Annotated in this window: 39 protein-coding genes, 1 tRNA gene and 3 pseudogenes; 30 read left to right on the forward strand and 13 right to left on the reverse strand. The window is 71.7% G+C overall.

The window, feature by feature from the left end; genetic code table 11:
- Positions 1–289 precede the first annotated feature (289 nt).
- Both ABZS80_RS26100 and ABZS80_RS26105 read left to right on the forward strand, forming a co-directional pair.
- A complete protein-coding gene (locus ABZS80_RS26100; RefSeq protein WP_355059842.1) occupies positions 290–2,047 on the forward strand; it encodes a CTP synthase in 1,758 nt (585 codons plus the stop codon).
- Complete coding sequence (locus ABZS80_RS26105; RefSeq protein WP_355059844.1) at positions 2,044–2,649, forward strand: NUDIX hydrolase; 606 nt, start codon at positions 2,044–2,046, stop codon at positions 2,647–2,649. Before ABZS80_RS26100 ends, ABZS80_RS26105 begins: the two co-directional genes overlap by 4 nt.
- Positions 2,650–2,717: 68 nt before the next feature.
- Here the strand turns inward: ABZS80_RS26105 and ABZS80_RS26110 are convergent, their stop codons facing one another.
- Positions 2,718–3,035 (reverse strand): TM2 domain-containing protein, encoded by a 318-nt coding sequence (locus ABZS80_RS26110; protein WP_151463436.1) that lies wholly within the window; start codon positions 3,033–3,035, stop codon positions 2,718–2,720.
- Positions 3,036–3,263: 228 nt separating this feature from the next.
- Here ABZS80_RS26110 and ald point away from each other — a divergent pair, with 228 nt between their 5' ends.
- From ald to ABZS80_RS26155, 9 genes are all read left to right on the forward strand, one after another.
- Positions 3,264–4,379 (forward strand): alanine dehydrogenase, encoded by a 1,116-nt coding sequence (gene ald, locus ABZS80_RS26115; RefSeq protein ID WP_313721694.1) that lies wholly within the window; start codon positions 3,264–3,266, stop codon positions 4,377–4,379.
- Between the two features lie 11 nt (positions 4,380–4,390).
- Complete coding sequence (locus tag ABZS80_RS26120) at positions 4,391–5,383, forward strand: site-specific tyrosine recombinase XerD (RefSeq protein WP_355059986.1); 993 nt, start codon at positions 4,391–4,393, stop codon at positions 5,381–5,383.
- Positions 5,384–5,634: 251 nt separating this feature from the next.
- Positions 5,635–6,558, forward strand: a complete 924-nt coding sequence (locus ABZS80_RS26125) for an AAA family ATPase (protein WP_091266519.1) — start codon at positions 5,635–5,637, stop codon at positions 6,556–6,558.
- A gap of 41 nt (positions 6,559–6,599) precedes the next feature.
- Positions 6,600–7,613 carry a ScpA family protein gene (locus tag ABZS80_RS26130; protein WP_355059846.1) on the forward strand — a complete coding sequence of 338 codons (1,014 nt, stop codon included), beginning with the start codon at positions 6,600–6,602 and terminating at the stop codon, positions 7,611–7,613.
- A gap of 4 nt (positions 7,614–7,617) precedes the next feature.
- A complete protein-coding gene (scpB, locus tag ABZS80_RS26135) occupies positions 7,618–8,757 on the forward strand; it encodes an SMC-Scp complex subunit ScpB (RefSeq protein WP_355059848.1) in 1,140 nt (379 codons plus the stop codon).
- The gene (locus ABZS80_RS26140) at positions 8,744–9,514 is read left to right on the forward strand and encodes a pseudouridine synthase (protein ID WP_151463431.1); all 771 of its coding nucleotides are present in this window, start codon (positions 8,744–8,746) and stop codon (positions 9,512–9,514) included. Before scpB ends, ABZS80_RS26140 begins: the two co-directional genes overlap by 14 nt.
- Before the next feature lie 163 nt (positions 9,515–9,677).
- A complete protein-coding gene (gene cmk, locus ABZS80_RS26145) occupies positions 9,678–10,358 on the forward strand; it encodes a (d)CMP kinase (protein WP_355059850.1) in 681 nt (226 codons plus the stop codon).
- Positions 10,355–11,761 (forward strand): ribosome biogenesis GTPase Der, encoded by a 1,407-nt coding sequence (der, locus tag ABZS80_RS26150; RefSeq protein WP_151463433.1) that lies wholly within the window; start codon positions 10,355–10,357, stop codon positions 11,759–11,761. The genes cmk and der overlap by 4 nt, the downstream gene beginning before the upstream one ends.
- A gap of 159 nt (positions 11,762–11,920) precedes the next feature.
- Positions 11,921–11,994: transfer RNA gene (locus ABZS80_RS26155), tRNA-Pro, on the forward strand.
- Between the two features lie 273 nt (positions 11,995–12,267).
- On the opposite strand, the gene ABZS80_RS26160 is transcribed toward ABZS80_RS26155, so the two are convergent.
- From ABZS80_RS26160 to ABZS80_RS26175, 4 genes and pseudogenes are all read right to left on the reverse strand, one after another.
- Positions 12,268–12,549 (reverse strand): hypothetical protein, encoded by a 282-nt coding sequence (locus tag ABZS80_RS26160; RefSeq protein WP_355059852.1) that lies wholly within the window; start codon positions 12,547–12,549, stop codon positions 12,268–12,270.
- A gap of 851 nt (positions 12,550–13,400) precedes the next feature.
- Positions 13,401–13,703: pseudogene (locus ABZS80_RS26165) on the reverse strand (integrase core domain-containing protein); the annotation flags it as partial.
- A 26-nt stretch (positions 13,704–13,729) separates the two neighbouring features.
- Positions 13,730–15,130, reverse strand: coding sequence for an IS110 family transposase (locus tag ABZS80_RS26170; RefSeq protein ID WP_355059854.1), 1,401 nt, complete (start codon positions 15,128–15,130; stop codon positions 13,730–13,732).
- Between the two features lie 295 nt (positions 15,131–15,425).
- Positions 15,426–16,031 (reverse strand): annotated as a pseudogene (locus ABZS80_RS26175) (helix-turn-helix domain-containing protein); the annotation flags it as partial.
- A gap of 591 nt (positions 16,032–16,622) precedes the next feature.
- Here ABZS80_RS26175 and ABZS80_RS26180 point away from each other — a divergent pair.
- The 6 genes from ABZS80_RS26180 (at position 16,623) to ABZS80_RS26205 (ending at position 23,944) form a co-directional block, all read left to right on the forward strand.
- Positions 16,623–17,018, forward strand: coding sequence for a hypothetical protein (locus tag ABZS80_RS26180; protein ID WP_355059856.1), 396 nt, complete (start codon positions 16,623–16,625; stop codon positions 17,016–17,018).
- Between the two features lie 7 nt (positions 17,019–17,025).
- Positions 17,026–17,697 (forward strand): hypothetical protein, encoded by a 672-nt coding sequence (locus tag ABZS80_RS26185; RefSeq protein ID WP_355059858.1) that lies wholly within the window; start codon positions 17,026–17,028, stop codon positions 17,695–17,697.
- 800 nt (positions 17,698–18,497) lie between these two features.
- Positions 18,498–19,286 carry a maleylpyruvate isomerase family mycothiol-dependent enzyme gene (locus ABZS80_RS26190; protein ID WP_355059861.1) on the forward strand — a complete coding sequence of 263 codons (789 nt, stop codon included), beginning with the start codon at positions 18,498–18,500 and terminating at the stop codon, positions 19,284–19,286.
- A 313-nt stretch (positions 19,287–19,599) separates the two neighbouring features.
- Complete coding sequence (locus ABZS80_RS26195; protein ID WP_355059862.1) at positions 19,600–19,722, forward strand: hypothetical protein; 123 nt, start codon at positions 19,600–19,602, stop codon at positions 19,720–19,722.
- Positions 19,719–20,822, forward strand: a complete 1,104-nt coding sequence (mraY, locus tag ABZS80_RS26200; protein ID WP_355059864.1) for a phospho-N-acetylmuramoyl-pentapeptide-transferase — start codon at positions 19,719–19,721, stop codon at positions 20,820–20,822. The genes ABZS80_RS26195 and mraY overlap by 4 nt, the downstream gene beginning before the upstream one ends.
- 320 nt (positions 20,823–21,142) lie before the next feature.
- Entirely contained in the window at positions 21,143–23,944 is a 2,802-nt protein-coding gene (locus ABZS80_RS26205) for a M20/M25/M40 family metallo-hydrolase (protein ID WP_355059866.1), read from the forward strand.
- A 178-nt stretch (positions 23,945–24,122) separates the two neighbouring features.
- On the opposite strand, the gene ABZS80_RS26210 is transcribed toward ABZS80_RS26205, so the two are convergent.
- From ABZS80_RS26210 to ABZS80_RS26220, 3 genes are all read right to left on the reverse strand, one after another.
- Complete coding sequence (locus ABZS80_RS26210; RefSeq protein ID WP_355059867.1) at positions 24,123–25,694, reverse strand: amidohydrolase; 1,572 nt, start codon at positions 25,692–25,694, stop codon at positions 24,123–24,125.
- A gap of 129 nt (positions 25,695–25,823) precedes the next feature.
- Positions 25,824–26,486 (reverse strand): response regulator transcription factor, encoded by a 663-nt coding sequence (locus tag ABZS80_RS26215; protein WP_355059869.1) that lies wholly within the window; start codon positions 26,484–26,486, stop codon positions 25,824–25,826.
- Entirely contained in the window at positions 26,483–27,598 is a 1,116-nt protein-coding gene (locus ABZS80_RS26220) for a histidine kinase (protein ID WP_355059871.1), read from the reverse strand. Before ABZS80_RS26220 ends, ABZS80_RS26215 begins: the two co-directional genes overlap by 4 nt.
- Before the next feature lie 218 nt (positions 27,599–27,816).
- On the opposite strand from ABZS80_RS26220, the gene ABZS80_RS26225 reads away from it, so the two are divergent.
- Positions 27,817–28,227, forward strand: coding sequence for a DUF6223 family protein (locus ABZS80_RS26225; RefSeq protein WP_355059873.1), 411 nt, complete (start codon positions 27,817–27,819; stop codon positions 28,225–28,227).
- A gap of 81 nt (positions 28,228–28,308) precedes the next feature.
- Positions 28,309–29,925, forward strand: a complete 1,617-nt coding sequence (locus ABZS80_RS26230) for an MDR family MFS transporter (protein ID WP_355059875.1) — start codon at positions 28,309–28,311, stop codon at positions 29,923–29,925.
- Between the two features lie 98 nt (positions 29,926–30,023).
- Here the strand turns inward: ABZS80_RS26230 and ABZS80_RS26235 are convergent, their stop codons facing one another.
- A complete protein-coding gene (locus ABZS80_RS26235) occupies positions 30,024–31,061 on the reverse strand; it encodes a HEAT repeat domain-containing protein (protein WP_355059877.1) in 1,038 nt (345 codons plus the stop codon).
- Entirely contained in the window at positions 31,055–31,741 is a 687-nt protein-coding gene (locus ABZS80_RS26240) for a HEAT repeat domain-containing protein (RefSeq protein ID WP_355059878.1), read from the reverse strand. The genes ABZS80_RS26235 and ABZS80_RS26240 overlap by 7 nt, the downstream gene beginning before the upstream one ends.
- Before the next feature lie 353 nt (positions 31,742–32,094).
- Between ABZS80_RS26240 and ABZS80_RS26245 the strand changes: the two genes are divergently transcribed.
- Both ABZS80_RS26245 and ABZS80_RS26250 read left to right on the forward strand, forming a co-directional pair.
- On the forward strand, positions 32,095–33,618 hold the full coding sequence (locus tag ABZS80_RS26245) for a non-reducing end alpha-L-arabinofuranosidase family hydrolase (RefSeq protein WP_355059880.1): 1,524 nt from the start codon (positions 32,095–32,097) through the stop codon (positions 33,616–33,618).
- Between the two features lie 212 nt (positions 33,619–33,830).
- Entirely contained in the window at positions 33,831–34,454 is a 624-nt protein-coding gene (locus ABZS80_RS26250) for a dihydrofolate reductase family protein (RefSeq protein WP_355059881.1), read from the forward strand.
- Positions 34,455–34,470: 16 nt separating this feature from the next.
- Here ABZS80_RS26250 and ABZS80_RS26255 read toward each other — a convergent pair whose 3' ends face one another.
- Positions 34,471–35,721 (reverse strand): hypothetical protein, encoded by a 1,251-nt coding sequence (locus tag ABZS80_RS26255; protein ID WP_355059883.1) that lies wholly within the window; start codon positions 35,719–35,721, stop codon positions 34,471–34,473.
- Between the two features lie 200 nt (positions 35,722–35,921).
- Between ABZS80_RS26255 and ABZS80_RS26260 the strand changes: the two genes are divergently transcribed.
- The 5 genes from ABZS80_RS26260 to ABZS80_RS26280 all read left to right on the forward strand — a co-directional run bounded on the left by ABZS80_RS26260 (position 35,922) and on the right by ABZS80_RS26280 (position 38,609).
- Positions 35,922–36,377 carry an RNA polymerase sigma factor gene (locus ABZS80_RS26260; RefSeq protein ID WP_255474565.1) on the forward strand — a complete coding sequence of 152 codons (456 nt, stop codon included), beginning with the start codon at positions 35,922–35,924 and terminating at the stop codon, positions 36,375–36,377.
- Positions 36,370–37,089, forward strand: a complete 720-nt coding sequence (locus ABZS80_RS26265; protein ID WP_355059886.1) for a hypothetical protein — start codon at positions 36,370–36,372, stop codon at positions 37,087–37,089. Before ABZS80_RS26260 ends, ABZS80_RS26265 begins: the two co-directional genes overlap by 8 nt.
- Positions 37,090–37,208: 119 nt before the next feature.
- On the forward strand, positions 37,209–37,709 hold the full coding sequence (locus ABZS80_RS26270) for a hypothetical protein (protein ID WP_355059888.1): 501 nt from the start codon (positions 37,209–37,211) through the stop codon (positions 37,707–37,709).
- Between the two features lie 225 nt (positions 37,710–37,934).
- Positions 37,935–38,120: a ribonuclease gene (locus tag ABZS80_RS26275; protein ID WP_355059889.1), complete on the forward strand. Its 186-nt coding sequence runs from the start codon at positions 37,935–37,937 to the stop codon at positions 38,118–38,120.
- A gap of 81 nt (positions 38,121–38,201) precedes the next feature.
- Positions 38,202–38,609 (forward strand): hypothetical protein, encoded by a 408-nt coding sequence (locus tag ABZS80_RS26280; protein ID WP_355059891.1) that lies wholly within the window; start codon positions 38,202–38,204, stop codon positions 38,607–38,609.
- 36 nt (positions 38,610–38,645) lie between these two features.
- Here the strand turns inward: ABZS80_RS26280 and ABZS80_RS26285 are convergent, their stop codons facing one another.
- The gene (locus ABZS80_RS26285; RefSeq protein WP_355059893.1) at positions 38,646–39,869 is read right to left on the reverse strand and encodes a helix-turn-helix domain-containing protein; all 1,224 of its coding nucleotides are present in this window, start codon (positions 39,867–39,869) and stop codon (positions 38,646–38,648) included.
- An 83-nt stretch (positions 39,870–39,952) separates the two neighbouring features.
- On the opposite strand from ABZS80_RS26285, the gene ABZS80_RS26290 reads away from it, so the two are divergent.
- The 4 genes from ABZS80_RS26290 (at position 39,953) to ABZS80_RS26305 (ending at position 45,156) form a co-directional block, all read left to right on the forward strand.
- Complete coding sequence (locus ABZS80_RS26290; protein WP_355059895.1) at positions 39,953–41,044, forward strand: ferredoxin reductase; 1,092 nt, start codon at positions 39,953–39,955, stop codon at positions 41,042–41,044.
- 16 nt (positions 41,045–41,060) lie between these two features.
- Positions 41,061–42,203 (forward strand): acyl-CoA desaturase, encoded by a 1,143-nt coding sequence (locus ABZS80_RS26295; protein WP_355059897.1) that lies wholly within the window; start codon positions 41,061–41,063, stop codon positions 42,201–42,203.
- A 243-nt stretch (positions 42,204–42,446) separates the two neighbouring features.
- A complete protein-coding gene (locus ABZS80_RS26300) occupies positions 42,447–43,619 on the forward strand; it encodes an alanine--tRNA ligase-related protein (protein ID WP_355059899.1) in 1,173 nt (390 codons plus the stop codon).
- 76 nt (positions 43,620–43,695) lie between these two features.
- The gene (locus tag ABZS80_RS26305; protein ID WP_355059901.1) at positions 43,696–45,156 is read left to right on the forward strand and encodes an ATP-binding protein; all 1,461 of its coding nucleotides are present in this window, start codon (positions 43,696–43,698) and stop codon (positions 45,154–45,156) included.
- Between the two features lie 83 nt (positions 45,157–45,239).
- Here ABZS80_RS26305 and ABZS80_RS26310 read toward each other — a convergent pair.
- Positions 45,240–45,502, reverse strand: a pseudogene (locus ABZS80_RS26310) (hypothetical protein); the annotation flags it as partial.

Below are 45,502 nucleotides of genomic sequence, written 5' to 3' on the forward strand. Positions count from 1 at the left end.
CGACCCCGACCCGGCCGTCGCCGACGGCGCTCCGGAGGGCCCCGAACGGGGTACGCGGACGCCGGACGCCGCCGCCGACCGGGTGCCCCGGGTGCCGGCCCAGCCCGGCCCGGCATCGACCGAGGTGCCCGCCGGCTGAGGCGAACCCGGCTTCACGTGCGCCGACGGTGGGTGCGACGCCGCCGGGGGGCCGGGGAGGTGTTACCGTGGAATCCCGTGGATCGCGTGATCACTTGGCTGATCGGCACGGCGGTTCGCACGACCGCTACGGACGACACGGGAGCAGGCCTTGGCCCCTTCAGCACGGACGACCAGGCACATTTTCGTCACCGGGGGCGTCGCCTCCTCGCTGGGTAAGGGCCTCACCGCCTCCAGCCTCGGCAACCTGCTCACCGCGCGCGGGTTGCGCGTGGTGATGCAGAAGCTCGACCCGTACCTCAACGTCGACCCCGGGACGATGAACCCGTTCCAGCACGGCGAGGTCTTCGTCACCGAGGACGGGGCCGAGACCGACCTCGACGTCGGCCACTACGAGCGTTTCCTCGACCGAAACCTGTCCGGCAAGGCGAACGTCACCACCGGGCAGATCTACTCGGCGGTGATCGCCAAGGAGCGGCGCGGCGAATACCTGGGCGACACCGTCCAGGTCATCCCGCACATCACCAACGAGATCAAGGCGCGGATCCTCGGCATGGCCGACCCGGACGCCGACGGCCACGTCCCCGACGTGGTGATCACCGAGGTCGGCGGCACGGTGGGCGACATCGAGTCGCTGCCGTTCCTGGAGGCGATCCGCCAGGTCCGCCACGACCTGGGCCGGGACAACTGCTTCTACCTGCACGTGTCGCTGGTGCCCTACCTGGCCCCGTCGGGTGAGCTGAAGACCAAGCCCACCCAGCACTCGGTGGCGCAGCTGCGCAGCATCGGCATCCAGCCGGACGCCCTGGTGCTGCGCTGCGACCGGGAGATCCCGGACAAGGTCAAGGAGAAGCTCTCGCTCTACTGCGACGTCGACCGGGAGGCGGTCACCGCCGCCCCGGACGCGCCGAGCATCTACGACATCCCCAAGGTGCTGCACCGGGAGGGCCTCGACGCGTACGTGGTGCGCCGGCTCGGTCTCTCCTTCCGGGACGTGGACTGGACCCGCTGGGACGACCTGCTCGACCGGGTGCACCAGCCCCGCCACACGGTGACCGTCGCGCTGGTCGGCAAGTACGTCGACCTGCCCGACGCGTACCTGTCGGTGAGCGAGGCGATCCGGGCCGCCGGCTTCGGCCACCGGGCCCGGGTGCAGCTGCGCTGGGTGCCCAGCGACGACTGCGTGACCCCGGCCGGCGCGGCGGCGGCCCTGGCCGGCGTCGACGGCATCGTGATCCCCGGCGGCTTCGGCGTCCGCGGCATCGAGGGCAAGATCGGCACCGCCCGGTACGCCCGGGAGAACGGCATCCCGCTGCTCGGCCTCTGCCTCGGCCTGCAGTGCATGACCATCGAGGTGGCCCGCCACCTGGCCCACCTCGACGGGGCGAACTCGCTGGAGTTCGACGAGGAGGCCACCCACCCGGTCATCGCCACGATGGCCGACCAGGAGGACATCGTCGCCGGCAAGGGCGACCTGGGCGGCACCATGCGGCTCGGCGCGTACCCGGCGAAGCTGGCCGAGGGCTCGCTGGTCGCCGAGGCGTACGGCAGCACCGAGGTCAGCGAGCGGCACCGGCACCGGTACGAGGTGAACAACGCCTACCGCGACCAGCTCACCAAGGCCGGCCTGACCATCTCCGGCACCTCGCCGGACGGCCGGCTGGTCGAGTTCGTCGAGCTGGACCGGGACCTGCACCCGTTCTTCGTGGCCACCCAGGCGCACCCCGAGCTGAAGAGCCGGCCGACCCGGCCGCACCCGCTCTTCGCGGCGTTCGTGAAGGCCGCCGTGGCGTACTCCGAGGCCGGCCAGCTCCCGGTCGACCTGGACGCCCCGGCGGAGGCCGCGGCGGCGCGGAAGGCGGGCCGCAACGGCGGCGCCGCGGCGGCGAAGGCGGCGTCCGCCTCGTGAGCGCGGTGGAGCACCGGTACGAGGTGGCCGGGCACCGGGAGATCTGGTCCGGCCGGATCTTCTCGGTGGTCAGCGACGACGTCACCATGCCCGGCGGGGGCACGGCGACCCGCGACTACGTGACGCACGTCGGCGCGGTGGCCGTGGTGGCCCTCGACGACGCCGGCCAGGTGGTGCTGATCCGGCAGTACCGGCACCCGGTGGGCCGGCACCTGTGGGAGCTGCCCGCCGGGCTGATGGACGTCCGGGGCGAGGACCTGGCCACCGCGGCGGCCCGGGAGCTGGCCGAGGAGGCCGACCTCACCGCGGGCAGCATCGACGTCCTGGTCGACCTGCACAGCTCGCCCGGGTTCAGCAACGAGGTGGTCCGGGTCTTCCTGGCCCGCGACCTGGCCGATGTGCCCGCCGAGCAGCGCCACGACCGGCGTGACGAGGAGGCCGACCTCCAGGTGGTCCGGGTCGACCTCGACGAGGCGGTCCGGATGGTGCTGGCCGGCGAGATCACCAACGCCTCCTGCGTGGCCGGGCTGCTCGCCGCGGCCCGCGCCCGGGAGACCGGCTTCGCCGAGCTGCGCCGCCCGGAGGCGCCGCTGCCCCGCTGACCGGGGTCAGACGACGAAGGGGCCGCGCGGTGCGAACACCGCGCGGCCCCTTCGTGCTGTGGCGACGGTCAGTCGCGCAGCGGGCGGCCCTGCCCGTCGACGCCACCGTTGACCAGGATCAGGATGCCGTCGATGGTGCCCCAGAGGGCGCCGAAGCCGCAGGTCACGACGCTCACGACGAGCTGGAGCACGCCGGTCTTGGTGTCACCCATGTAGAAGCGCCCGGCACCGAAGAAGCCGAGCAGGATGCCCAGGATGCCCGCGACGACCTTGCTCTTGTCCGAGACGCCCTGCGGGTACTGCTGGTAAGGAGGAGTGGTCATGAGCGGACACCCTAGTGATCGACAGCGCTCCTGTCCGCACCGCCGCCCCGTCGGTGGAAGGATATTTACCGAAGATTGTCCTGACGGCTGAGGCGGTCTCCACCGCACAGCCCGATCGATGCCTGACACACCGTCAGCACGACCGGGCACCGGATGTCACTGTGTTGGCCTCCGTGGGGTTCCCACGCGCCTAGACTGCCGCCGGGCGGGACCGGTGGACCGTGTCGGCAAAGGGGCCGTCGCGGCGCCGCGCAGTCGGGGGTGAGCGTCCCCGAGGAAGGTGTCTGCATCGTGAAGGTCGGAATCCCACGCGAGGTCAAGAACCACGAGTACCGCGTGGCGATCACGCCCGCGGGCGTCAACGAGTTCACCCGCCACGGCCACGAGGTCTTCGTCGAGTCCGGCGCGGGCGTCGGCTCCAGCATCACCGACGACGAGTTCGCCGCCGCCGGCGCCAAGATCCTGGCCACCGCCGACGAGGTCTGGGACACCGCCGAGCTGGTGCTCAAGGTGAAGGAGCCGATCGCCGAGGAGTACCACCGGATGCGCGAGGGGCAGGTGCTCTTCACCTACCTGCACCTGGCCGCCTCGAAGGACTGCACCGACGCGCTGCTGGACCGGAAGGTCACCGGAATCGCCTACGAGACCGTCGAGCTGCCCGACCGCTCGCTGCCGCTGCTCGCCCCGATGTCCGAGGTGGCCGGCCGGCTCGCCCCGCAGGTGGGCGCCTTCTACATGATGCGCACCGGCGGCGGCCGGGGCGTGCTGCCCGGCGGCGTCTCCGGCGTGTACGCGGCCAAGACCGTGGTCATCGGCGCCGGCGTCTCCGGCCTGAACGCCGCCGCCATCGCGCTGGGCCTGCAGTCCGAGGTGCTGCTGCTGGACAAGAACGTCGCCCGGCTGCGCCAGGCCGACGCCATCTACCGGGGCCACCTGCAGACCGTCGCCTCCAACGCGTACGAGATCGAGCGGGCCGTGGTCGACGCCGACCTGGTCATCGGCGCGGTGCTGGTGCCCGGCGCGAAGGCGCCGAAGCTCATCTCCAACGAGCTGGTCTCCCGGATGAAGCCGGGCAGCGTGCTCGTCGACATCGCCATCGACCAGGGCGGCTGCTTCGAGGACTCGCGTCCGACCACGCACGCCGACCCGGTCTACAAGGTCCACGACTCGATCTTCTACTGCGTGGCGAACATGCCGGGCGCGGTGCCGAACACCAGCACCTACGCGCTGACCAACGTCACCCTGCCGTACGCCCTCGAACTGGCCAACCAGGGCTGGCGCGGCGCGCTGCGCAACGACCCGGCGCTCGCCCTCGGCCTGAACACCCATGCCGGCCAGGTCGTCTACGGCCCGGTCGCCGAGGCGCACGGCATGGACGCGCTGCCGCTGGCCGAGGTGCTCGCCTGAGGGACGACAGCCTGACCGCGACGACGGAGGGGGCCGGTGCGGGCGTCGAGCCCGCGCCGGCCCTGCGCCGTGCCGTCCGGGGCTACCTGGACCACCTCACCGTCGAGCGGGGACTGTCCGCGAACACCCTCGCCTCGTACCGCCGGGACCTGGACCGCTACCTGTCCACCCTGGCCGCCGCCGGGGTGACCGACCTGGCCGCTGTCGGCCCGGCCGACATCGAGGCGCACCTGGCCCGGCTGCGCGGCGGCGACGCCGACCACCCGCCGCTCGCCGTCTCCTCCGCCGCCCGCGCGGCCAGCGCCGTGCGCGGCCTGCACCGCTTCGCGCTGCGCGAGGGGATGGCCGGCGCCGACCCCGGCCGCGACGTCCGCCCACCCGCCCCGCCGCGCCGGCTGCCCCGCGCGCTGCCGGTCGACGGCGTCGTGCGGCTGCTGGAGGCCGCCGGCCCGGTCACCGCCACCGGCGAGGCCGCGCCCCGCGCCCTGCGCGACCGGGCGCTGCTGGAATTCCTGTACGGCACCGGCGCGCGCATCTCCGAGGCGATCGGCGCCGCCGTCGACGACCTCGACCTCGACGCCGGGACCGTGCTGCTGCACGGCAAGGGCGGGAAGACCCGGCTCGTGCCGGTCGGCGGGTACGCGGCCGAGGCGCTGCGCGCCTGGCTGGTCCGGGGCCGCCCGGCGCTGCTGGCCGCGGGCCGGGGCACCGCGGCGGTGTTCGTCAACGCCCGCGGCGGACCGCTCACCCGGCAGGGCGCCTGGACCGTGCTGCGCGCCGCGGCCGAACGGGCCGGCCTGCCGGTCGACGGGCCCGAGGCGGTCTCCCCGCACACCCTGCGCCACTCGTACGCCACCCACCTGCTCGACGGCGGCGCCGACGTGCGGGTGGTGCAGGAACTGCTGGGCCACGCCTCGGTGACCACCACCCAGGTGTACACGTTGGTCACCGTGGAACGGCTGCGCGAGGTCTACGCCACCGCCCACCCACGCGCCCACGGCTGAGCGCGAGGAGTGCGCCGGGGTTGCGAGCCCCTGCGCCGGGGTTGCGAGCCCCGCAGTCGCGCACGAACCGGCGTCCCGGCTGACCGCTGCCCGACACGCCGACCCGCTACCGAACGCGCTGCTGGCACGTGGCGTACAGTCGGCTTCGGCGCGGGCCTCCAGGGGTGACGGACCGGGGGTGCGCAGCGGCGCCGCGAGGGACGTCGGACGGCTCCGACGCCGGGTGGTCGTCGGGAGGGGGCAACGAGGACATGGCAGGAAACGGTGACCGTGCCGAGACCTGGACGTCGGAGCTCCGCGAGCAGCAGGCGACGCTGGGCGCCGACCTCGGCCCCGCCGACCCGGCCGCCTACACCATGCGCAAGCCGATCCCCGAGCCGATGCCGACCGACCGGCACGGCCCGGCGCGGATCATCGCGATGGCCAACCAGAAGGGTGGCGTCGGCAAGACCACGACCACCATCAACCTGGGCGCCGCCCTCGCCGAATACGGCCGCAAGGTGCTGCTCGTCGACTTCGACCCGCAGGGCGCCCTCTCCGTGGGCCTCGGCGTCAACCCGCACAACCTCGACCTGTCGGTCTACAACCTGCTCATGCAGGACGACGTCACCGCCGAGGACGTGCTCATCAAGACCGACGTGGCCGGCCTGCACCTGCTGCCCGCCAACATCGACCTCTCCGCCGCCGAGATCCAGCTGGTCAACGAGGTCGCCCGCGAGATGGCCCTGGCCCGGGTGCTCCGCACGATCCGCAAGGAGTACGACTTCATCCTGATCGACTGCCAGCCCTCCCTGGGCCTGCTGGCGATCAACGCGCTGACCGTGGCGCACGGCGTGCTCATCCCGCTGGAGTGCGAGTTCTTCAGCCTGCGCGGTGTCGCGCTGCTGCTGGACACCATCGACAAGGTGCGCGAGCGGCTCAACTTCGACCTGGAGCTCGAAGGCATCCTCGCCACCATGTACGACAGTCGCACCACCCACTGCCGCCAAGTGCTCCAGCGCGTGGTGGAGGCGTTCGGCGACAAGGTCTACCAGACGGTGATCACCAAGACCGTCAAGTTCCCCGAGTCGACGGTGGCCGGCGCCCCGATCACCACCCTCGACCCGGCCTCCTCGGGCGCGCGCAACTACCGGCAGCTCGCTCGCGAGGTGATCGCCGCCCAGGCGGAGCGGTAGGCCGCACGCCCGGTGACCCGGTCGTGGACTACGGTTTGCCGGTGACCGCACCGCCCCTCGACCCGCCGCACGGCGGCGCCGACCCGGTGGCCGCCGCCGAGCTGGCCGCCGAGGTCGACGGCGTGGTGCCCGCCGACCCGGCCACCGTCGAGGAGACCACCGGCTTCACCGTCCGGCTGGACAACTTCACCGGCCCGTTCGACCTGCTGCTCCAGCTCATCAGCAGGCACAAGCTGGACGTCACCGAGGTGGCCCTGCACAAGGTCACCGACGAGTTCATCGCGTACCTGCGGGCCATGGGCGACCAGTGGGACCTCGACGAAACCAGCGAATTCCTGCTGGTCGCCGCCACGCTGCTGGACCTGAAGGCGGCCCGGCTGCTGCCCGCCGCCGAGGTGGAGGACGAGGAGGACCTGGCCCTCCTGGAGGCCCGGGACCTGCTGTTCGCCCGGCTGTTGCAGTACAAGGCGTACAAGGAGGCGGCGGCGCACATCGCCGAGCTGGAGTCGGTCGGCGGGCGCCGCTACCCGAGGGCCGTCACCCTCGAACCCCGGTACGCCGAGGCGCTGCCCGACCTGGTGCTCGGCATCGGCCCGGAACGGCTGCTCAAGCTCGCGCTCAGGGCCATGACCCCGAAGCCGGTGCCCGAGGTGTCCATCGCGCACGTGCACATGGTCCGGGTCAGCGTGCGGGAACACGCCGAGATCCTCTCCGAGCGGCTGCGCCGCGCCGGCACCGCCAGCTTCTCGCTGCTCTGCGCCGACAGCGAGATCACCCTGGAGGTGGTGGCGCGCTTCCTGGCGCTGCTGGAGCTCTACCGGCAGGGGCTCGTGGCCTTCGTCCAGGAGCAGGCGCTGGAGGAGCTGACCGTGCGCTGGACCGGCTCCGCCGACGGCGACACCGAACTGACCATCGACGAGTACGCCGGCTCCCCGGAGCCCGCGACACCGTCCGCACCGGCGGACGAGTCCCCGCCGACACCGGCCGCGACGGCGGACGACGGCCCGTCGACGCAGGCCGCGGCGGCGGACGACGCCGCGCCGACACAGGAGTGACCCGATGAGCGACGAGGAATCCCGCGACTCGCTGGCCGACCAGGCAGCCGCCTGGGTCCCCCCGTGGGAGCGGCCGACCCCGCCGAAGCCCGCCACCAGCGAGACCCCAGCCGAGCCGGAGCAGTCCACGGCGTCGTCCGCCGAGCCCGAGCCGCCCGTTGCGGCGTCCGCCGGGCCGGAGCCGTCCGTGGCGGCGTCCGCCGGGCCGGAGGCGTCCGCCGGACGGGAGCCCGCGCCGGCGTCGCCGTCCGCCGGCGCCGAGCCGGAGATCTTGGAGACTTACCGTTCGGCTCGAACGGAAACTGTCCAAGATCCCGTGGGGGAGAGCGCGGCGGAGCCGGAGGTGGCGTCGGGAACGGGCGAGCCGGCCGCGGTGCCCCCGAGCGCCGACGAGACGATCGGCCCCGACGGGTTCGCCCATGCCGACGCCCTGCCCAGCGGGTTCGGGGACGGCCTGCCCGCGGTGCCCGACGCCCTGGCCGGTGGGCTCGGTCACCCCGAAGTCCGACCCGGCGAGCCCGAGGGGGAGCGCGGCGCGGGCGGCGTACCCGGAAAGCGGGGACGGCGGCGGCCGGAGCCGGAGCCCGCGCCGGTGCTGGACGACGCCGAGCTGCGCGGCGCGCTGGAGGCGATCCTGCTGGTGGTGGACCAGCCGGTCAGCGAGCTGACCCTGGCCCAGGTCCTCGAACAGTCCCCGGAGCGGATCGGCCCGATGCTGGACGAGATCGCGGCCGGCTACACCGCCGCCGGGCACGGCTTCGAGCTGCGCCGGGCCGCGGGTGGCTGGCGTCTCTACACCCGCCCGGAATACGCGACCTACGTCGAGCGGTTCGTATTGGAGGGCCAGACGGTCCGGCTGACCCAGGCCGCTCTGGAGACGCTCGCGGTGATCGCCTACAAGCAGCCGGTGACCCGGTCGCGGATCTCCGCCATCCGGGGCGTCAACTGCGACGGCGTGATCCGTACGCTGGTGACCCGCGGCCTGGTCGAGGAGTGCGGCACCGAAGCGGACAGCGGTGCGTTCCTCTACCGGACCACCACGATGTTCCTGGAGAAGCTGGGGCTGAACTCGGTGGACGACCTGCCGCCCCTGGCCCCCTTCCTGCCCGACGACGTAGAAGAGCTTGCCGATGCGACGCGATGACCGTGCCCCTAAACCCGACGCCCCCGTCTACGAGGGCGCCGAGCGCCTGCAGAAGGTGCTCGCCGCCGCGGGGGTGGGATCGCGGCGCGCCTGCGAGGACCTGATCTTCCGGCGCCGGGTCACCGTCAACGGGCGGGTGGCCCAGCTCGGCGACAAGGCGGACCCGACGCGCGACGTCATCCACGTCGACGGCGAGCGGCTCCAGGCCGACGTCCGCCTGGTCTACGTGGCCATGAACAAGCCGCGCGGGGTGGTCACCACCATGGCCGACGAGAAGGGCCGCACCGAGCTCGCCGACTTCATCGGCGCGCGGCTGGAGCAGCGGGTCTACCACGTCGGGCGGCTCGACGCCGACAGCGAGGGCCTGCTCCTGCTCACCAACGACGGCACCCTCGCCCACAAGCTCATGCACCCGTCGTACGAGGTGCTCAAGACCTACCTCGCCGAGGTGGCCGGGCCGATCCCGCGCAACCTGGGCAAGCGGCTGACGGCCGGCGTCGAGCTGGAGGACGGGCCGGTGAAGGTCGACTCCTTCAAGGTGGTGGGCACCCTGGGCAAAACCGCCCAGGTGGAGCTGACCCTGCACGAGGGGCGCAAGCACATCGTTCGGCGCCTGATGGCCGAGGTGGGACACCCGGTGTCCCGGCTGATCCGTACCTCGATCGGTCCGATCAAGCTCGGCGACCTGCGCACCGGGCGGCTGCGCCGGCTGACCAACGCGGAGGTCGCCGCCCTGTTCAAGGCCGTGGGTGACTGACCCCGTCGTTCGGGGTACGGCTCCCGGTAGGCTTCGACGCGGCCCGCGGCGCCATCGCGCGCGGCCGACCCGCGCGGCGCGGGATGATTGACGAGGAAACACAACCGCTCAACGGCGCCGGAGACACCGGCGACCCGCGAGGTACGGGCTGAGGAGGACAACGGTGGAGGAAAACGTACGGGCCGGGCGCTGCGTGGTCGCTGTGGACGGGCCGTCCGGTTCGGGTAAGTCCACCGTGTCGCGGCGGCTCGCGGTCAGCCTCGGGGCCCGCTACCTCGACACCGGCGCCATGTACCGGGCACTCACCTGGGCGGTGCTGCGCTCCGGCGTCGACCTGGCCGACACCGAGTCGGTGGCCAAGGTCGCCGGCGAGGTCGACCTGCGCATCGGCACCGACCCCCAGGGGTACGGCGTGACCGTCGACGGCGTCGACGTGGCGAAGGAGATCCGCGGTCCCGAGGTGACCGGGGCGGTCTCCGCCGTGGCCGCCGTGGGCGCGGTACGCGAGCTGCTGGTCGCCCGGCAGCGACAGGTGATCGCCGACGCCGGCCGGATCGTGGTCGAGGGCCGTGACATCGGCTCCGTCGTGGCGCCCGACGCCGACCTGAAGGTCTACCTGACCGCCTCTGAGGCGGCCCGCGCCCAGCGGCGCAGCGCCGAGGACGCCGTCGACGTCGCGGCGACCGCCGCCGACCTGGCCCGTCGCGACAAGCTGGACTCGACCCGCAAGGTCAACCCGCTCCAGCAGGCCCCCGACGCGGTCGTGCTGGACACCACCGAGCTGGGCATCGACGAGGTCGTCGCCCGGCTGCACGCGCTGCTCACCGATCGGGGTGTGGCATGAGCGAGGATTTCGGCGGTTGGGTGGAGCTGCGCGAGCCGGAGCTCGAGCCCGGTGAGCCGACCGGCCCGCAGCCGGTGGTGGCCGTCGTCGGCCGCCCCAACGTGGGCAAGTCGACCCTGGTCAACCGCATCATCGGCCGTCGCCAGGCGGTCGTCGAGGACATCCCCGGGGTGACCCGGGACCGGGTGCCGTACGACGCGCAGTGGAACGGCCGGCAGTTCACCGTGGTGGACACCGGCGGCTGGGAGCCGGACGCCAAGGACCGGGCCGCGGCCATCGCTGCCCAGGCCGAGACGGCCGTCGTCACCGCCGACGTGGTGCTCTTCGTGGTCGACGCCGTGGTCGGCTCGACCGACGTGGACGAGGCCGCCGTGAAGATGCTGCGGCGCAGCGCCAAGCCGGTGATCCTGGTGGCCAACAAGGCCGACAACACCGCCATCGAGATGGAGGCGACCGCGCTCTGGTCGCTCGGCCTCGGTGAGCCGTTCCCGGTCTCCGCGCTGCACGGCCGTGGCTCCGGCGACCTGCTCGACGCCATCATGGCGGCACTGCCCGAGGCGCCGAAGATCGTGGAGAACCGCCCGCGCGGCCCGCGTCGCGTCGCCCTGGTCGGCCGCCCCAACGTCGGCAAGTCCAGCCTGCTCAACCGCTTCTCCGGAGAGGAGCGCGCGGTGGTCGACGCGGTCGCCGGCACCACCGTCGACCCGGTGGACAGCCTCGTGGAGATCGGCGGGGAGACCTGGCAGTTGGTCGACACCGCCGGCCTGCGCAAGCGGGTGGGCAAGGCCAGCGGCACCGAGTACTACGCCAGCCTGCGCACCGCCGCAGCGATCGAGGCGGCCGAGGTGGCCGTGGTGCTGCTCGACTCCAGCGAGGTGATCAGCGAGCAGGACCAGCGCATCCTCACCATGGTGGTGGAGGCCGGCCGGGCCCTGGTCATCGCGTTCAACAAGTGGGACCTGGTCGACGGGGACCGCCGCTACTACCTCGACAAGGAGATCGACCGGGAGCTGCGCCGCATCCCCTGGGCCATCCGGCTGAACCTGTCGGCCAAGACCGGTCGGGCCGTCGACAAGCTCGCCCCGGCGCTGCACAAGGCCCTGGCCAGCTGGGAGACCCGGATCCCGACCGCCCAGCTCAACCAGTGGCTCACCGCGCTGGTCCAGGCCACCCCGCACCCGGTGCGCGGCGGCCGGGCCCCGCGCATCCTCTTCGCCACCCAGGCCGGCGTGGCCCCGCCGCGCTTCGTGCTCTTCACCACCGGCCCGCTCGACGCCGGCTACCAGCGGTTCGTGGAGCGCAAGCTCCGCGAGGAGTTCGGCTTCGAGGGCAGCCCGATCGACATCTCGGTCCGCCCGCGCAAGAAGCTCGGCCCGGGGGGCCGGGGCAAGGCCCACGGCTGACGCCGCCTACGAGAAGCCGCCGGGGGTCCCATCCCCGGCGGCTTCTTCCTAGGACGCCCTAGGGGAAGTGGCCTCCAGCACCGGTGGGGCCTGTGCGCGGGTCGGAAGATCTTGCGCTAAGCTGTACCGGCTGCCGCGGGGAACGCCGCGCGGGGGCATCGGGACGTGGCGCAGTTTGGTAGCGCACTTGACTGGGGGTCAAGGGGTCGTCGGTTCGAATCCGGCCGTCCCGACGCAGTTCAGAGGCCATTCGGGATCTCCCGGATGGCCTTTTCTGATCTTGTACAGCAGCGAAGTACAGCAACAGCCTATTGATCGAGGCTCTGACCGAGCTTCCGCAGGGCCTCCCGGGTCGCCTTCGATGAGACCTGGCCAGGCCTCTTCACTGAAGAGGTTGCGGCGCACGAAACAGGCCCTTGTCTAGTCCCACCACATGCTTGACGAATCCGTCCCAGCTGATGCTTAACGTTCGGTCTAGGAAATATTGGTTCTGATCGTGCCGGCGGCTACTCGTAGACGGTGGCCATGACGAGGGCTTCGGCGAAGAGCTTCCAGCTGGGTGGGTCGGGGAAGGTCTCACCGAAGTTGCGGTAGAGCTGCGGGAGAGCGTTGAGGGATCGTGACAGGGCTTCGAGGAAGCTCTCCAGTGTCGCGTTCTCCCACTCGCCCGGGTGCGCTTCGAGGTCGGCGAGCATCTCGTCGACGATGCGTGCGACGTCCGCGAGAGAGGCGACTCGGTCGAGGTCACTGGTCTCGGCGTGCCGGCCGCTGCCGTAGGGGCTTCTCATCGGAGCATCGTGCCTTCCTTGGGCTCTGTGTGCGTCTTGCGGGGTCGGCTCGCCTTCAGGTTGCGGACCGGCTGGTCGGTGGTGCGCCGGACGATGCGGGTGCCGTCGTCGCAGGCGATGGCCAGCTCGGTGTCGGTGACGTGGATGGTGACGGTCTTGCCGGCGTGGACCCGGCCGAGGGCGACTTTCTGCCCGACCACCATGACCACTCCGCTGTTGGAGGCCCGTCGCTGGACCTGCACCGGTCCGGTCGCAGGTTGGGGCGGTGGTCCGGCGGGTCGCGTGCCTCGCAGCCGGGCTACCTCGGCAGGGGTGAGCGGGTTGGGTCGGGTGCGCAGCAGCTGACGCGTGTCGAGGTCAAAGAAGCTCAGCGTCTTGTCCTCGATGCGGATGCCGACGCGTCGGCCGCCGGGGATTTCGGCGGCCAGGACGATGTGCTGCCCGAGCGACACGTGTCCGCCGCGGCTGATGGTCCGGTCGACCTCGACCGCCTCACCTGGTGGCGCCGGCGGCAAAGGTGGTTCACCAGCTGGCCGACCGCCCTGTGTGAGCAGGCCGGCGAGGTCGGCGGCGGACAGGTGGGAGCGCACCGACTTGATGCGGGCGCCGGCGATCAGGAGGTGGATGACGTCCGTGTCGGCCCAGAATGTCACCGTCACGCCGGAGCGGGCGGGGCCGAGCCAGAACTGCTTGCCCGCGACCTGAAGATTCCCCGAGGGTGGCACCACCCGGTCGAACCCGACCGCCCCCGACACCTGCAGGGGAACCGGAAGGGCAGCCGGAGGAGAGGCGAGGGCTTGGTCGACGGGCTGGGTGAGCCGGGCAGGCAGCTTCACCGGCACCACCTGCTCCGCCGCCAGTGCGGGGGTGAACCGGTCCGCGGGGAAAGCCATGTCCAGGGACTGGTGCGGCCGGTCGGTGTTGTATTCGTGCCGGAAGACGTCGATGGCGGCCTGGACGGTTTCCAGGTCTGGCCAGACCGCCACGTCGTCCAGAAGCTCCCGGCGCAGGGTCTGGTGGAACCGTTCCACCTTCCCGGTCGTGGTCGGGGAGGCGGGCTGGGTGAGCCGGTGGATGATGCCGTTCTCCCGGCAGATCCGGTCGAACATCACCTCGCCGCCCTTGCCGAACCGATCGGTGAACTGCTTGCCGTTGAGTTCCTAAGCGATGTCAAGTCCCGTTAGGCCGCTGCGGCTGGGTTTGTCGTAGCGTGGTTGGTGGACGGGCCGGTTGATGGAGCGCATCGCGACTCCTTGCTTCGCCGGCCCGTTCCGTGTGTGGTGGTGCGGCGTTGGGCGCGCAGTTCCTTCGGGATGGTGTACCGCTCGGCGATGATGGCGCGGGCCTGTTCCTTGGTGACGGGGGTGCCGTCGACGTCGCGCAGGATGTAGGGCTGTCCGGCCCGCCAGCAGGGGATGATCCGGGTGAGCAGGGTCGTGGCGATGTGGCACAGCGCTGAGTTGTGATGCTTGCCGGCGTCGACCATTAGTCGGTGGTACTTCGCGGCCAGGGTGGGGTCGATGCGGCGGGCTTGGCCGGCGGCCATGAACAGCGCTTGACGCAGCACGGCGTCTCCGCGTTTGGTGGGTCCGCCGTGCCGTCCGGTCAGCCCGGAGGCATTGAGGCTGGGGACCAGTCCGGTGAATGCCCGGACTCCGGCGAGGGAGGTGAACCGGTTCGGATCGCCGAGCCGGCCCAGGATCGCGGCGGCGGTGATGTGGGCGACGCCGGGGGCGGAGGTGAGGATGGCTTGCGGGTCGGCCTGGTTGAGCAGCAGCGCGGTCCGTTCGTCGAGGTCCTTGATCTCCTCGGCCAGCTGCAGCGCTAGGCGGGCCTCGATGGCGATGTCCTCGGCCAGGTCGGGGTAGTCCAGCTCGCCGCCGGCCCACAGCTCGAGCGTCTCGGCGGCGGCGGCCAGGATGGCGTCGGCCATCGGTTCGCCCCAGGCGCCGCGGGAGTGCCGGTAGCAGAACCTGGCCAACCGGGTCCGGCCGAGGCGGCGCACCACGTGCGGGTCGGCGTATCCTGCGGCGAGGAACTTCAACACCGTCCGACTGCCCAGGTCGGCGCCGATCGCGGCGTGCCAGGCAGGGCCGAGGAGCTCCAGCTGGGCGTCCAGTCGGGCCAGGCTCTGCGTTCGGCGGTGGGTCAAGGTCGAGTGCAGCTTGGCGGCGCGCTTTAACGCGTCACCGGGGCCGAGCCCGGGCTCGGCGTGCAGTCCGTCGGGATGCAGCATCGGCAGCCGGGCCAGCAGCCGGGAGTCCAGCCGGTCGGACTTGGCGTGCTTGGCGTAGTAGTTGCGCAGGTCCGCCGACCGCTCCGGCGGCACCAGCACGACCCTAGCGCCGCGACGGCGGAACCACGCGGCCAACGGCACCCACGCGTTGCGGGTCGGCTCCATCACCACCAGCACGTCAACCGGCTCGGTGCCGGCAGGCAGCATCGCCCACAACCGGGCCAGGTCGGATGGCGTGGTGCGGAACCGCCGACCGGCCCAGACGAATCGCCCCTGCTCATCGGCCAGGCTCGCCTGATGCGCGGCTCGGCACGCGATATCGATCCCCAAGCGGACTGGCACCACGACACTCCTCTCGATCGACTGGCTGATTCAGCACCCGAGCTGCCAGCTGCCGACGAGAACGACCTGCACCAGACATTCGCTAACAGAGATCCACCCACCCGGGAGTGGTCATCAGGTTCCTAACAGGGCGGCCGTCCTCCGGCAGTAGCCCCGCCCGTCAACGTGGTCAACAGGCAAGGAGTCGCTTCGCGCTCCGATCGGTCAAGCAACGACGACGGGCGGGTGCCGGACCCCAAGATCCTCACACCGCCGGCCGGACGATCCAGGGACCTTGAGGGCGACACCTAGCTTGAATGTCTGTGAGGACTTCCTCGGGCACCCCGAACCGCTGCAACCCGTCCGCGAGGGCCAAACAGACCGCCCGGCCGGTGGCCCGCCTGACGACCTGAGCGATGACGCAGAACCGGGAATGGTCATCCACCCCGGTGACGACTTTGGCCTCGGTGCCGTCGGCGAGCATGATCCCGCCGACGATGTCCATCTGCCATAACTCCATGGGCCGGGACCGCTGCCAGCGCACATAGTCCTTTCGTCCCCGACGGCGCTTGGCCGGTTCGATCAGGCCCTGGCGGACCAGGATCCGATACACCGTCATCCGCGACGGCACCGGATCCGGGCAGCCATGCCGGCCCAACTCGAACGCGATCCGTCGAGAGCCCTACCGCGGATGATGCCGGCGCAGCTCACACACCAACGCCTCCACCTCCGCCGACGCCTGATGCGCACAACCCAGCGGCCGCCGAGACCGGTCCTCCAAACCGGCGAGACCCACCTCGGCATACCGGGCCAGCCAGGAATGAATCGTCTGCCGGGACACCCCAATCCGGGCCGCCACCTCAACCACCGATTCGCCGGCCTGCACGGCGAGGACCGCCCGATACCGCTGCTCAACGATCGACAACTCCACCAGCGCAATCCCGGCCTCCCCAGCCCGCGATGACCGCAACCATCACGCGATGAAGAGAGCCGATATCGATCATGTCAAGCATCTGGTGGGACGCGAGTGTCAAGCATGTCCCGTGACGGGACACACGAAACAGGCCCTGGTGTGTGAGAACTTTCTGTACGGGATCAAGGCGGCCCGCTTCGCAGGCCGCGCGCGCCGCCGAACCTGGGCCGGGCCGATGGCCCGCCGCCGCGCCTCTGGCCCTTCGGCCGCCAGCGCGACGGTGATAGCCCGCCGGCAGCGCGACAATACGAAGAAGCCCCGGGCCGCCCATGGTCGATGGCAGTTCCGGGGCTTCAAGTCGGTCGAGACGAGGCGGTGCCTCCGGCGGGGCGCTCGGGCGCTCTGGGATGGTGGCGCCATCCCGACAACCTTCGTCCGGGCTGAGCCGAGCAGGTGGGGCCTGCCCGGTCAAGGTCGTTCAGACAGTGGTGTGCTCCACCTTGGCCGGGCAGGCCCCACCCACTCCACGGGTGTGCGGACGAAGGCCGACGGGATGGCTTAGGGGGCGGACCGTGGACGGACTTCCGGCTATCGTTCACTGCCATGCTTCCTTCGAGTAACGACGCTTGGCCGACTGACGAGGATCTGCGGGCTGCGTACGCGCGCTTCGCGGCACGCATCCCCGGGTATGTGCAGCCAACCGCGTACACGTTGGCGCGCAGGGGGCCGGACGGGCTCACGGTCGGACACCTGAATGGGCCGGGCGGCGAGCACAAACTGCCAGCGGCCGTTCTGGCTCTGGTATGTGGCTACGTCAACGAGACAGGCATCTTCCGGCTCAGCCGCGACCAGGTGGCCGAAGCGGTCGAACTATTGGCACCGGCCGAAGCCGCCATCCACTGGGAACATCCGAATCTCTGGTCATGGCGCAGATTACTCACCGCTGTCGAGCCCGGCAGTTCCTTTCTTGCCTACTTTGTAGCTCCCGGACGTGGGTGATCAGGGAATGAGCCTCATCACTCGGCTCGCCCTCGTTGGCGACCACCTCGACGCCGGATCACACGCGCCAGTCACCCGCGCGATCACTGGGTTGACGGCAACCGAGGGAATGAAGATCGACGCGACATGGATCCCGACGACAGAGGTCGACAACACGCTCGACGACTTCGACGGGGTCTGGCTCACCGGCAGCCCATACGAGAGTGAGGCGGGGGTCATCGCGGCCGCGGGTGCCGCCCGCCGGGCCGGCATCCCCCTCCTGGGAACCTGCGGCGGCTTGCAGCTGGCCGTCATCGAGTTCGCCACGCAGGTAGCCGATCTGGCCGAAGAAGACGTCCTGGTCCCGCTCTCCTGTTCACTGGGCGGCAACGAGTGCGTTGTCCTCGCGACGAGCGGCTCACTCTTCGAGCGAGCACTGGGCGCGACGCGAACCAGGGAGTACTACCACTGCTCCTACGGCCTCAACCCGGTCACCGCACAAGTGCTGACCGACCATGGGATGCGGTTCACCGGAGTCGACGACGAAGGCATCGTACGAGTCGCCGAACTACCAGAACATCCGTTCTTCCTCGGCACCCTCTTCCAACCAGAACTCACCACTGGCGCCGAACCTCACCCGATCATTCGGGCGTGGGCCACTGCCGCCAGTAATCGGGCCCGCATGAGGGCAGACCTGTAACGCGGCTCTGCCTACCCGTGGTGCCTCATGGCGACATCGTGGACGTCGGCGCGATAGCTACGGAGCAAGTACAGCAACAAGTACAGCAACTGACGGCACCAAGCGGGACCACGGTGACCACCTTCAGACCGTCGACCAGCCGCGCGAGCCGTACCGAGCCGGGTTGCCAATCTCTGGGGGTCAAGGGGTCGTCGGTTCGAATCCGGCCGTCCCGACGCAGGTCAGAGGCCATTCGGATTCTCCGGATGGCCTTTTCTGATCTTGCACAGCAGCGAAGTGCAACAACGACTCACTGATCAAGGCGGCCCGCCTCGCGGGCCGCTCGCGCCGCCGACCAAGGGCCGACCCAGAGGGTCGCCGCCCGGGGACCCCGCCGCCCAGCGCGAGCGCCGGCGGCACCCCGGCGGTTTTGGCCCCGTCGGCGGCGCGACATACGAGGAAGCCCCGGGTCGCCATGGTGGATGGCAGTTCCGGGGCTTCTAAGGTCGAGACACAGGCAACTGCCTCCGGCGGGGCGCTCGGGCGCTCTGGGATGGTCGGCGCCATCCCGCAACCTCCGTCCGGGCGGAGCCGGGCAGGCCCCACCCACTCCACGAGTGCGGACGAAGGCTGACGGGATGGCTGGAGGCGTTGAGTTGCTGCGGGGCGGGGACTTCTGCCGTTGAAGGACGATGAGTTTTTTCATCGTGACGGTGCAGGTCGCGGCAGGTGGAACCCTGGCGCGCCAGTGCCGCGGCGCCCGCCGCGTCGGCTGCGAAAATCGCTGTCCGGTTGTCGGAGCACACTGGTAGAAAGCCGGAGTGCAAGAGCTTTTGACGTTCTCTGATCAACTGCGGCTCATTGACGAACGGTCGACCGCCTTCCGCGCCGCGGTCGCCGCGGCGCACAGCCTCGACATGCAGGTTCCGACCCATCCCGAGCGGACGCTGTTCGATCTCGTGCAACACGTGGGCATGGGCCGCCGCAAAGCAGCCGCCGTCGTCGCCGCAGGGCCTGCAGACGCGCCTCCGGAGAAGTCGGCTTGGGAGGACGGCATGGGGGCGCCTCGGGAACGCGAGGCACTGCTGGCCTGGTGGACCGAGTCCATCGAGCAACTGACGAGCGCGCTGCGTGAGGCCGGCCCGGACCGCGGTTGTTGGACGTGGTGGGATGACTCGCCGTCACCGCAAACCTCTGGTGCCTGGGCGCGGCGACAGGTCCCCGAGATCGCGGTGCACACCTACGACGCCCAGCTCACCGTGGGTGCCCCGCAGCCGCTACCAGACGAGGTCGCCCTCGACGGTTTCGACGACTGTCAGTTCACCCTCTGCGCAACGACGGTCGCCTGGCCACACCAACCCGCCGTCGTCGATTACCACGCCACCGAGGGCCGCTCCTGGCGCCTCCGGCTGTCCCGCGACGGGGCACGGGTCGCCCGCCTCGGCGAGCCCGCTGCCGGCGAGGCCCCGGACACGGCCGACGCCTCCGCCCGGGGCACGGCCAGTGACCTAGTCCTGATGTTCTACGGCCGCATACCGCTGGATTCCCTGAAGCTCGAAGGCGACCGTCGCATCTTCGATCAGCTCATCGCCTGGGACCCGTCCGTATAACAACGATCCCTTTCTATCCTCCCCAGGCCTCTTGCTCAACCCCCGACACCTTCCGACGGGAATGGGCAATGCCACTTCTCCGGTTCGCCGTCGTCCGTCTTTCGCCAGGCTTGGCCGGACGAGTCGATACGCAGGTCATAGGCCATTCGGGATTCTCCGGATGGCCTTGTCTGATCTTGCACAGGGGTTCATTGATCAAGGCGCTCGGCACGGCGCGGGCCGGGGCGCGGCAAACGAATCCCTGTGGAGCCGCCGCGGGCCCTGCGAGGTCCGGGGCTGCTCCGCTCGCCGTCGGATGGCAAGCTCGTGTCCCGTGATCGATGATTTCGCCAAGGACTATCCGCACGGCCAGCTCAGGTCGATACGTCAGGCGCTGATCTGGAAGCTCGGTGGGGACGCCGTGAGAAATCAGCATCTCGTGGGGGTTCGCCCGTGAGGGCGGTCATCGTCGCGGCCGCCGTCGCGTTCATCATCTCCCTGTTCGGCACGCCGCTGGCGGTTCGCGTCTTCACCGCGCTCAAGGCCGGCCAGCCGATCCGATCCATCGGGCTCGCCAGCAACCAGGGCAAGAAGGGTACGCCCACGATGGGCGGCGTCGTCTTCATCGTGGCGACCGTCTTCGCCTACGTCGCCGGGCATCTCGCCCTGACCACCCTGCCCGAGCGGCAGATCGCGCAGGAGGGGCCGACCATGACGGCCCTGGTGCTGCTCGGGCTGTTCGTCTTCTGCGGCGCGGTCGGCTTCTTCGACGACTTCCTCAAGGTGCGCCGGCGCAACTCCGACGGACTGTCCGCCAAAGGCAAGCTGCTCGGCCAGGCGATCGTCGGCGGCGGGTTCGGCATCGCCGCGCTCTACGTGCCGAGCACCAACGGCCAGACCGTGGCCAGCGAGCACATCTCGCTCATCCGCGACATCAGCTGGCTGGACGTCGGCAAGGTCGGCGCGGTCATGGTCTTCGTCTTCGTGATCATGGCCATGTCGAACGGCGTGAACCTCACCGACGGCCTCGACGGCCTGGCCACCGGCGCGTCGATCCTGGTGCTCGGCGCGTACGCGCTGATCGGCTTCTGGCAGTACCGGCACTGGTGCGCCGACGACGCGTACGCCCGCGTGAACGACTACTGCTACCAGGTACGGGATCCCCTGGAGATCGCCATGATCGCGGCGGCGGCGGCCGCCGCCTGCGTGGGCTTCCTGTGGTGGAACACGTCCCCGGCGCGGATCTTCATGGGTGACGTGGGCTCGCTCGGGCTCGGCGGCCTGATCGGCGGGCTCGCGGTGACAACCCGCACCACGCTGCTTTCGATCATGATCGGCGGGCTCTTCGTCATCATCACGACGACCTGGGTGATCCAGATCGTCTCGTTCCGGACCACCGGCAGACGTGTCTTCCGGATGGTGCCGTTGCACCACCACTTCGAGTTGGCCGGCTGGAGCGAGGTCAATATCGTGGTGCGGTTCTGGATCGTGGCTGGCGTCTGCGTGGCGGTCGGCCTGGGCGTGTTCTACTCGGATTTCTTGGCGGTCGTTGGATAGAGCCACGCGATAAGCCTGTGTCGTGCCACCGACGGTGATCCGCGCGCGCCGGCGCTGCGGACGTATGGCAGACCAGGGCCGATTCTCAGATCATCCTCAAGAAATCCCGCTCCGTCGGCCGCTGGCGGCACGGCTGGGGTGTGCTGTCGCCACCGCGTCATCCCCCCTGTTCTGGAGCTTCTATGAGAGACAGACGGACGACCATCCTCTCCGTCCTGCTCGCCGCGACCCTCGCGGCGACATTTGCGCCCACGCCCCACGCGTCCGCCGCCGGCCTCGGCGAGAAGCGCTTCGAGCCGAGTGTCACCTACGACCTGTCGGTGACCGACGCCGAGCGCGACGCGATCCACGCCGAAGTCGAGGCGCTGGCTGGACGCGTCAGCAGCGCGCGGGCGGGGGACGGCACCTACGACCCGCTCACTCTGGTCGGGGCGATGCTGGACGGGTCGAGCTACGACTCCATCTCCCGAGGCGGCACGGCCGCGACGGCGTACCCCTTCCCGGTCAGCAACACCGAAGCCAACCAGAACGAGTACGACCGCAAGGTCGCCAAGCTCGCCTGGGTGGTCAAGCTGGCCACCGACCTGGGATTCCCGGTGGTCGTCCAACGCCAGCCCGACAAGTACGTCTACGCGGAGATCGGTGACCCGGACGCCCCGGAGATGGTCATGGCGTTGAGCCACCTCGACTCGCCGACGGCTTCCGTTTCGCCGGCCCAGCTGGCGCGCTGGCGGGACGCCGACGGCAACCTCGGCACTCCTGGTGCGTACCACTCGCCCTATGTCCAGGACGGCTGGGTCTACGGCGCGGGCATTCAGGACGACAGCGGCCCGACGCTGGCGACGCTGCTCGCGGCCAAGGCGCTGCTCAAGGCGGGGCTGCCCCTCGACCGACGCATCCGCATCGTCATGGGCATCTACGAAGACGGCGGTCCCGGCACGCCCTCGACGACGAACACCGCCACCTTCCAGTCCATCCCGTACAACTCGAACCCGAGCTTCTACGACAACTGGGCCTACAAGAACCTCAACCGGGAAGAGATCCCGATCGCGGCCTACACCTCGGACTCGCGGTTCCCGGTCATCGTCGGCAACTCCGGATCGGTGACCCCGTCGGTGTCGATGAGCTTGTCCGCAGACAGCACCAAGGCCTTCCGGTTGACGGCTGCCACCGCCGGCGTCACCCTGCGCGAAGGCGACCCGACGCTCAAGGACATCGCCTACGGCAGCACCACGCAGATCGCCTCGCGGGCCACTTTCACCCTCGACGTGGCGGGGGCCGGCTCCGCCGAGCGCGACCGGTTCGTGGCGGCGATCATCGCCGCCGCGACCACGAAGGGTTGGCTCCCGGCTGCTCCCCGCACCACGCCCAAGGTGCAGACCACGATCACCGGCGACTCGCTCACGCTGGAGATCAACACCGACGTGGCGATGGAGATGCCGACCCCGCAGTATGGCAAGAACGCCGTCGTGTGGGGAATGTTCCTCCTCTCCCAGGGGCTCGGCGCAGTGGGAATCACGGCCGCCGACCTGCAACTGAAGAAGGCCGCCGACGGCGTCACCGACCTGTTCTTCCGCGACGGTGTCGAAGGCGAGGCCTATATCGGCAAGTACATGGGCATCCCGGCGAGCCTGTTGCGCAACCCGAGCAACGGCACGCCGAACCTCACCTTCGCCCTCATGGGCGGCATCAATTCGGAGACCCCGACGAGCTTCTACACGGACGCCTCCGGCAGCCTCAGCATGCCGATGTTCGTGCGCAGCATGCACGTCACCGCGGCTGACTCCGGCCAGGCGACGGCGGCAGTCACGGCCGCCTTCCAGGCGAAGGGGTTTACCATCGGCAACCTCGGCTCGCCCGTCGGCGCCGGGTTGTACGTCACTCACGACAACCCGCTGACGGCTCTTCAGTTCGGGAGCTACCAAGCCTCGATCGACCGCAACCCGGGGGAGTTCGCGGATCCGTATTCCCTCCGGGACGTGGTCTATCCGCAGGGCACGACCGGCGGCACCCTGGCCAGCAGCTTCCGCAACAAGATGACCGCCTTCGGCGCCGTCATCCCGGGTAACGAGCGCTGGTGGCACACGGCAAACGAGCGGATGAAGGTCGACTCGGCCGTGCAGATGACCAAGATCATGGCCGATGGCATGCTGGAGATGGCCCGGTACTCCGGGCCCGCCGGTGCCAAGCTCATGTGGGCCGACATCCCGGGGCTGAACGCCGACCGGGCGGACCTCGACCTGCTCGACGTCACGATCGGCACCTACAAGGACGCGTCGGCCGCTGTCGGCACGAGCCAGCTGGGCAGCCAGGCACTCCTCGGCGCCACCTCGTTCAACATCCCGATGTGGAACGGGCGCGGCAACTCGACCCCGACGGCGTCGGCTTTCGCACTGGGGCACGCCCCGGGAGGGGTCTACCTTCCCCTGACCGACCCCGAGTACCAGAACTCCACGTACGTGGCGCCGATGCGTCTCGAGTTCAAGGTGGAGCGCCCCGACCACATGTCGGACGCGGCCTGGGCGAAGTTCGTCGCCGGCGGCTACGGCGACTTCCAGTTCAACATTCTCGTCGGCGACAAGGTTGTGCCGCTGGCCGTTCCTGCGGGGCAGAGTACGGACAAGTACTTCTCCTCACGCATCTCGGCCAACAACCCCGACGCCATCTACCTGTCGGTCAACCTCGCGATCAGCGATGCACCGTACACCGGGGTGAAGGCCATGCTCGCGGACTCCAAGACGGACCTGTACAAGGTCAATCCGACGTACCTGGCCTCGAACCCGGATCCGTTCCCCGGGCGCGGGGCCGTCGAACAGCGGGGCTTCTTCGTGTTCGGTGACGGGCAGAAGAACGCGGAGTTCTCTTCACCCGACGCGGTCTACGTGACAGTCGCCAACGCGGTCGTCGATGCGAAGCCGTCGGCCGTGGTGAAGAAGCTGAAGGGCAACACGAACGAGTTGACCATCACGGTGAAGCAGACGCATGTCGACGGCAGCGAGTCTCCGGTGACGGCCACGTTCACCATCAACAACAACGCTGCGGGCACCTACACCGTCGGCGACTACCAGGTGTACGTCGAAACCAAGGGCAACACCCAGGTGCGGTCGATCTCCATCGTGTGACCCGTGTGGAAATTCAGCCCGCGCGGCCTCTGGGGTGCGAGGCGCACTGACAACGGAGTGGAGCCATTGCCATCGGTGGTGGTTCCACTCCGTTGTGCGCCATTCGAAAGCATCCGGACGGCCTCCTCTGATGTCGTACGCCCGTCCCGTGCCCGCCTTCGTGCGGTGCGTCCGAGCCTCAACGGCACCGTCGCCAGCGGATCTCACCGCCCACGACGGTCGTCATGACCCTGGTACGCAGCACCGCGGCCGGTGAGTCCCGGTAGGGGTCGGTGTCGACCGCGATGAAGTCGGCGAGTCTGCCCGGCGCGAGGACGCCCTTGCGGTCACTCTCGCCGGCAGCGCGGGCCGCCCCCAGGGTGTGGGCGCTGACGGCCTCGGGCATGCTCAGCCGCTGCTCAGGCTGCCAGCCGCCGGTGGGGGTCCCGTCGGGACGGGTACGGGTGACCGCGGCGTACAGCGCGGCGAACGGGTGGGGACTCTCGACAGGGGCGTCCGAACCGAATGCCAGCACGACGCCGGCGTCGAGCATCCCGCGCCAGGCGTAGGAGGCCAGGTCGTGGCCGGCCAGCAGGGAGTCGACCAGATCGATGTCGCTGGTGCAGTGCACCGGCTGCATCGAGGCGACGATGCCCAGGGTGGCCATCCTGGCCAGGTCGGCGGGTCGAAGGTGCTGCGCGTGCTCGATGCGGTGCCGCAGTCCCGGGGTGCGGCCGACCGCCTCGTAGGCGTCGATGACCAGGTTGTTGGCGCGGTCGCCGATGGCGTGCGTGGCCACCGCGATGCCGGCACCCGCGGCCCTGGCGAACAGCTTGACCAGATCCTCGTACGGAGTGACCGCGATGCCCACGTTGCCCTGCTCGCCGGCGAAGGACGTGCTCATGTGGCAGGTGTGCGACCCGAGCGCCCCGTCACTGAAGATCTTCACGGGCCCGGTGCGGAACCAGTCGTCGCCCTGCCCGGTCCGGCGGCCCTCGGCGATGGCCGCCTCCAGGTGCGTCATCGGGATCGCCTTGTGGACGCGCAGCTTGAGCTCGCCGGCGTCGCGCAGCGCGAGATAGGCGGCCCGGCAGTCCTCGCCGTCGATGTCGTGCACGCTGGTCAGGCCGAGCGCGAGCAACCCCTCCTGCCCTGCCCGCAGCAGGTCGCGCAGATCGGGGGAGACCATGAGGTCGCGCAGCGGGTGTGCGGCCGTCTCGCGGAGGACGCCGGTCGGCTCCCCGCGCGCGTCCCTGACGATCTCGCCGCCCACCGGGTCGGGTGTGCTCGCGTCGATACCGGCCAGCCGCAGGGCTGCCGAGTTGGCCCACACGGTGTGGCCGTCCACGCTGGGCAACGCGACCGGCAGCTCGGGGCAGACCGAGTCCAGCGCGTACCGGTCCGGCTGCGCGGGCGGATCCCAGGCGTTGCTGTTCCACCGCCCGCCGAACAGCCAGGCACCCGGCCCTAGCCGCGCCGCGTGGGCCGCCACCATGGCGAGGGCCTCGTCCAGGCCGCGTGCTCCGCGCAGGTCGACGGCGCCGAGGCTCTGCGCGTACTGGGCGGTGTGGATGTGGGCGTCGTAGAACCCGGGAAGCACCGCGGCGCCGTCCAGGTCGATCAGCTCGGCGCCATGGCCCGCCGCCTCGCGCACCTGCGCCTCCGGGCCGACGGCCAGCAGGCGATCGCCGTCCACTGCCAGGGCCTCGGCGAGGGGGTTGTCGGCGTCTCCCGTGTGGATGGCGGCGTTGCGGTACACGCGGATGCTCATGTGACTCCCACGAGTGTCGAGGGGCGCTGGACCATCACAGTAGGTAGCGAGGGAAAAGGAAGAAGGAGCTGCGGACGGCTCGCCGAGGGGCCTGTCGAGGTGACGATGTGGCCGGCCTCTGGCCGGACGTCAGGAGCCACCCGGGGCCACCAGGCCCGATTCGTAGGCGAGGACCACGAGTTGGGCGCGGTCGCGGGCGTGGAGCTTGGTCATGGCTCGGTTGATGTGGGTCTTCGCGGTCATCGGGCTGATCACCATGCAGTCGGCGATCTGGTCGTTGGACAGGCCGCGCGCGAGCAGGGCGACGGCCTCGCGTTCGCGGTTGGTCAGCTCTTCCAGCTCCGCCTCGGTGCCGGTGCGGAGCGGTTGGGTGACGTACCGGTTGATCAGTTTGCGGGTGATCGACGGCGCCAGGAGGGCGTCGCCGCGGGCGGCGACGCGCACGGCGTGCAGGAAGTCCTCCGGCTGGATGTCCTTGACGAGGAATCCGGCCGCGCCGGCGCGCAGCGCGTGGAAGACATACTCGTCCAGTCCGTAGTTGGTCAGGATGACGACGTGCACCCCGGCCAGGGCCGGGTCCGCGGCGATGCGCCGGGTCGCCTCGATGCCGTCGACGACCGGCATCTGGATGTCGACGAGCGCGATGTCGGGCAGGTGCTCCCTGGCCAGCTCCACGGCCGCCCTGCCGTCGGCGGCCTCGGCCACCACCTCGATGTCGTCCTCGATGTCGAGGAGCGCGCGGAATCCGCTGCGGATGAGCGGCTGGTCGTCGACCAGCAGGACACGGATCACGAGAGCTGACCCACGGGAAGCTCGGCCTGGACGGTGAAGCCGCCCTCGCGGCGCGGCGCCGCCGACAGGTGACCGCCGAGGGCGGCGACCCGTTCGCGCATCCCGAGCAGCCCCACGCCGGGCGCCGGCGCGGTGTCCGGCGTGGTCCTTCCGTCGTCCTCGACCCGGATGAGCAGGGCGTCGGGCCGGTAGTCGATCCGGACCCAGGCGTTGGCGGCGGCGGCGTGCCGGGCGACGTTGGTCAGCGACTCCTGGACGATCCGGTACGCGGTCCGGTCCACGGCGGCCGGCACGTCGCTCCGGCGTCCCTCGATCGTCAGCTTCGCGTCCAGGCCGGTCGTCCGGGCCCGTTGCACCAGTTCCGGAACCTGGTCGAGCCCACGCGGCGGGTTCCTGTCGTCGTCGCGCAGCGCCTCCAGGGTCGCGCGCAGTTCCCGGGCCGCCTCACGACCGGCCTCCCGGATCGCCAGCAGGGCCTCCGGCGCCTGTTCGCCCCGCTTCTCGGCCAGGTGGACGGCGACCTCGGCCTGCACCTTGATGACGGAGATCTGGTGGGTGAGCGAATCATGCAGCTCCCGAGCGATGTGCAGCCGCTCCTCGTCGGCGCGGCGCCGCGCGGTCTCCTCACGCGTGCGCTCGGCCTCGTCCGCCCGCCGCTCGGCCTGTCGCAGCGCTTCACCCGCCGCTCCGGCGGCGATCAGCCAGGCCAGCTCGAGGGCGCCCCGGGCCCGCGCGAACGCCTCGCCCGTGTCGTGCAGGCCCGAGGCCATCGCCGCGAGGGGGAGGGCGGCCAGCATGATCACGCTCGCCGCCACCGTGACGGTACGGTGTCCCGCCCGTACGGCGCCGTACACCGCGAACAGGTACGCGACGGCCGGCACGTCGAAACCGGCCGCCTGGTGACCCACCGCGCACAGCCCGGTGACGGCCAGAACGGCAACCGGGGCGCGGCGGCGCGCGGCCAGTGCCAGGCCGCCGGCCGCCAGCAGCGTGTAGCCGGGCAGGTCGAGGCTCGTGGCGGAGTGCTGCCCGGAGAGCCCGGTGACCAGCAGGATCGCCGCCACGCCGACGGCGACGGCCCCGTCGCTGACACTGATCCGTCCCCTGCCCATGCGCGCACCCTAACCGGCGGTCCGCCTCGGGCGACTCCTGCGCGCGGACGATCGGCCGGGTACCGCGGGCGCGGTACCGTGCCGCGTTCTGCGACATCCGCGGCAGCCGGATACGCCGCCCGCGGCAGCGTGAAGTGTCCGCGCCGGCAGGACGACAGGTGGTGGGGCCGGCGGACAGGATCGGATCCGTCCGGTCGTCGAAGGAGAAGGAGCACCTCATGTCCACCCGTCACCTGGTCGCCGCCGCTGTCGCCCTGCCCCGGGGGTTCGGGCTCGCCACACCAGCGGCCGCGTACGTCTCGGCCCGGTCGGCCGTCGATTCCTCCACCCTGACCACCGGACGGCTCGTGGGCACCGCAGCCGTGCTGGTGGCGCTGGCCGGCGTGGTCGTCGGTGGCGTGGCTCTGGCCCGCTCGGCCGGTCGGACCGGCAACGGCAGGCGCGGAGGCCTGGTGGCCCTGGTGGCCGGGCTGACCGGCATGGTCACCGGCGGGCTGGTGGTGGCCGCCGCCGAGGGCGGTCCCGGCACCGGCTACGGCATCGTCGGTGGCTTCGCGGCCCTGGCGATCGGCCTGGTCGCCGCAGTCCTCGGCTGGCTCGCTCTGGCCCGCTCCCGCCGCACCGTCTGACCCCAGGCGCTGCGGGCCCACCTCTGCGACGGCGGTCGAGTGGCGTAGGTCTCACTGGCGGCGGGCACGATCGGGGAATCGTTGGGCCTACGAGAAGTTGACCTCAGCGGTCCACCTGCCCAGCAAAGGAGAGCGCGCGTGGTGGCGACACCTGCGGCCGGCAGCGGTCCGGGGCCGGCGGACAGTGACCCGACCGTGAAGGGCGTCGGCTTTCGTTCCGATCGTGGCCCGGTGCTCGCCGCGGTCATGCTCAGCACGGGCCTGGTCGCGCTGGACTCCACGATCATCGCCACCGCGGTGCCGTCGATCGTGCGTGATCTCGGTGGCTTCTCGCAGTTTCCGTGGCTGTTCTCGATCTACCTGCTCACCCAGGCGGTCACGGTGCCGATCTACGGCAAGTTCGCCGACTCGCTGGGACGCCGGCCCGTGATGTTCTTCGGCATCGCGCTCTTCCTGCTCGGCTCGATCCTGTGCGGCGTCGCGTGGAGCATGCCCGCGCTGATCGTCGCGCGCGCCGTCCAGGGCATCGGGGCGGGCGCGGTGCAACCCATGAGCATGACGATCGTCGGCGACCTCTACACGGTGGCGGAGCGGGCGCGGGTGCAGGGCTACCTCGCCAGCGTCTGGGGCGTCTCCGCGGTGCTCGGCCCCACACTCGGTGGTGTCTTCTCCGAGTACCTGTCGTGGCGGTGGATCTTCTACCTCAACCTGCCGCTCGGCGCGGTGGCGGCGTGGACGCTCGCCCGCCACTTCACCGAACGGATCACCCGCAACCGGCACCGGGTGGACTACGCGGGCGCGGCCCTGCTCACCGTCGGATTCGGGCTCGTCATCCTCGGTCTGCTCCAAGGTGGCGTGGCCTGGCCGTGGGCGTCCATCCCGAGCGTGGCGATCCTCGTGACCGGCGTCGTCGCGCTCGCCGCGTTCGTCGGCGTGGAGCGTCGCGCCACCGAGCCGGTGCTGCCGCTGTGGGTGTTCGGCCGCCGTGTGCTCGCCGGGGGCAGCCTCACCGCGCTGTGCGTCGGGGCACTCACCATCGGCCTGAGTTCGTACCTGCCCACGTACGCCCAGGGTGTGCTCGGCACCAGCGCGTTGGTGGCGGGGTTCGCTCTCGCGGCGTTGTCGGTCGGCTGGCCGCTGGCGGCCAGCCTCGCCGGGCGGATCTACCTGCGGATCGGCTTCCGCGACACGGCCCTCATCGGCGGTGTTTTCGTGATCGGCGGCGCCGCGCTGACCACGCTGCTCGGGCCGGATTCGACGGTGTCGGCGGCCGCCGCGGCGGCCTTCGTGCTCGGTGTCGGGCTCGGGCTGACCGCCAGCCCGACCCTGGTGGCCGTGCAGTCCGTGGTCGGCTGGGAGCGCCGCGGCGTGGTCACCGGCGCCAACATGTTCAGCCGGTCACTGGGCAGCGCCGTCGGCGCCGCCGTCTTCGGGGCGATCGCCAACGCCACCCTTGCCGACCGTTTCGCGCAGCCGCCGGCGGAGATCGGCGCTCGGCTTCCCGAGCACGTGGACGCCACAAGCCTCGTGCTGGGCGGGCACAGCCAGTCCGCCGACCCGGCCGTGGCCGACTACGTCCGCGCGTCGCTGTACCACGCGACACACCACGTCTTCGTGGCGCTGGCCGTGCTGGCGGTCCTCGGGCTCGGCGCGTTGTCGCTGATGCCGCGCCGCAGCGACCACCTCACCTTCGAGTAGGTGCCGACCGCCACGAAGGGCGTGCGGGCCCTCGCGCACGGCCGGAACCGGCTCGACGGGGTGCCGTGGACGTGGCCGGATGACGATCGGCGGAGGTGCTAGGGAGGTGCGGCGTCGCGGGTTTCCCCGTCCGGCCGTTCGTCGCGCACCGTCATGAGGGCCCGGGCGGTGAGGGCCACCGGCCGGTCATCGTCGTGGGCCAGTTGGCGTAGCAGGTCCAGCGCGATGGTCCCCGGCATCTCGGCCAGTGCCTGGGTCAGTCGCATCCGCACCGCGGTGTCCGCGGTGGGTGCGCGGAGTTCTTCGACCAGCGTCCGCATGATCCGGTCGGCCCACGTCGGGTCCCGGGCCAGCGCCCCCAACAGCTCGGCCGCCTCGACATCGTTCGGGCCGTCGACCACCATGCCGAGGAGTGTCGGCACGGCCCGGGTCACGCCCCGGGCGCCCAGCGCGAGAGCGGCATGTCCGCGGACCGCCGGGTCGGTGTCCTCGAGGGCGTCCCTGAGCAGGGCCGTCGCCTCGTCGTCGGGTAGCTCGGCGAGCGCCCGGACCGCGCGCCGCCGGACATCGACGTCCTTCGAGGCCGTGCCGGCTGCCAGACTCGCCACACCGTCACCGCCCGCCCGCGCGAGGGCCCACCGCAGGGCCCCGGCGACGTTCGGATCGGATTCGTTGAGGACCGCCTCGGCCAACAGCTCCGCGGGGACCGACGCGTGCTCGGTCGGGGCCAGGACGGCCTGCTGTCGCCGGGCGGCACTGCGCGAACCAAGTCCGTGCAGCAGCTCGACGACGCGCGCGGCGCCCTGCCAGCCGGCCGGCCCGGCCGCATCGACCGCACGGAGCCGCTCGAGCAGCTCGTGCTCCCGGTTCAGCCGCTCTTCGGTCTGTCGGATGAGGTCGCCGACCAGCGCCGACGGGGTGAATCCGGGATCGTCGAGCGTGCGCGCGACCTGACGCAGCGACAGGCCCAGGGATCGCAGACCCTCCACGTAGAAGATCCGCCGGATGTCGTCGGGGGTGTACTCCCGGTAGCCGCCCACGGTGCGGCCCGTCGGGCGTACCAGCCCGATGGAGTCGTAGTGCCGCAGCATCCGGGCGCTCACCCCCGAGCGGCGCGCCACCTCACCGATCAGCACGCAGACGTCTCCTCGCGCTCCGGACCGAGCGCGACGACCCGTATCGCTTCGTCGACGGCCAGGTCGAACCCGGACTCCGGGTCGCGCAGGAGCCGCTCGGTGGCACTCGCGTGCGCGCGCACCGTCGGGTCGTGGTGGGTCATCGCCGTTCGTAGGATCGGCTCGGCCACGTCGCCGAGCGCGACGAGGGCACGGCTCAGGCTCAACCGCACCGTACGGTCGCCGCGGCCGAACTGCATCGCCAGCTCGGCGGCCAGCGCCTCCTTCTCCCGGTCCGGCACGAGGACGACGGCGGCGCGCCAGGCGGCCCGCGCGACCTCGTCGTCGGCGTCGCGCAGCAGCGACGGGGTGATCGCGGGCCACGCGTTCCGGTCCCCGATCTTGGACAGGGTGTGCAACGCCTGACTACGGGCCTGTGCGCGGGCGGAGCCGAGCTCCGCGCGCAGCTTCGGCACAGTGATGTCCGGCGGAAGGCGGGTCAGCGCCCAGGTGAGCATGTCGCGCACGAAGAAGTCCGGCTCGATCGCGCACCGTGCCACCAGCGCGTCGACCAGACCGGGCTCGGGATGCGTACCGATTGCCAGAGCCGCCTTCAGCCGCGTCGACGAGTTGCCCGCGGCCAGCGCGTCACGCAGTCGCCCTGCTTCCAGGTTCCGGTGTGCCGAGTCGATGGGGATCACCTCCGACCGCCAGTCAAGGCCTTGTCACAGTGAGAATGTCAAGTCTGCGGGCACGAGGCCGCGGACCTCGGCGTGACCGCCACGTCCGGGACACCCGCACGTCGACACCGGGAGATGCGAAGCAGCACCACTTGACGAACGGCATGTTATCGCTCACAGTCGATGGACGAGGACGGCGGACCCCCGTGGCTTACCGGGCGAGCCCAGTTCGTCGAGACCTTCGATCAGGCATTGGCCAGAGCGTGCGTCTGTGCTGTTAGCGCTAACATCGCTGGCGCAGAGGTCCGGCCATGCGTCACGGTGCGCCCCAATCTCAGGTGGACCGTTCGGCTCTTGGTCTTTGAAGGAGGATCATGTCTGCCATCGATAGATATTCACCGATCGCATCGCCCTCCCGGCGGCGGAGGTGGGTGCCGCGGGTCGTCGCCGCCGCCGTGACCGCGCTGGTGGTCGCGGGCGCTGCCGCGGTGGCGGTGTCGACGCCGGCCGCCGCGGCGACGGTCGACACGAGCGCGTGGTACGTGTTGATCAACCGCAACAGCGGCAAGGCCCTGGACGTGTACAACCTGGCCACGAACGACGGCGCGCGGATCGTGCAGTGGTCGCGGAACAACGGCAACCAGCAGCAGTGGCAGTTCGTGGACTCGGGCGGCGGCTACTACCGGTTGCGGTCGCGGCTGTCCGGCAAGGTGCTGGACGTCTACAACTGGTCGACCGCCAACGGCGCCAACATCGTGCAGTGGACCGACGTCAATCAGGCCAACCAGCAGTTCCGGCTGGCCGACTCGGACAGCGGTCACGTCCGGTTGATCAACCGGAACAGCAACAAGGCGGTGGAGGTGCAGGGCGCCTCCACCGCCGACGGCGGAAGCATCGTGCAGTACGACGACTGGAACGGCTCCAACCAGCAGTGGCAGCTCGTCCGGGTCGACGGCGGGAGCAACCCCACCACGCCGCCACCGAACGGCTCGTGCACCCTTCCGTCGACGTACCGCTGGTCGTCGACGGGTGCGCTGGCGAACCCGAGGTCCGGGTGGGTCTCGCTCAAGGACTTCACCACCGTCGTGCACAACGGCCGGCACCTCGTCTACGCCACCACGCACGACACCGGAACGGCGTGGGGCTCGATGAACTTCAGCCCCTTCACGAACTGGTCCGACATGGCCTCGGCCGGCCAGAACGCCATGCCCTTCGCCGCGGTCGCGCCGACCCTGTTCTACTTCGCCCCGAAGAACATCTGGGTGCTCGCCTACCAGTGGGGCGGGCCCGCGTTCTCCTACCGGACGTCCAGTGACCCCACCAACGTGAACGGATGGTCGTCGCCGCAGACGCTCTTCTCCGGAAGCATCTCGGGCTCCGGTACGGGACCCATCGACCAGACGCTCATCGGTGACAGCACGAACATGTACCTGTTCTTCGCCGGGGACAACGGCAAGATCTACCGCGCCAGCATGCCCATCGGCAACTTCCCGGGCAGCTTCGGTACGTCCTCGACGGTGATCATGAGCGACTCGACCAACAACCTCTTCGAAGGGGTCCAGGTCTACAAGGTCCAGGGCCAGAACCAGTACCTCATGCTGGTCGAGGCGATCGGCTCGCAGGGCCGCTACTTCCGCTCGTTCACCGCCAGCAGCCTGGGCGGTTCCTGGACGCCGCAGGCCGCCAGCGAGAGCAACCCCTTCGCCGGAAAGGCCAACAGCGGCGCCACCTGGACGAACGACATCAGCCACGGCGACCTGGTGCGCAACAACCCCGACCAGACCATGACCATCGATCCCTGCAACATCCAGCTGCTCTACCAGGGACGCGCCCCGAACTCCGGCGGCGACTACGGCCTCCTGCCGTACCGGCCGGGTGTGCTGACGCTGCAGCGCTAGCGGCGTACGGGCGGGCTCGGCGCACGGCCGAGCCCGCCCGGGACGTGGTGCGCGTGTCAGCCGCCGGGCGAGGCCGGTGAGCCGGGCGCCGTCCTCCCGGCCGCGCCCCTGGAGACCACCGGTCCTCCTGGTGCAGCGGCTACCGTGACGACGGCGGGAAACCCGCCGCAACCGCCGGGTCCGATGTCCCGCCGCCCGTCACGGGAGGAAGCATGAGCAGCACCCCAGAGCGAGGCCCGGTGAAGGCCGCCATCACCGTGTCCCTCGACGGCTACGTCACCGGTCCCGACGATCACGCGGGCCAGGGGCTCGGCATCGGCGGCGAGCGGCTCCACTACTGGGTGATGGGCGGCCCGTGGACCTACGAGACGGAGCGTGAACCCGGCGCCGGCATGACCGACGCCGACCGCGCGTACTTCGACGCGCTGATGGAGGGAACGAGCGCCGGCCTGTGCGGCCGGGGCATGTACGACAGCGCGGGCGGCTGGGGCGGCCGGAACCCCTTCCAGGGAACCCTGGTCGTGCTGACCCACCGCACCGCCGACCAGCCGGACCCGAGCACCGGTTTCCTGATGGTCGACGGCTTCGACGAGGCGCTGGCGGCGGCCCGCCGTTCGGCCGGCGACGGCGGCGTCGCCATCGGCGGCGGGGCGGACGTCATCCGGCAGGCGCTCGCGGCGGGGGTCGTCGACGAACTCGGCATCACCACCGCTCCGGTCGTCCTGGGCCGAGGGAAGCGGCTCTTCGAGGGCTTCCACCGGGATGTCGATCTCACGATCCTCTCGGTCCACCAGTCGCCGTACGCCGTTCACGTGCGGTACGCCGTCGTGCGGTGACGGGGCGGCGGCGCGTTCAGGCGCTGCCGGCCAGCCCGCGTACGCTGACGAGACCGGGGACCGGGACGCGGCCGAGTTCCCGGCCCGTGGCAGCGTCGTGCCAGCTCACCGCGTCCCGCTGGCCCACGTAGAGGCGGCTGCCGTCACGGCTGAGCGCGAGGCCGGCGACCGGCTCGGGTACCGGCCAGTCCGCCGTGCCGGTCAGGCTGGTGAGATCCAGGGCCCGGACCGTCGTGCCGGCGGCGAGGAAGAGACGGTCGGTGCCGGCGGCGGCGTGCGCGGCGCCCGTGCCGCGGGCCTGAGGGGCCGTGCGGCGCACGGTCAGTTCCTCGGTGGAGATGTCCGCGACGGCGCCCGACGCGACGTCGGCGACGAGGAGCCGGCCTCCGTCGGGGCTGATCGCCATGGCGTGGCCGGCGGCGGACGCCTCGCCGAACGGGTGCGGCAGGTCCACGCAGTACGCCCACCGTTCCGCCAGGTTCAACGTGTGGACGAACGCGTGCGCGTTGCCGGGCCGGCCGCTGACCAGGTCCCGGGTGTGCTGGTGGCCGGGCTGGTGGGTGTAGAGGGTGTAGAGGACGGTGCGGTCCGGGGCGAGCACCGCCTGGCGCCCGTCGCCGCGCATCTCCTCCTCGGCGCCGGGCGGAACCGGCGACTTGTCGCGGGTGGACAGCGGGCCGGGCTCACCGGTGGCGAGGTCGACGACCCGCACCCGGTAGCGGTCCGGCGCGGTCGCCGGGAGCCATTCGAGGACGAACAGCCCGCTGCGGTCGGCGGTGAACGCCTCCGGGACGTGGTTGCCCCGCAGGTCCAGCCGGTGGCGTATCCCGTTGACGTCGGCGACCAGCACCTCGGTCACCTCCCGCCCTGGCGGCCGGCCGCCGTCCACCGTCGCTCCGGTCCTGGTGAGCGCCACCCCCGTACCGTCGGCCGAGACCGCCTGCGGTACCCAGCGCCCGGGTAGCAGCGTCCTCGCCGAGGCGCGGCTGGTCGTGGCATCGATCCGCCAGCAGGTGGTGTCGGGGCCGTCGAGGGCGGTCGCGAAGATCCACGCGCCGTCGGCGCTGGCGACGGCGCGGGGGATCGTCCGGCGGTCGGTCCCGCGCAGGAGAGCCTGCCCGTCGTCGACGTGGACGAGCAGCGGGTCGGGAATGGCGTCGGCCCGGGCGGAGGCCGGGGCCCGGGTCGGCTCGCAGCCGGCCAGTGCGGCGGCACCGGCACCGGCGAGCAGGGTCAGGATGCCGCGGCGCGAGATGGTGACGGTCATACCCGGGTGACACCCTCAGAGGCGTCGAAGTTCCGTGCCGCGAAGGTGGAACCGGCGGCGCGCGGCCGGTGTCATGAGGGTGGTCGAAGGGGAGGTCTCCACTGGACGACGACGAGCTTGTCCGCCGCGCCCGCGCCGGTGACCTGGAGGGTTACGAGCTCCTGGTCGCCCGGCACACCGCGTCCGCGTACCGGACGGCGGTGCTGCTCGGCGCCGGATCGGACGCGGAGGACGTCATCCAGGAGGCGTTCGTGAAGGGGTTCCGCAACCTGTCCCGCTACCGCGGTGAGTCGTCCTTCCGATCCTGGCTGCTCGCGATCGTCGCCAACGAGACCCGCAACCTGCACCGGTCCCGCAGCCGGCGGGACGGGCTGGTCCTCCGCGCCACGGCCGCGAACCCCGGGGCGGAGGTCGGCGAGGACGCCGCGGTCGGCGGGGTCCTCGCCGCGGAGCGTCGGGCCGCGCTGGTGGCGGCGCTGCGCCGGCTGCCGGTCAAGGACCGCGAGGTGATCGTGTGCCGGTTCCTTCTCGACCTGACCGAGGAGGAGACCGTGACGACGCTCGGCTGGCCCAGGGGCACGGTGAAGTCACGGACGTACCGGGCCCTGGCGAAGCTGCGCAACCTGCTCGACCGCGAGGAGGTGGCCCGTGGATGACCTCGAGCGCGAGCTGCGGGACCTCGCCACCTGGCTGGAGACACCCGAGGTCCCCGACGTGACCGCCCCGGTGCGGGCCCGCCTGGCCACGCCCGCACGCCGTCCGCGCCGCTGGCGCTACTGGCTCGCCGCGGCGCTGGCCGCGTTGCTCGTCGCCCTGCTGCCACCGGGGCGGGCCGCCATCGCCGACGCCGTGGCGGGACTGCTGCGCTTCTCGGGGATCGTCATCGACACCACCTCGGCGCCGGTGCCGCCCACCGGGGTGCCGTCTCCGCTGCCGGCGCAGCGGCCCGCCTCCCTCGTCGAGGCGCAGCGGCAGGTGCGCTTCCCGATCCGCGTACCCGCCGAGCTGGGCGAGCCGGAACAGGTGCTGGTCGCCGACCCGGACGGCACCGGGGCGTACCGGGTGGTGACGCTGCTCTACCGGGGTGGCGCGCTGCGCCTCGACGCTTTCGACGGTGGCCTCGACCCGGTCTTCCACAAGCAGCTCGGCGGGCCGGGCGTGGAATGGGTCCAGGTCCGCGGCGACTTCGCCGTCTGGATCGGCGGGCCGCACGAGCTGGCCTACGTCGATCGCACCGGCACGGTGCGGGTGGAGACCGCACGGCTCGCCGCGGCCACGTTGATCTGGGAGGACGCCGGAGTCAGCTACCGGCTGGAAGGCGACCTCACGCGGGACGACGCGATCGGCGTCGCCTCGTCCCTGGACTAGGCGTGGGCCGGGCCGCGCGACCACCGTCATCCGCTACGGGAGGAACCTGCGCGGCGCGATCGGTGTCATCAGGACGACGGGTGCCGCCGGCCGGCACCGAACCGGTCCGGAGGTGCGAGATGCGTTCATGGGGCAGGGTCCTGCTGGGGTCGGTGGTCCTGCTGGCGGGCTGCACCACCGCCGGCCGGTCGGCCACGCCGGCCACGCCGGCGGCGGATGCGACGACCGGCTGCGCGGCCCGGGTCGATACGGGCAGGCTGCCCGACTGGGCGGACGCCGGCTTCAGCGGGGACACGCGGATCGCGCATGTGCTCGGCGCGAAGGGCGACATCGTCGCCGTGCTGTTCGGCCATCCGCTGGCCGTCGGCCGGACGGAGGGGCCCAGCAACAAGATTCTCTGGGTCGCCCGGCCGGCGGCCACGCCGTCGCCCGACACCGGCGCGCCGGCGAGCCTCGTCATCACCGCGACCCTGGACGGCACCGCGACCCGGGCGACCCGCGAGGTCGCCGGCGGGCCCGGCCCGTCGATCATCGACCTGCCGCAGGCCGGCTGCTGGCACCTCGACCTCCGCTGGTCCGGGCGCACCGACACCATGGACCTTGTCTACGTCCCTGCCTGACGTCGGGCGTGCTTCCTGACGCAGACCCGCGAGCCCACCCACCTCGGCGGGTTCCCGACGGCACGCGCCAGGACCGCCGTGGCATCCGGCCGGCCCGAGTGGGGCGCGCTCACCGACGCAGGCTTCGCCGCCGGACCGGCGAGGACCACGGCGCCGACCAGTCGAGCCTTTCCCTTGACCGGGGACTCGCGCATATCCGGGGCGGTCGCAGGGTAGTCGGTGGTGATGACCACACCTGAGCAGAGTCGGCAGCAGGAGGACGCGCTCGAGACCGGCGCGGTGTATCAGGACGCCGAGGGGCGCCGCACCACGGACGCGGGCGCCGGCGCCGCGAACGCGGACAGCGAAGCCGACCGCAACGCCGAGCACCTGAGGCGTGGCGAGGTCGGTCCGGGCGTCCCGGAGGAGTAGGCCCGGTCGGCTGCTGGAGCCCATCGCTGAGCAGTGCGACGATGGGTGTCCACGATGCCGGCATCCGGGCGGAGGACAGCCATGACGCGGGACAGCGAACCAGCGGTACGGCGCCAGCACCTCCGCGACACGCCTCTGCACGTCCTCGCCGTGGTGATCTTCGGGCTGCTCGCCTGGTCGGGACTGACCGGGCTGGACCGGGAGGTGGCCGGCCTGGCCGTGCCCGCACTGATCGTCGGGCTCGCCGGCGCCGTCCGGGCGGTCCTGGCGGTCACCGGGATCCTGCCCGCGACGCGTCCGGCCGCGCGGCAGGCGGTCCGGGGGATCCTGCTGCTGATCGCCGTGGTCGCCCTGGCGACCGGGTACGTGCTCGCCCCGACCGGAATGGACCGGGGCTTCGTCATCGCGGTGGACGCCGTCCTCGCCGGCGCGCTGGCCGCCTACGCGTTCCTGGGCGAACCGCGGCGCGCGGTCGCCGGGACCCGCTGACCCTCCGAGCGGCGCCGCGGACCGCGCCCCGGCTGTTCATTCCGTCTTGGGCGGGGTGGGTGGGACGGCCAGGGCGATGGTGAGGGCGAGCACCGTGGCCGGTTCGTGGAGCCGCTCGCCGTACAGCTCGCGGAGCTTGCCCATCCGGTAGCGGACGGTCTGCGGGTGCACGAACAGGTCGGCCGCCACGTCGTCGCGGCGGCCCTGGTGCAGCAGCCAGGAGCGCAGCGTCTCGGCGAGCCGGTGCGCGGTGGCCGGGGGCAGGTCGGCGAGGGGCGCGAGGGCCTGGGCGCGCAGGTCGGCCAGGGCCTCCGGGTCCATGCTGAGCAGCAGTTCGGCCAGGTGGTGCTCGGTGTCGACCGGCCCGGCGTCCGGTTCGCCGAGGCCGAGGGCGAGCGCCCGGGTGGCCCGCTGGTAGGAGGCGGCGACCCGGTGCCACGGCCGGGCGGGTCCGAGCACCGCGCGGTGCCCGTGCAGCAGGCGGGTGAGCTGGCGCCGCCGGGCGCCGTGGGTGTCCGGCACCAGCAGCACGGCGAGTTCCTCGGCGGGGTCCATGCCGGGCAGGTCCTCGCCGCTCTCCAGGGTGTGCGGGCCGAGCAGGGCGAGCACCGCGCGCAGGTTGCGGCGGGGCAGGAGGACGACGGTGAGGGTCTGCGGCAGCGGCCAGTCGGCCCGTTCGGCGCTGCGCCGCAGGATCTCCTCGGGGTCCCCGGCGAGCAGTTGCCGCGTGAGCCGTTCCATGTTGCGGCGGCGCGCCCGGCCGGCGCTGGCCCGCTCGTCGCCGTGCCCGGCCACGCTGGCCGCGGACAACTCGTCGATGTACGCGAACATCAGCTCGGCGAATTCAGCCACCGTCTCGGCGGACAGCCCGCTGCGTACCGTGGTGGCGGAGACCTCCCGCCAGGCCACCCGCGCTCCCACCCGGTACGCGGCCAGCAGCGCGTCCATGCTGCGCCCCGAGCGGGCCTCGCCGCTGCCCAGCGCGTACGCGGCCTCCAGGGCCGGGGCCAGCGGGGTGCTCGGATCGGCCAGCTGCGCCCCCTCGATCAGCTGGAGGAAGGTGCCCAGCGCGATGCGTACCGCGTTCTCGATCTTCGCCCGCATCGTGCCGGTGAGCGCGCCGGAGTAGTCGGGGACCTCGGCGGTGATCGCGCTGACGGTGCGCTCGGCGACGACGGGAAGCCGGTCACGGAGCCGGGCCGACACCCGCTCGTCGAGTTCCAGATGGGCCGCGCGATGGCTCGCGTAGTCGTCCGACATGTTGTTCTCCCCGAACAAGAACCTGCGGCTCTTTCACCTTTGCCGGTCAAGATGTTATGCGATCACGCAGTCACCCTGGTGATATGACCACAACTGCCCCCCGCCGCTCCCAGAAGGTGACCTTCCGGGACAGACTGCTGCGGCTGGCCGGCGCCGTCACCACCCCGCTGCTGCCCGGCGACTACCTCGACCTCGTGGCGCCGCTGCGCGCCGGCGCCCCGCTGCGCGGCCGGATCGTGGCCGTCCGTCCGGAGACCCGGGATGCCGCGACCGTGGTGATCCAGCCGGGCCGCAGCTGGCAGGGGCATCTGCCCGGACAGTACGTGCGTCTCGGCGTGGACGTCGACGGGGTGCGCCAGTGGCGCGCGTACTCGGTCACCTCGCCGCCGGGCGCCGCGGACGGCCTGATCTCCGTCACCGTGAAGGCGATCCCGGACGGCAAGGTCAGCAACCATCTGGTCCGCCGGGTCCGGCCCGGCACGATCGTCCAGCTCGACCAGGCCCAGGGTGACTTCGTCGTGCCCGAGACGACCCCCGGACGGGTCCTCTTCCTCACCGCCGGCAGCGGGATCACCCCGGTCATGGGGATGCTGCGCGCCGGGCTGCACGACCGGGCGGACGTGGTGCTGGTGCACTCGGCGCCGACCCGGGACGACGTGATCTTCGGCCCGGAGCTGCGGGCGCTCGCCGAGGCCGGCGCGCTGCGGCTGGTCGAGCGGCACACCGACACCGACGGCCTGCTCGGCGTCGACGAGCTGGCCGACCTGGTGCCCGACCATCTCGACCGGCAGACCTGGGCCTGCGGGCCGATCGGCATGCTCGACGCCGTCGAGGGGTACTGGGACTCCCAGGGGCTCGCCGACCGGCTGCACACCGAGCGGTTCCGGCCCACCGTGATCTCGCCGGGGGAGGGCGGCACCGTGACGTTCACCGGGGCCGGGGTGACCGTCGAAGCCGACGGGGCCACCCCGATCCTCGATGCCGGCGAGCGGGCCGGGGTGGTGATGCCGTCCGGCTGCCGGATGGGCATCTGCTTCGGCTGTGTCGTCCCGCTGCGGGAGGGCGCGGTGCGCGACCTGCGCAACGGCGACCTCACCACCGCCGTCCCCGGCGACGGCGTGCTCGTGCAGACCTGCGTGTCGGCGGCCGCCGGTACCTGCGACATCGAACTCTGACAGGAGGCCATCCGACGTGACCGTGATCCAGAAGAAGGCGGACAACCCGATCGCCCACCTCAGCGCCGAGGACATCGAGATCATCGGCAAGGAGCTGGACGCGATCCGGGACCGGGTGATCGCCGACCGGGGTGAGCGGGACGCCCGCTACATCCGTAAGGTGATCAAGACCCAGCGAACGCTGGAGCTGAGCAGCCGCGCGGTGCTGCTGTTCTCGCTGTTCCCGCCCGCCTGGATCGTCGGCACGGCCGGCCTCGCGGTGGCCAAGATCCTGGACAACATGGAGATCGGGCACAACGTCCTGCACGGGCAGTGGGACTGGATGCGCGACCCGAAGATCCACTCCACCACCTGGGACTGGGACCACGTCTCCCCGCCGGAGCAGTGGAAGCACTCGCACAACGAGCTGCACCACCGCTACACCAACGTGCTCGGCAAGGACAACGACCTCGGCTACGGCATCATGCGGGTCGACGAGGACCAGCCGTGGCACCCGGCGTACCTGGGCCAGCCGTTCTACAACTTCGTGAACGCCTGCTTCTTCGAGTACGGCATCGCCGCGTACGACCTGGAGCTGGGGGAGAACCTCAAGAACGGCCGGCACAAGGACCCGGCGTTCCGGGCCCGGGCCAGGGCGGTCGGCCGCAAGATCCGCCGCCAGGTGCTCAAGGACTACGTGCTGCACCCGCTGCTGTCCGGCCCGTCGTTCCTGTCCACGCTCGCCGCCACGTTCACCGCGAACCTGATCCGCAACCTGTGGAGCCACTCGGTGATCATGTGCGGGCACTTCCCGAACGGCGTGGAGACCTTCGAGAAGACCTCCATCGACGGCGAGACCCGCGGCGAGTGGTACCTGCGGCAGATGCTCGGCTCGGCCAACATCAGCGGCAGCCGCCTGCTGCACATCATGACCGGCAACCTGTCGTACCAGATCGAGCACCACCTCTTCCCCGACCTGCCGAGCAACCGCTACCAGGAGATCGCCCCGCAGGTGCGGGCGCTGTTCGACCGGTACGGGCTGAAGTACACCACCGGCCCGCTGCCCAAGCAGGTCGCCTCGGCCTGGTGGAAGGTGATCCGGCTGTCGCTGCCCAGCCGGCGCGCCGACCGCCGCCAGCCGGTGGCCCCGGCCCCGCTGGTCTCCTCCGGCACGGCCTGACCGGCCGCCGCCCACCGGAAACTATTCCGGTGGGCGGCGCCCCCGCCGATCGGCTAGCGTCATGGGCATGAACCTCAGGCGCAGCACCACCGCCGCAACCGCGCGAGCTTCCCGCTCGCCGGTTGCCGCCGCCTGACCTGCCCCATCCCCGCCGGCGACCGGAAACGGTCCGCCGGCGTCGTCGTGTCACGCCACCGCCCGCGCGGCGGACCGTCCGGTCGTCCCCACCGGAAGGCCCGTGCCATGACACCCGACCAGATCGTCCGCACCTTCGTCGACCACTACCACCGCCGGGGCCACCGGGACGCGCCGGAGAGCTTGCTCGTTCCGCCGCCCGGCGACCCGGTGCTCTTCACCACCTCCGGCATGCACCCGCTGACCCCGTACCTGCTGGGGCGTCCGCACCCCGGCGGCCGGCGGCTGGTCAACGTGCAGCGCTGCCTGCGCACCACCGACCTGGACGAGGTCGGTGACCGGACCCACCTGACCGTCTTCGAGATGCTCGGCTCCTGGTCGCTCGGCGACTACGACATCGCGACCAGCCTGCGCTGGGGCCACGAGCTGCTCACCGAGGGCTTCGGCATCGACCCGGCGCGGTTGCACGCCACCGTCTTCGGCGGCGACGGCCAGGTCGGCCCGGACGAGACCGCCCTCGCCACCTGGACCGGGCTGGGCGTGCCGGTCGAGACCAACGGCGCGGAGAACTGGTGGTCCAACGGCCCCACCGGCCCGTGCGGGCCCGACTCCGAGATCTTCGTGTGGACCGGGGACGGCCCGCCGGTCGGCACCCCGGGCACGGACGAGCGCTGGATGGAGGTGTGGAACCACGTCCAGATGCGCCACCACCGGCACCCGGACGGCCGGCTGACGCCGTTGCCGATGGCGAGCATCGACACCGGGATGGGCCTGGAACGCCTGGAGATGGTGCTGCGCGGCGGCCGGTCGGTCTTCGAGGGCGCGGGCCTGAGCCCGTGGGTGGGCGCGGTCCGCGACCGGTGGGACCTGCGCGGCCAGGACCTGCGGGTGGTCGCCGACCACCTGCGCTCCGCGGTGGTCGTGCTCGGCGACGGGGTACGCCCCGGCAACACCGGCCGCGGCTACGTGCTGCGCCGGCTGGTCCGGCGTGCGCTCACCGTGCTGTGGCGCGACGACCCGGCGCGGAGCCTGACCGGGCTGCCGCTCGACGCGTACGGCGACACGCTGCGCCGGTTCCGGCAGGACGCGCAGGCCGGCCCGCTGCGCGAGCTGCTGCTGGGGGAGGAGCGGCGGTTCCGCGGCCTGCTGGACCGGGGCCGGCCGCTGGTCGACCGGGTACGCGCGCGCGGGCCGCTCACCGAGCGCGACTACCACTGGCTGCACGACACCCACGGGCTGCCCCGGGACCTGGTCGACGGCCTGCTCGCCGAGGCGGGCTGATCCGCGCCGGTGGCCGGGGCGGTGCCACGGTGCCAGACTCGGCAGCGGAGACCGCCGCAGCGAGGGATGTGGTCGCATGACCGGGTACGAGGTCCGGCCGGACGCGGAGACCGTGACGCTGCTCGGCGCCCGGGTGACCGTCACCGGCGCGACGGCGCTGCTCGCCGCCGCGCAGGACGGGCCGGTGGAGCTGCTGGCCGGGGGTGACTTCCCCGCGCCGGTGCGGGAGGTGCGCTGCACCGTGCGCGCCGAGAGCGGGGTGCACCGCTTCGAGGCGTACCTGCGGGCGGACGCCGCGCCGCCCGGCGCCGGCCTGCTCGCCCTCGGCCTGGCCGGGCCGGTCGGGCTGCTGGTCGCCCAGCGGCTCGCCGCGCGGGGCGGCGACGGGCCGGCCGCCGCTGTCGGCCGCGTCGCCGCCGAGGCCGGCCGACGGCTCGGGCTGCGGCCCGCCGGGGCGGCCCTCGCCGAGCCGTCGCGCGACCCGGCCGGTCGGGCGGTGCTGCGCGCCGCCGAGGAGGCCGGCCTGCGTCCGCAGGTCAGCCACGATGGGCCGACGGTGCGGGTACGCGCCGAGGTGCCCAGCGCCGACGTGACGCCCACGCACCTGACCGCCATGGTCGGCGTGGTGCTCCAGGCCGTCCGGGAGCTGGCCGGCGACACCCCGGAGCCGACGCTGCTGCGCGGCCGGTCGTACCCCGTGGGTCACCGCGCGGCCGCGGCGGTGCCGCGCAGCGCGGCGGTGACCCTCGACCAGGTCGGCGGCCTTGCCGAGGTGGTCGCCCGGTTCCGCGAGGTCGCCGTGTCGTTCCGGCACCCGCAGGCGATGGCCCGCTGGGGGGCGCGCCGGCCGCAGGGCATCCTGCTGTACGGCCCGCCGGGCACCGGCAAGACCATGCTGGCCCGGGCCCTGGCCAACGAGATCGGCGCCGACTTCGTGGAGATCCGCACCCCGGAGATCCTCGACAAGTTCCTCGGCGGCTCCGAGCGCAACATCAAGCGGATCTTCCGGGAGGCGCGCCGCTACCGGCGGCCCACCGTCATGCTCTTCGACGAGTTCGACAGCATCATCAGCTACGCGGGCTCCGGCGGCGACGCGGCCAGCCAGGCGGTGAACGCGGTGGCCGGCATCTTCAAGCAGGAGATGAACACCCTGTTCGAGGAGAACCCGGACGTCATCGTGGTGGCCACCACCAACTTCCCGCAGCGGGTGGACGCCTCGCTGACCCGCTCCGGCCGTTTCGACCTCAAGATCGCCATCCCGGCGCCCGACGAGGCCGGCCGCGCGGAGATCCTCGCCACGATGATCCGGGAGCTCATCGACCGGCACGAGCGGCCCGGCTTCCGGATGTTCGCCGCCGACGTCGACCCGGTCGCGCTGGCCGCGGCCACCCCCGGGCTCACCGGGGCCGACCTGCGGGAGGTGCTGCGCCGGGTGCAACTCGCCAAGGCGCTCCGGGAGGCGACGGAGGGTGCGCCGCCCGCCCCGATCAGTCAGGATGACCTCCGAGAGACCGTCGCTGGGCTGCGCCGCGGCTGACGACGGTACGGCTGCCGACTTCGACCTCGGACCACGGCGGCGGGGCCCGGTGTGTCCGGGCCCCGCCGCCGTGTCTGGTGAGGTCAGATGCCGTAGATGAATTGTGCGTCGACTGCGCCGGCGCTGTTGGCGTTGCGCAGGTAGACGGTGTTGTTGTCGGGCCGGCGTACACCGGGGGTGTCGCTGCCGTCGTTGTTCCAGTCGCCGGGGACGGCGATGTCGCCCGAGGGGCCGTGGCCGTAGATGAACTCGTAGTTCGTGGTGGTGGTGCCGTTGGTGAGGTACCAGGTGGAGTTTGTGGGGCGGAAGACGCCGACGGTGTCCTTGCCGTCGTTGTTCCAGTCGC

Origin of the sequence: Micromonospora sp. NPDC005305, assembly GCF_040607315.1 — a bacterium.
Classification (GTDB): Bacteria; Actinomycetota; Actinomycetes; order Mycobacteriales; family Micromonosporaceae; genus Micromonospora.

Coding starts and splice junctions, on each gene's coding strand:
- ABZS80_RS26125 (WP_091266519.1), top strand. CDS start 5,635: ATGGCAGGAAACGGTGACCGTGCCGAGACCTGGACGTCGGAGCTCCGC.
- scpB (WP_355059848.1), top strand. CDS start 7,618: ATGAGCGACGAGGAATCCCGCGACTCGCTGGCCGACCAGGCAGCCGCC.
- ABZS80_RS26140 (WP_151463431.1), top strand. CDS start 8,744: ATGCGACGCGATGACCGTGCCCCTAAACCCGACGCCCCCGTCTACGAG.
- der (WP_151463433.1), top strand. CDS start 10,355: ATGAGCGAGGATTTCGGCGGTTGGGTGGAGCTGCGCGAGCCGGAGCTC.
- ABZS80_RS26160 (WP_355059852.1), bottom strand. CDS start 12,549: ATGAGAAGCCCCTACGGCAGCGGCCGGCACGCCGAGACCAGTGACCTC.
- ABZS80_RS26180 (WP_355059856.1), top strand. CDS start 16,623: ATGCTTCCTTCGAGTAACGACGCTTGGCCGACTGACGAGGATCTGCGG.
- ABZS80_RS26185 (WP_355059858.1), top strand. CDS start 17,026: ATGAGCCTCATCACTCGGCTCGCCCTCGTTGGCGACCACCTCGACGCC.
- ABZS80_RS26210 (WP_355059867.1), bottom strand. CDS start 25,694: ATGAGCATCCGCGTGTACCGCAACGCCGCCATCCACACGGGAGACGCC.
- ABZS80_RS26220 (WP_355059871.1), bottom strand. CDS start 27,598: ATGGGCAGGGGACGGATCAGTGTCAGCGACGGGGCCGTCGCCGTCGGC.
- ABZS80_RS26225 (WP_355059873.1), top strand. CDS start 27,817: ATGTCCACCCGTCACCTGGTCGCCGCCGCTGTCGCCCTGCCCCGGGGG.
- ABZS80_RS26245 (WP_355059880.1), top strand. CDS start 32,095: ATGTCTGCCATCGATAGATATTCACCGATCGCATCGCCCTCCCGGCGG.
- ABZS80_RS26250 (WP_355059881.1), top strand. CDS start 33,831: ATGAGCAGCACCCCAGAGCGAGGCCCGGTGAAGGCCGCCATCACCGTG.
- ABZS80_RS26255 (WP_355059883.1), bottom strand. CDS start 35,721: ATGACCGTCACCATCTCGCGCCGCGGCATCCTGACCCTGCTCGCCGGT.
- ABZS80_RS26270 (WP_355059888.1), top strand. CDS start 37,209: ATGCGTTCATGGGGCAGGGTCCTGCTGGGGTCGGTGGTCCTGCTGGCG.
- ABZS80_RS26275 (WP_355059889.1), top strand. CDS start 37,935: ATGACCACACCTGAGCAGAGTCGGCAGCAGGAGGACGCGCTCGAGACC.
- ABZS80_RS26280 (WP_355059891.1), top strand. CDS start 38,202: ATGACGCGGGACAGCGAACCAGCGGTACGGCGCCAGCACCTCCGCGAC.
- ABZS80_RS26285 (WP_355059893.1), bottom strand. CDS start 39,869: ATGTCGGACGACTACGCGAGCCATCGCGCGGCCCATCTGGAACTCGAC.
- ABZS80_RS26290 (WP_355059895.1), top strand. CDS start 39,953: ATGACCACAACTGCCCCCCGCCGCTCCCAGAAGGTGACCTTCCGGGAC.
- ABZS80_RS26300 (WP_355059899.1), top strand. CDS start 42,447: ATGACACCCGACCAGATCGTCCGCACCTTCGTCGACCACTACCACCGC.
- ABZS80_RS26305 (WP_355059901.1), top strand. CDS start 43,696: ATGACCGGGTACGAGGTCCGGCCGGACGCGGAGACCGTGACGCTGCTC.